Origin of the sequence: Pseudomonas sp. NPDC086112, assembly GCF_044746425.1 — a bacterium.
Taxonomy (GTDB): Bacteria; Pseudomonadota; Gammaproteobacteria; order Pseudomonadales; family Pseudomonadaceae; genus Aquipseudomonas.
The window spans coordinates 1-56,140 of record NZ_JBIVCD010000035.1 but is presented as its reverse complement, the minus strand read 5'-3'; the positions used below and the strand labels follow the sequence as shown (position 1 = coordinate 56,140).

General features: G+C 59.1%; 52 protein-coding genes (1 of these 52 cut by a window edge). 18 read left to right on the top strand and 34 right to left on the bottom strand.

The features are described from left to right. The 3 genes in view from ACIPLA_RS21565 to ACIPLA_RS21555 are tightly spaced (each overlapping or abutting the next) and all read right to left on the bottom strand, a layout consistent with a single transcriptional unit that may run on beyond the window. Nucleotides 1–632, bottom strand: the 5' portion of a protein-coding gene (locus ACIPLA_RS21565; protein ID WP_008073318.1) for a sugar transferase. It extends 115 nt beyond the left edge of the window; the window shows 632 of its 747 coding nt (coding positions 1–632); the start codon lies at nt 630–632; the stop codon falls past the left edge of the window. After that, the gene (locus ACIPLA_RS21560; RefSeq protein WP_218399276.1) at nt 629–1,687 is read right to left on the bottom strand and encodes an NAD-dependent epimerase; all 1,059 of its coding nucleotides are present in this window, start codon (nt 1,685–1,687) and stop codon (nt 629–631) included. The genes ACIPLA_RS21565 and ACIPLA_RS21560 overlap by 4 nt, the downstream gene beginning before the upstream one ends. Continuing rightward, complete coding sequence (locus ACIPLA_RS21555; protein WP_401175777.1) at nt 1,684–3,036, bottom strand: UDP-glucose dehydrogenase family protein; 1,353 nt, start codon at nt 3,034–3,036, stop codon at nt 1,684–1,686. The genes ACIPLA_RS21560 and ACIPLA_RS21555 overlap by 4 nt, the downstream gene beginning before the upstream one ends. 380 nt (nt 3,037–3,416) lie before the next feature. Between ACIPLA_RS21555 and ACIPLA_RS21550 the strand changes: the two genes are divergently transcribed. The 7 genes from ACIPLA_RS21550 to ACIPLA_RS21520 all read left to right on the top strand — a co-directional run bounded on the left by ACIPLA_RS21550 (nt 3,417) and on the right by ACIPLA_RS21520 (nt 10,763). Then, entirely contained in the window at nt 3,417–5,114 is a 1,698-nt protein-coding gene (locus ACIPLA_RS21550) for a sulfatase-like hydrolase/transferase (RefSeq protein ID WP_401175774.1), read from the top strand. Between the two features lie 182 nt (nt 5,115–5,296). Next, nucleotides 5,297–5,965: an ABC transporter ATP-binding protein gene (locus ACIPLA_RS21545; protein WP_401175771.1), complete on the top strand. Its 669-nt coding sequence runs from the start codon at nt 5,297–5,299 to the stop codon at nt 5,963–5,965. A gap of 1 nt (nt 5,966) precedes the next feature. Beyond that, nucleotides 5,967–8,438, top strand: coding sequence for an ABC transporter permease (locus tag ACIPLA_RS21540; protein WP_401175799.1), 2,472 nt, complete (start codon nt 5,967–5,969; stop codon nt 8,436–8,438). Continuing rightward, entirely contained in the window at nt 8,428–9,501 is a 1,074-nt protein-coding gene (locus tag ACIPLA_RS21535; RefSeq protein ID WP_218399279.1) for a lipocalin-like domain-containing protein, read from the top strand. The genes ACIPLA_RS21540 and ACIPLA_RS21535 overlap by 11 nt, the downstream gene beginning before the upstream one ends. Nucleotides 9,502–9,665: 164 nt before the next feature. Then, complete coding sequence (locus ACIPLA_RS21530; RefSeq protein ID WP_218399280.1) at nt 9,666–9,908, top strand: hypothetical protein; 243 nt, start codon at nt 9,666–9,668, stop codon at nt 9,906–9,908. 10 nt (nt 9,909–9,918) lie between these two features. Further along, entirely contained in the window at nt 9,919–10,092 is a 174-nt protein-coding gene (locus tag ACIPLA_RS21525) for a hypothetical protein (RefSeq protein WP_008073311.1), read from the top strand. A gap of 86 nt (nt 10,093–10,178) precedes the next feature. Then, nucleotides 10,179–10,763 carry a hypothetical protein gene (locus ACIPLA_RS21520; protein ID WP_401175767.1) on the top strand — a complete coding sequence of 195 codons (585 nt, stop codon included), beginning with the start codon at nt 10,179–10,181 and terminating at the stop codon, nt 10,761–10,763. A 332-nt stretch (nt 10,764–11,095) separates the two neighbouring features. Here ACIPLA_RS21520 and ACIPLA_RS21515 read toward each other — a convergent pair whose 3' ends face one another. From ACIPLA_RS21515 to ACIPLA_RS21470, 10 genes are all read right to left on the bottom strand, one after another. Then, the gene (locus ACIPLA_RS21515; RefSeq protein ID WP_401175765.1) at nt 11,096–11,362 is read right to left on the bottom strand and encodes a hypothetical protein; all 267 of its coding nucleotides are present in this window, start codon (nt 11,360–11,362) and stop codon (nt 11,096–11,098) included. Continuing rightward, on the bottom strand, nt 11,359–11,706 hold the full coding sequence (locus ACIPLA_RS21510) for a DUF6124 family protein (RefSeq protein ID WP_401175762.1): 348 nt from the start codon (nt 11,704–11,706) through the stop codon (nt 11,359–11,361). The genes ACIPLA_RS21515 and ACIPLA_RS21510 overlap by 4 nt, the downstream gene beginning before the upstream one ends. 209 nt (nt 11,707–11,915) lie before the next feature. Then, nucleotides 11,916–12,269 (bottom strand): hypothetical protein, encoded by a 354-nt coding sequence (locus tag ACIPLA_RS21505; protein ID WP_218399283.1) that lies wholly within the window; start codon nt 12,267–12,269, stop codon nt 11,916–11,918. Between the two features lie 1,389 nt (nt 12,270–13,658). After that, on the bottom strand, nt 13,659–14,054 hold the full coding sequence (locus tag ACIPLA_RS21500) for a hypothetical protein (RefSeq protein ID WP_218396722.1): 396 nt from the start codon (nt 14,052–14,054) through the stop codon (nt 13,659–13,661). 247 nt (nt 14,055–14,301) lie between these two features. After that, on the bottom strand, nt 14,302–14,646 hold the full coding sequence (locus tag ACIPLA_RS21495) for a hypothetical protein (protein WP_401175758.1): 345 nt from the start codon (nt 14,644–14,646) through the stop codon (nt 14,302–14,304). Next, a complete protein-coding gene (locus ACIPLA_RS21490; RefSeq protein WP_401175755.1) occupies nt 14,643–19,466 on the bottom strand; it encodes an RHS repeat-associated core domain-containing protein in 4,824 nt (1,607 codons plus the stop codon). Before ACIPLA_RS21490 ends, ACIPLA_RS21495 begins: the two co-directional genes overlap by 4 nt. Beyond that, nucleotides 19,463–20,191, bottom strand: coding sequence for a DUF4123 domain-containing protein (locus ACIPLA_RS21485; protein ID WP_401175752.1), 729 nt, complete (start codon nt 20,189–20,191; stop codon nt 19,463–19,465). Before ACIPLA_RS21485 ends, ACIPLA_RS21490 begins: the two co-directional genes overlap by 4 nt. A 4-nt stretch (nt 20,192–20,195) precedes the next feature. Continuing rightward, a complete protein-coding gene (gene tssI, locus ACIPLA_RS21480) occupies nt 20,196–22,238 on the bottom strand; it encodes a type VI secretion system tip protein TssI/VgrG (RefSeq protein WP_401175749.1) in 2,043 nt (680 codons plus the stop codon). A 130-nt stretch (nt 22,239–22,368) separates the two neighbouring features. Then, a complete protein-coding gene (locus tag ACIPLA_RS21475) occupies nt 22,369–22,884 on the bottom strand; it encodes an Hcp family type VI secretion system effector (RefSeq protein ID WP_007900657.1) in 516 nt (171 codons plus the stop codon). 105 nt (nt 22,885–22,989) lie between these two features. Beyond that, nucleotides 22,990–23,184 (bottom strand): hypothetical protein, encoded by a 195-nt coding sequence (locus ACIPLA_RS21470; protein ID WP_401175746.1) that lies wholly within the window; start codon nt 23,182–23,184, stop codon nt 22,990–22,992. A 101-nt stretch (nt 23,185–23,285) separates the two neighbouring features. On the opposite strand from ACIPLA_RS21470, the gene ACIPLA_RS21465 reads away from it, so the two are divergent. Beyond that, on the top strand, nt 23,286–23,963 hold the full coding sequence (locus ACIPLA_RS21465; RefSeq protein ID WP_401175744.1) for a type 1 glutamine amidotransferase domain-containing protein: 678 nt from the start codon (nt 23,286–23,288) through the stop codon (nt 23,961–23,963). A gap of 171 nt (nt 23,964–24,134) precedes the next feature. Here ACIPLA_RS21465 and ACIPLA_RS21460 read toward each other — a convergent pair whose 3' ends face one another. The 5 genes from ACIPLA_RS21460 to ACIPLA_RS21440 form a co-directional block, all read right to left on the bottom strand. Then, nucleotides 24,135–25,526 (bottom strand): VOC family protein, encoded by a 1,392-nt coding sequence (locus tag ACIPLA_RS21460; RefSeq protein WP_401175741.1) that lies wholly within the window; start codon nt 25,524–25,526, stop codon nt 24,135–24,137. 126 nt (nt 25,527–25,652) lie between these two features. Beyond that, nucleotides 25,653–26,870: a glycolate oxidase subunit GlcF gene (gene glcF, locus ACIPLA_RS21455; RefSeq protein ID WP_218396710.1), complete on the bottom strand. Its 1,218-nt coding sequence runs from the start codon at nt 26,868–26,870 to the stop codon at nt 25,653–25,655. A gap of 1 nt (nt 26,871) precedes the next feature. Continuing rightward, complete coding sequence (gene glcE, locus ACIPLA_RS21450) at nt 26,872–27,921, bottom strand: glycolate oxidase subunit GlcE (protein WP_218396708.1); 1,050 nt, start codon at nt 27,919–27,921, stop codon at nt 26,872–26,874. After that, on the bottom strand, nt 27,921–29,420 hold the full coding sequence (glcD, locus tag ACIPLA_RS21445; protein ID WP_218396706.1) for a glycolate oxidase subunit GlcD: 1,500 nt from the start codon (nt 29,418–29,420) through the stop codon (nt 27,921–27,923). Before glcD ends, glcE begins: the two co-directional genes overlap by 1 nt. Nucleotides 29,421–29,472: 52 nt before the next feature. Then, nucleotides 29,473–30,399, bottom strand: coding sequence for an alpha/beta fold hydrolase (locus ACIPLA_RS21440; RefSeq protein ID WP_123499695.1), 927 nt, complete (start codon nt 30,397–30,399; stop codon nt 29,473–29,475). A 463-nt stretch (nt 30,400–30,862) separates the two neighbouring features. Between ACIPLA_RS21440 and ACIPLA_RS21435 the strand changes: the two genes are divergently transcribed. Together ACIPLA_RS21435 and ACIPLA_RS21430 are read left to right on the top strand one after the other, a co-directional pair. After that, nucleotides 30,863–31,936, top strand: coding sequence for a diguanylate cyclase (locus tag ACIPLA_RS21435; RefSeq protein WP_401175735.1), 1,074 nt, complete (start codon nt 30,863–30,865; stop codon nt 31,934–31,936). 216 nt (nt 31,937–32,152) lie between these two features. After that, on the top strand, nt 32,153–33,394 hold the full coding sequence (locus ACIPLA_RS21430) for a M20/M25/M40 family metallo-hydrolase (protein ID WP_401175732.1): 1,242 nt from the start codon (nt 32,153–32,155) through the stop codon (nt 33,392–33,394). Between the two features lie 233 nt (nt 33,395–33,627). On the opposite strand, the gene ACIPLA_RS21425 is transcribed toward ACIPLA_RS21430, so the two are convergent. The 8 genes from ACIPLA_RS21425 to ACIPLA_RS21390 all read right to left on the bottom strand — a co-directional run bounded on the left by ACIPLA_RS21425 (nt 33,628) and on the right by ACIPLA_RS21390 (nt 42,079). Next, the gene (locus tag ACIPLA_RS21425; RefSeq protein ID WP_401175729.1) at nt 33,628–34,497 is read right to left on the bottom strand and encodes an oxaloacetate decarboxylase; all 870 of its coding nucleotides are present in this window, start codon (nt 34,495–34,497) and stop codon (nt 33,628–33,630) included. 365 nt (nt 34,498–34,862) lie between these two features. After that, nucleotides 34,863–35,897, bottom strand: coding sequence for an arginine N-succinyltransferase (gene astA / locus ACIPLA_RS21420; protein ID WP_218396700.1), 1,035 nt, complete (start codon nt 35,895–35,897; stop codon nt 34,863–34,865). Between the two features lie 61 nt (nt 35,898–35,958). Continuing rightward, nucleotides 35,959–36,975, bottom strand: coding sequence for an arginine N-succinyltransferase (locus ACIPLA_RS21415; RefSeq protein WP_401175725.1), 1,017 nt, complete (start codon nt 36,973–36,975; stop codon nt 35,959–35,961). A gap of 119 nt (nt 36,976–37,094) precedes the next feature. Continuing rightward, nucleotides 37,095–38,456 carry an APC family permease gene (locus ACIPLA_RS21410; RefSeq protein WP_401175722.1) on the bottom strand — a complete coding sequence of 454 codons (1,362 nt, stop codon included), beginning with the start codon at nt 38,454–38,456 and terminating at the stop codon, nt 37,095–37,097. 57 nt (nt 38,457–38,513) lie between these two features. Continuing rightward, on the bottom strand, nt 38,514–39,266 hold the full coding sequence (locus ACIPLA_RS21405) for an N-formylglutamate amidohydrolase (RefSeq protein ID WP_401175719.1): 753 nt from the start codon (nt 39,264–39,266) through the stop codon (nt 38,514–38,516). Continuing rightward, a complete protein-coding gene (locus ACIPLA_RS21400; protein WP_401175716.1) occupies nt 39,250–40,581 on the bottom strand; it encodes a glutamine synthetase in 1,332 nt (443 codons plus the stop codon). The genes ACIPLA_RS21405 and ACIPLA_RS21400 overlap by 17 nt, the downstream gene beginning before the upstream one ends. Continuing rightward, nucleotides 40,578–41,222, bottom strand: coding sequence for an isochorismatase family cysteine hydrolase (locus tag ACIPLA_RS21395; RefSeq protein WP_008073253.1), 645 nt, complete (start codon nt 41,220–41,222; stop codon nt 40,578–40,580). Before ACIPLA_RS21395 ends, ACIPLA_RS21400 begins: the two co-directional genes overlap by 4 nt. A 2-nt stretch (nt 41,223–41,224) precedes the next feature. Then, nucleotides 41,225–42,079 carry a MurR/RpiR family transcriptional regulator gene (locus tag ACIPLA_RS21390; protein WP_401175713.1) on the bottom strand — a complete coding sequence of 285 codons (855 nt, stop codon included), beginning with the start codon at nt 42,077–42,079 and terminating at the stop codon, nt 41,225–41,227. 495 nt (nt 42,080–42,574) lie between these two features. Between ACIPLA_RS21390 and ACIPLA_RS21385 the strand changes: the two genes are divergently transcribed. Then, entirely contained in the window at nt 42,575–43,147 is a 573-nt protein-coding gene (locus ACIPLA_RS21385) for a histidine phosphatase family protein (RefSeq protein ID WP_218396689.1), read from the top strand. After that, complete coding sequence (gene cobF / locus ACIPLA_RS21380; RefSeq protein WP_401175709.1) at nt 43,147–43,902, top strand: precorrin-6A synthase (deacetylating); 756 nt, start codon at nt 43,147–43,149, stop codon at nt 43,900–43,902. Before ACIPLA_RS21385 ends, cobF begins: the two co-directional genes overlap by 1 nt. A gap of 136 nt (nt 43,903–44,038) precedes the next feature. Here the strand turns inward: cobF and ftrA are convergent, their stop codons facing one another. After that, a complete protein-coding gene (ftrA, locus tag ACIPLA_RS21375; protein ID WP_401175707.1) occupies nt 44,039–45,013 on the bottom strand; it encodes a transcriptional regulator FtrA in 975 nt (324 codons plus the stop codon). Nucleotides 45,014–45,114: 101 nt separating this feature from the next. On the opposite strand from ftrA, the gene ACIPLA_RS21370 reads away from it, so the two are divergent. Next, a complete protein-coding gene (locus ACIPLA_RS21370) occupies nt 45,115–45,549 on the top strand; it encodes a rhodanese-like domain-containing protein (RefSeq protein WP_401175704.1) in 435 nt (144 codons plus the stop codon). 117 nt (nt 45,550–45,666) lie between these two features. Here the strand turns inward: ACIPLA_RS21370 and ACIPLA_RS21365 are convergent, their stop codons facing one another. Further along, the gene (locus ACIPLA_RS21365; protein ID WP_401175701.1) at nt 45,667–46,308 is read right to left on the bottom strand and encodes a type 1 glutamine amidotransferase; all 642 of its coding nucleotides are present in this window, start codon (nt 46,306–46,308) and stop codon (nt 45,667–45,669) included. 322 nt (nt 46,309–46,630) lie between these two features. Between ACIPLA_RS21365 and ACIPLA_RS21360 the strand changes: the two genes are divergently transcribed. After that, nucleotides 46,631–47,410, top strand: a complete 780-nt coding sequence (locus ACIPLA_RS21360) for an ABC transporter substrate-binding protein (RefSeq protein ID WP_123499664.1) — start codon at nt 46,631–46,633, stop codon at nt 47,408–47,410. Nucleotides 47,411–47,597: 187 nt separating this feature from the next. Beyond that, a complete protein-coding gene (locus ACIPLA_RS21355; protein WP_401175698.1) occupies nt 47,598–48,314 on the top strand; it encodes an alpha/beta hydrolase in 717 nt (238 codons plus the stop codon). An 11-nt stretch (nt 48,315–48,325) separates the two neighbouring features. Here ACIPLA_RS21355 and ACIPLA_RS21350 read toward each other — a convergent pair whose 3' ends face one another. Further along, entirely contained in the window at nt 48,326–48,913 is a 588-nt protein-coding gene (locus ACIPLA_RS21350) for a hypothetical protein (protein ID WP_401175695.1), read from the bottom strand. Nucleotides 48,914–49,286: 373 nt separating this feature from the next. Between ACIPLA_RS21350 and ACIPLA_RS21345 the strand changes: the two genes are divergently transcribed. Beyond that, nucleotides 49,287–49,544 carry a hypothetical protein gene (locus tag ACIPLA_RS21345; RefSeq protein ID WP_401175692.1) on the top strand — a complete coding sequence of 86 codons (258 nt, stop codon included), beginning with the start codon at nt 49,287–49,289 and terminating at the stop codon, nt 49,542–49,544. A 90-nt stretch (nt 49,545–49,634) separates the two neighbouring features. On the opposite strand, the gene ACIPLA_RS21340 is transcribed toward ACIPLA_RS21345, so the two are convergent. Further along, complete coding sequence (locus ACIPLA_RS21340) at nt 49,635–50,432, bottom strand: hypothetical protein (RefSeq protein ID WP_401175689.1); 798 nt, start codon at nt 50,430–50,432, stop codon at nt 49,635–49,637. Nucleotides 50,433–50,634: 202 nt separating this feature from the next. Then, nucleotides 50,635–51,537, bottom strand: a complete 903-nt coding sequence (locus tag ACIPLA_RS21335) for a LysR substrate-binding domain-containing protein (protein ID WP_401175687.1) — start codon at nt 51,535–51,537, stop codon at nt 50,635–50,637. A 110-nt stretch (nt 51,538–51,647) separates the two neighbouring features. Between ACIPLA_RS21335 and ACIPLA_RS21330 the strand changes: the two genes are divergently transcribed. Then, the gene (locus ACIPLA_RS21330; protein WP_401175684.1) at nt 51,648–52,250 is read left to right on the top strand and encodes an NADPH-dependent F420 reductase; all 603 of its coding nucleotides are present in this window, start codon (nt 51,648–51,650) and stop codon (nt 52,248–52,250) included. 118 nt (nt 52,251–52,368) lie between these two features. On the opposite strand, the gene ACIPLA_RS21325 is transcribed toward ACIPLA_RS21330, so the two are convergent. From ACIPLA_RS21325 to ACIPLA_RS21315, 3 genes are read right to left on the bottom strand one after another with little or no spacing between them, the layout of a single operon-like run. Further along, nucleotides 52,369–53,547, bottom strand: coding sequence for an acetyl-CoA C-acetyltransferase (locus tag ACIPLA_RS21325; protein WP_401175681.1), 1,179 nt, complete (start codon nt 53,545–53,547; stop codon nt 52,369–52,371). Between the two features lie 11 nt (nt 53,548–53,558). Further along, nucleotides 53,559–54,224 carry a CoA transferase subunit B gene (locus ACIPLA_RS21320; RefSeq protein ID WP_123499651.1) on the bottom strand — a complete coding sequence of 222 codons (666 nt, stop codon included), beginning with the start codon at nt 54,222–54,224 and terminating at the stop codon, nt 53,559–53,561. A gap of 37 nt (nt 54,225–54,261) precedes the next feature. After that, complete coding sequence (locus ACIPLA_RS21315) at nt 54,262–54,960, bottom strand: CoA transferase subunit A (RefSeq protein WP_007896014.1); 699 nt, start codon at nt 54,958–54,960, stop codon at nt 54,262–54,264. A 177-nt stretch (nt 54,961–55,137) separates the two neighbouring features. Here ACIPLA_RS21315 and ACIPLA_RS21310 point away from each other — a divergent pair, with 177 nt between their 5' ends. Further along, nucleotides 55,138–56,037: a LysR substrate-binding domain-containing protein gene (locus ACIPLA_RS21310; RefSeq protein WP_401175678.1), complete on the top strand. Its 900-nt coding sequence runs from the start codon at nt 55,138–55,140 to the stop codon at nt 56,035–56,037. Nucleotides 56,038–56,140 lie beyond the last annotated feature (103 nt).

The window sequence follows — 56,140 nt, the reverse complement described above, 5'->3', positions numbered from 1 at the left end:
AAGTCGATATTGCTGCGCCCGGATATCTGCCACAGGCCGGTCATGCCGGGGTAGATGCTCAGGCGTGCAAGGTGGCTGTCTTTGTAGCGATAAGCGTTGAACGAGGTCGGTCGGGGACCAACCAAACGCATGTCGCCGCTGACCACATTGATCAGGTTGGGCAACTCATCAAGGCTGCTGCGCCGCAGGAAGCTACCGATAGGGGTAATCCGCGGGTCGTTGTCGATCTTGAAATCGATGGCATCGGCGCCGTGCTTGTTCAGATGCCGCAAGGATTCCTTGAGCTCTTCGGCGTTGGTCACCATGGTGCGGAACTTGTACATGCCGAACAGGCGGCCGCGGTAACCGGTGCGCTTCTGCACGAACATCACCGGCCCCGGGCTGCTGAACTTGATCACCAGCGCCAGGCCCAGCAGCACAGGGGACAGCAGCAGCAGAATCACCAGCGCGCCAAGGCATGCAACCACTCGGTTGGTTCGCGACAGCGTCCAGGGCCGACCACCGTCACGGCCGGTCATCCAGCCGCGGCCCTGCATGTGGATCGCCGTGTCCAGGCGCATTCGGTGTTCGGGGTCCAGGCGTTTGTCACGCAGCATGTGATTGAGCAACACGCCTTTTTCATGTCCAGTCATAGAGTCCTCCGCTGAAGCCCTTTCGCGAGTGGCGAGTGGGCGTTGCGCAGTGGGTAGTAGTCACGGAACCAGGCGATGAATCGTCCGAGTCCTTCATCCAGCTCGATCCGTGGCTGGAAACCGGTGGCCTGGGCCAGATCGCTGGCATCGGCGCAGGTGTTGAGCACGTCGCCCGGCTGCAGGGGCAGCAACTCGACGAGGGCTTTTTGTCCGAGGTGTTTTTCCAGCAGCGCCAGGTAGTCCTTGAGCTCCACTGGCTGTTGTCCGCCAATGTTGTAAATGCGCCATGGCGCCATGCTGCTGGCCGGGTCAGGTTGTTCGCGGTTCCACTCCGGTGCTGGTTGGGGGGCGCGCTCGATCAGACGGGCGATGCTCTCGATGATGTCGTCGATGTAGGTGAAATCACGCTGGTGCTGGCCGTAGTTGAACAGCTTCAGCGGCTGGCCTTCGGCAATCGCCCGGGCGAACTGGATCGGCGACATGTCTGGCCGGCCCCAAGGCCCGTACACCGTGAAAAAACGCAAACCGGTGCAGGGAATGCCGAACAGATGGCTGTAGCTGTGAGCCATCAGTTCGTTGGCTTTTTTGGTGGCGGCGTACAGCGACAACGGGTGGTCGACGCCGTCCTTGACCGAGTAAGGCGTGTGCTGGTTGGCGCCGTACACCGAACTGGACGAGGCATAGATCAAGTGCTTGACCGGGTGGTGGCGGCAGCTTTCGAGGATGTTCAGGAACCCGCTCAGATTGCTGTCGACGTAGGCCCGGGGATTTTCCAGGGAGTAACGCACCCCGGCCTGGGCCGCGAGGTGAATCACCACCTCCGGTTGTTCAGCGACAAACAGTGCGTCGAGGGCCGTGGCGTCGGCCACATCGACTTTCGCCAGCGGGAAATCGCCGACTTGCTTGCGCACCCAATCCACGCGGTCGTGTTTGAGTTGCGGGTCGTAGAAGTCGTTGAAATTATCCAGGCCGCATACCTCATGCCCGTCGCGCAACAGCCGCAACAGGCAATGGGCGCCAATGAAACCGGCCGCTCCGGTGACGAGTATTTTCATGGCCGTGGCGCCTCGGGAACGATGTGCCGAAGCCCGATACCGCTGTAGTGCAAACCGGCCGCCGCCACGTGCTCCGGGTTGTAAAGATTGCGCCCGTCGACAATCACCCGCGCGCGCAATTTGCTCGCCAGCAGATCGAAGTCGACCACGCGGAAGTTCTTCCACTCGGTGCAGATCACCAGCGCGTCGGCATCTTCCAGGGTGTCGTCGCGGGTGGCGCACAGGTGCAGGTCATTGCGGTAGCCGTAAATGCGCCGGCACTCGGACATGGCTTCCGGGTCGTAAGCCTGCACGCTCGCACCTTCGGCCCACAGCGCCTCCATCAGATAACGGCTGGGGGCTTCGCGCATGTCATCGGTATTGGGCTTGAAGGCCAGGCCCCAAATCGCGATGGACTTGCCGACCAGGCCATCGGGAAACAGCGCCTGCAGTTTGCTGAAGAGGATGTGCCGTTGGCTGTCATTCACATCGGTGACGCTACGCAGCAGACGCAATGACATGCCGTGATGTTCGGCGGTGTGCAGCAGGGCACGCAAGTCTTTGGGAAAGCATGAGCCGCCGAAACCGCAGCCGGGGTAAATGAAGTGGTAACCGATGCGCGGGTCCGAGCCGATGCCTTTGCGCACCGCTTCAATGTCGGCCCCCAGCAACTCGGTGAGGTTGGCCAGTTCGTTCATGAAACTGATGCGGGTGGCGAGCATTGCGTTAGCGGCGTACTTGGTCAGCTCGGCGCTGCGGTTGTCCATGAACATGAGCTTTTCGCGGTTGCGGCAGAACGGTGCATAGAGTTCGCTCAACTGGTTGCGCGCTTCATCGTCATTGGTGCCGACAATGATCCGGTCCGGGCGCATGCAATCGGCCAAGGCGCTGCCTTCCTTGAGAAACTCCGGGTTGGACACCACCCGCACGTTCAATGCTTGTTTGCCACGGCGTTGCAGTTCTTCGTTGGCAGCGCTCGCCACTTGGTCCGCGGTGCCCACCGGCACGGTGGACTTGATGATCAGGGTGCGATCGGACTCCATGAAACTGGCGATCTGCCGAGCGACATTCAGCACATGGCTGAGGTCGGCGGAACCGTCTTCATCGGCGGGAGTGCCCACCGCGATGAAAATCAGCTCCGCGTGTTCGACCGCGTCACTGGCCTGGGTGGAGAAAAGCAGGCGACCGGCCTTGATGTTGTCTTCCAGTGTGCTGGACAGTCCCGGTTCGCTGATCGGGGGCACGGCTTGTTGCAGTTGCTTGATCTTGTTGAGGTCAATGTCGACGCACAGCACGCGATGTCCGACATCGGCCAATGCCGCAGCTTGTATCAGACCGACGTAACCCGTACCAAATACGCTCACGTCCATATTGGCGTGCCTCGTAAAACGGTGGATGTAACTGAAATGAGACTGTCAAAAGGGGTATAGCCCAGCCGTGGGAAAGCGAGTCAGCAAAATGACGGGTAACGCGACCGGGAAAACCCCGGTTTCACGGGCTTTTTGCCATCAAGTGCTTGCCGCTGCTGGATTTGCCGCGGTTTTGAGGGGTTTGTGAGGGTTTTAAGAAAACGATAAACGGTCGTAGGGCTTGAAACACAAGGGTTACAGACGCTTGAGTGTGTCAGATTCGAGGCAACGTTTTTTTGACGCTTTGGGGAAAAAACCGGCATTTCTTGCGCTTCGAGGGCTCGGTGCTAGTGTCAGAAAATGGCCGACAATCCATTGGCCACGGAGGTGCTGTAATCACCATGATCCGTTACCTCAAGGAACTGTTGCTGGTTCTGTATTTACTCAAGAATTACGACGACTATCTCGATCGTCTTGACGCGCTGGGCATCGGTTTTCCGATGCTGCTGTATGGCGCAATGTTCGTCTTGCTGACAGTGGCGTTGTTCATGACCGCGTACATCCGTCAGACGCTGATCCGTCATCTGTTCGCGTTGGTGATGTCTGGCTCGGCGGTGTTCTTCGACGTCTATACGCAAGTGACTGCCGGTTACATGACCTACAGCAGTTTTGTGTCGCTGGTGTATTCCGGTGGGTTCATTCAAGAGGCCGCGTACCAGTACCGCGATGCAATCATCAGCGCGATGGTCAGTGGTTTGTTGCTGCTGTTCGGTATCGGGCTCAAGCCGCGGCGACGGGCGCCATTACCGGGGGCACTGTTGGTGGCGGCGCCAGTGTTCGGGGTACTGATGCTCAGCACCGTGCTGTTCGTGCGGGCCGGCGAGGGGGCCCGTGGCTTGCCGATCATGTACACACCGTTGGCCTATCTGAATCTGTTCACCTATGAAGCGCTGCACAACACCGTCGGCCCGCGTGAGCCAGTGAGCCTGCTGCGCGTCGATCAGCCGGTGGGGCACGACATTGTGCTGATCATCGACGAGAGCATTTCCGGCAACTACCTGGACATCAACACGCCGTTCGGTGTGCACAGCAACCTCAAGGAACCGCGCCCGGGCGTGGACATCTTCAATTATGGCTACGCGGCGTCCATCGCCAATTGCAGCGCCGACACCAATGTCACGCTGCGCTACGGTGGCACCCGCGCCGACTACATGCGGATCAACAGCACATTGCCGTCGATCTGGCAGTACGCCAAAAAAGCCGGGCTGCGCACCGTTTACATCGACTCCCAGCGCACCGGCGGCAACTTGCAGAACCTGATGAATGCTGCCGAGAAAAAGGACATCGACGAGTTCGTGCAATTCGACCGCACCAGCGTGCGTGAGCGCGACATGGCCGCGGCGGCGAAGCTGATCGAGCTGCTCAACGACGGTAAGCCGGAGCTGGTAGTGATCAACAAGGTCGGTGCGCATTTTCCGGTGCACGACAAGTACCCGGACGCCTTTATGGCTTACCGCCCGACATTGCCCCGTGGGCAGTTTGTCGAAGTGGCGGACACGGGCACACGCGATGGTTTCAACGGTCAGCCGGATGATTGGTTGCTGTACCGCAACGCCTATAAAAATACCGTGCTGTGGAATGTCGGCGAGTTTTTCGCGCGGGTGTTTGCTCAGGCGGATTTGAGCCATGCGCTACTGATCTACACCTCGGATCACGGGCAGGATCTGCATGAGCGCGGTAACCCCGGGCTCAATACTCACTGCGGTGGTGATCCAGTGGAGGAGGAGGGGTTGGTGCCGTTGGTGGTGATTTCGGGCAGCGGTTTGCAGACCCTGGACTGGCAGGCGCAATTGCCGGCCAACAAGGATCGCTCCAGTCACTACAACATCTTCCCGACGTTACTGCAGGTGATGGGTTATGACCTGGCGGGGATTGAGGCGGTGTATGGCAAACCGCTAAGTGTGCCGACGGGGGACGATTTCACCTTTAACTATCGGTTTAATGCGCGGTTGGGGGCCAAGCCGGAGTGGAAGCATATTGATCTGAACAGCATTGTGACGCCGGGGCGGGTGGTGCCGAGTGTGGCGGTGGGGCAGTGAGGTTTTGAGCGATTGAGCGGGCCTCTTCGCGGGCAAGCCTCGCTCCTACAGGTATGCGTCGGTGCGGGATATTGCGATCCGTAGGAGCGAGGCTTGCCCGCGAAGGCGTCAGACCGTTCAACCCAAGATTATCGGGTGTACTCTCTACCCTTGCCCCCACTCATCAAAAGAGTTTCCCCTTCATGCTTCACGTCCATGGCGTCTTCAAAAGCTACGCCACCCCCCAAGGCCCGCTGCCGGTATTGCAAGGCGTCGACCTCACGTTGAAACCCGGTAGCAGCCTGGCGCTGATGGGGGAATCGGGCAGTGGCAAGAGTACCTTGCTGCACCTGATCGCCGGGCTGGACAAGGTCGATCGCGGCAGCATCCGCAGCGGCGAACATCGGCTGGAGCAGATGAACGAAAGCCAATTGGCGAACTGGCGGCGGACCGAAATCGGTCTGGTGTTCCAGCAGTTCAACCTGATCGGCAGTTTGCGCGTTGAAGACAATCTGGCGTTTCAGGCACGTCTGGCCGGGCGCCACGATCCACGTTGGCAGGCGCATCTGGTGCAACGTCTTGGGTTGGGAGATTTGCTGCGGCGCTATCCGGAGCAACTGTCTGGTGGGCAACAGCAGCGGGTCGCCTTAGGTCGCGCCCTGGCATCGCAACCCAAACTGCTGCTGGCCGACGAGCCCACCGGCAGCCTCGATGAAGCCACCAGCGATGAGGTGTTGAAGTTGTTGCTGGAGCTGCTCGACGACAGCCCGACGACTTTGTTGATGGTCACTCACAGCCCACGGGTCGCCGCGCGGCTGGCAGACAAAGTGGTGCTGCACGGTGGCCGTCTGGCTGGCGCGGACGAGCGCTGAAGTGCGGGTTTTTCGTGAGACGCTGCGGGCGCTGCTCAGCCATTGGCGACAGCACCCGGTGCAATTTTTCAGTGTGCTGACCGGGCTCTGGCTCGCCACCAGCCTGCTGACCGGCGTGCAAGCGCTGAACAGCCAGGCGCGAGAAAGCTACGCCCGGGCCAGTCAGCTGATCGGCGGCGAACCGCAAGCCAGTCTCACGGCACTCGGCGGTGGGGTGTTTTCCCAGCAAGTGTTTGTTGACCTGCGTCGTGCGGGTTGGCCGGTATCGCCGGTGTTGCAAGGCCGGGTGACGCTCAAGGGCCATGAAGAGCAGCGCTTGCAGTTGATGGGCATTGAGCCGGTGTCACTGCCGGCTGGTTCCGCAGTGGCCGGGCGGTCGTTGCCGATCGAGCAGATCGTCGAGTTTTTCACCCCGCCGGGCAGCACCTGGATTTCACCGCAGACCTTGCAGGCGTTGGGCTTGCGCGAAGGCGAAACCCCGATGGCCCAGAGTGGAGTCACCTTGCCGCCGCTGCGTGCCCAGACCGACATGGCGCCCGGCGTGTTGCTGGTGGACATCGGCTTCGCCCAACAGACTCTGCAATTGCCCGATCAATTGTCACGGCTGCTACTGCCCAAGGATTTCACCGCGACCCTGCCTGATGAGCTCAAGGGCCAACTCCAGTTCAAAAGCAGCGGCGAAGAAAACAACCTCGCGCGCCTGACCGAGAGCTTCCACCTGAATCTCGATGCCTTGGGTTTTCTGTCGTTCGTGGTCGGCCTGTTCATCGTTCACGCGGCGATCGGCCTAGCGCTGGAGCAACGTCGAAGCTTGCTCAGAACCCTGCGCGCCTGCGGGGTCAGCGCACGCATGTTGATTGCCTGCCTTGCCGTCGAGCTGGGTGCTCTGGCGCTGATCGGTGGTATCGCCGGCGTCGTCAGCGGCTACCTGCTGGCCGGCGTGCTGTTGCCGGACGTCGCCGCCAGCCTGCGCGGCTTGTACGGCGCCGAAGTGCCGGGGCGGTTGAATCTCAGCCCGCTGTGGTGGTTCAGCGGTATTGGCCTGAGCTTGTTCGGCGCTTTGCTGGCCGGTGCCAACAGTTTGCTGCGGGCGGCGCGGTTGCCGTTGCTGGCGCTAGCCAATCCGCAAGCCTGGCACCTGGCCCACGCGCGCTGGTTGCGGCGCCAGGGGTGGGTCGCGGCGATGGCGGCGATGATCGCGTTATTGGCGTTGATCTTCGGCGACAGCCTGAGCAGCGGCTTCGTGTTGATGGGCGCGTTGTTGATCGGCGCTGCACTGGCCTTGCCGGTGGTGTTGAACAGTGTGCTCAACTGGGTGCTTGGGCGCAGTCGTTCGGTGCTCGGCCAATGGTTTCTCGCCGACTGCCGCCAGCAACTGCCGGCCCTGAGCCTTGCCTTGATGGCGCTGTTGTTGGCGCTGGCGGCAAACATCGGCGCCGGCAGCATGACCGCCGGTTTCCGTCAGACCTTCAGCAACTGGCTCGAACAACGGTTGACCGCCGAGCTGTACCTCAATCCGCAAAATCCCGCCCAGGCTCGAGAGCTGCACACCTGGCTCAAACAACAACCCCAAGTCACCGCAGTGCTACCGAACTGGCAGGTATCGATCCAGTTGCAGGGCTGGCCGGCGGACGTCTTTGGCGTGATCGACCACCCGACTTATCGTCAGCACTGGCCGCTGCTGGAAGCCTTGGGCGACAACCCTTGGGAGCGACTGGCCAAGGACGACGCGCTGATGCTCAGCGAACAACTGGCCCGGCGGTTGAAGGTACGGCTCGGTGATCACCTGACAATCCCGACGCCGAATGGCCCATGGTCGCCGCGAATCGTCGGGATCTACGCCGACTACGGCAATCCCAAGGGGCATCTGCTGGTCAACATCAATCATCTGCTGCGCGGCTGGCCGCAATTGACGCCCAACCGTTTCAACCTGCGCATCGACCCGGCATCGATCCCCGGATTCCTGACCGCGCTGCAAGCACGCTTCGCCCTGGACGACAGCCGTATCGTCGATCAGGCCCGGCTCAAGGGCTGGTCCACGCAAGTGTTCGAACGCACCTTCGCCGCCACCGCCGCGCTCAACAGCCTGACGCTGTGCGTCGCGGGCGTGGCGCTGTTCATCAGCCTGCTGACCCAAAGCCAAAGCCGCCTTGGGCAACTCGCGCCGCTGTGGGCGCTGGGCGTGACTCGGCGCCAATTGATGCTGCTGAACCTCGGGCAAACCTGGTTGCTGGCGGTGTTGACGCTGGTGCTGGCGTTGCCCTTGGGCATCGCGTTGGCGTGGTGCCTGGACACGGTGATCAACGTTCAGGCCTTCGGTTGGCGCTTGCCGTTGCGGGTGTTTCCGTTGCAACTGTTGCAGTTGATGGGCCTGGCGTTGCTTGCAACATTGCTCGCATCGGCATGGCCGTTGTACTCGCTGTATCGCACGCAACCGGCGGATCTGCTGAGGACGTTTGCTCATGAGGATTAAGGTTGGCGTGTGGTTATTGGCCGCGCTGTTGAACGGATGCGACAACACGCCTGCACCGGAAAAAGGCTTCGCCGGCCTCGGCCATCAGGCCGCCGCATTTACCCCGGTGATACCCGGCCGGGTATTCAGCTTCCCGGCGGATCACGGCCCCCACGATGGCTTTCGCATCGAATGGTGGTACGTCACCGCCAACCTCAAGGACGCTCAGGGCCGGGAATTCGGTGCGCAATGGACGCTGTTTCGCAGCGCCTTGAAAGCGTCCCCCGAGCAACCCGGCTGGGGCAATCAGACCATCTGGCTGGGCCACGCGGCCGTGACTTCCGCCACGGCCCATCATGCCGCCGAACGCTACGCCCGAGGCGGCGTCGGCCAGGCCGGCGTGAGCCTGGTGCCGTTCAAGGCATGGATCGACGATTGGCATTTCAGTAGTCAGGCTTCCGATGAAAACCCGCTGGCGGACCTGCAACTCAGCGCTCGCGACAAGGCTTTCAGCTACCAATTGCGACTGACCTCCACACGCCCACTGGTGCTTCAGGGCGACAAAGGCTTCAGCCAGAAATCCGAACAAGGCCAGGCTTCGTATTACTACAGCCAACCGTTTTTCCAGGCCAGCGGCACATTGGAAATCGATGGCAAAACCTACACGGTCAGCGGCCCGGCCTGGCTCGACCGCGAGTGGAGCAGCCAACCCCTGACCGCCAACCAGACCGGCTGGGACTGGTTCTCCCTGCACCTGGACAGCGGCGAACAGGTCATGCTCTACCGCATGCGGCAAAAGGACGGCGCGCCGTACCTCACCGGCACCTGGATCGACGCCCAAGGGCAGACGCAGTTATTGCACGCCGACGACATCAGCCTCACGCCTCAGGAGAAGACCAAAGTCGCTGGCCGCTCAATGCCTGTGAGCTGGTCGATAAAAATCCCCGCCAAACACCTCGAAATCACCATCAACGCCCTCAACCCCAAGGCCTGGATGGACTTGCGCATTCCCTATTGGGAAGGACCGGTGCGGCTGAGCGGCAGCCATGGCGGGCAGGGGTATCTGGAGATGACCGGGTATTAAGATCAAAAGAGGGTTATGCGTATGCCGCAATGTCGCGGGTGTACTCGGTCAGTGTGAGCTGCCGAAGGCTGCGATCTTTTGATCCTGCTCCTAATGCGTCCAATCCACAGGAACTCCCAGAGACCTCCATCTCTCTACCGTAATAATACCGGCAGGAGCCCGCCATGAGCGACGACCTCAAACCGCCCACCCTTGCCACCTGGCAGCGGCTGTTCGACGACAAAGCCTACTGGCAGCAATCCCCCGACGCGCATTACAGCGAATTGCTGCGCATCGCCGACGATCTGCTGGGGCAGGGCGCCATCGACCTCGCTCAATGGCAGATCCTCAAAACCAAGGCCGATCAATCCCACAAAGACTCGCCCGCCGTGAATGTCGCCCACGAAGTCGACGATCCCGAAACCTGAGGACATCCCCATGAATCGCAAACCGACCAGTCCCTCGGAAAACCCCGACGAACCCCGGCCACCAGGCGAAGTCGAGCGCGACAATGACGCCCTGCGACCCACCGACCCGACCCGGCGCAAGGAAAGCGGCAAGGGCACAGACAGCGGAGAATCCACCGCGCAAGAAACAGCGGAAACTCCCTGATCAGCGTCTATGCTCCTCGGCACAGACGGCGCCGAACCTGGATAGAGAGCTGTCTGCTGCCATCCATCACAGGGAAAGTATCGCTTATGAAGTTCAACGCACTGACCAAAGCCATCACCCTCGCCACGCTCCTGTCCACCGCCAGCCTCAGCGCCATTGCCGCAGACATCCCGCTGTCCGCCGTCGTGGAAGCCGATCAGGTCGTCACCAAAGTCCTGGCGGTCGACGCCGCCAAACATCAAGTCGTCCTTGAAGGCGCGGAAGGTCGGCAGGTCCATGTACAACTCAGCGACAAAGCCAAAAACCTCGGCAAACTGAAAGTCGGTGATCAGGTCAACGTCGAAGTCATCCGCTCGGTCGCAGCCTACCTCGACACCAACATCGACAAAGGCCTGCCAGGCTCCATCGAACACACCGGCGAAAACCGCGCCACCAAAGACAATCCCAACCCCGGCGGCGAAGCCTTCCGTCAGATACAGGTCCAACTGAAAATCACCCACATCGACCTGAAGAAAAACCAGGTGACCTTCCAAAACCCGGCCGGCCAATCCAAAACCGTCAACGTCGAAAGGCCTGAAGTCCAGGCGAAACTGAAAGATCTGAAAGTTGGGCAGAGCGTTGTGGTGACCTATACCGATGTGCTGAAAGTCACCAGCCAACACCCAAGCTGATCATTACTTGTACCCGTTGATTGTTTTTGTACAGAAAGTTGTATAAGAACAATCAGTTTTAATGGTCGAACTGGTGAGTTTTAAAAGTTTGTATCTGGTTTTTTAGCAAAAACTTACGAAATATTACGTGCATAAATTTCATGTTTATACCGAGGACATATCCGCCAAATTCTATTAAAATCCTTCCCGTTCGCCCGGTGTCAGGGCTCTTTACCAGTGCATGGATTGCCAGGCCATTACACTGGGCGAACACCTCCTCTGGAACGCAATGGTTAAAAGTTTCGGACATAAAAAATGGGCGACCTTGAAGTCGCCCATTTTTATTGGCTGGGTTAAAGCTGCGCCCGCAACCGTCGCCCGATAACATCCAGCAAATCGCAACCATCACGCAATTGGATTGCAAATACCCTCGCAAACTCTTGCAACAGCGCAGCATCACCACCAATCGCTTCGCCGAGGGAAAGCGTTTCCAACAGTTGAGTGACACTGCGAATGCGATACGCCGCCGTGTTGTGCAACACGTCGACAGGCGCTTCAGTGTCTATCAGCAGGGAAGGGATCGTGCAATTGATGCCGGTAATCGGCATGTATCGAGTCATGGTTGAATCTCCTGAGCATCGGACGCCCCACCGGGTGGATCGAGATTGTCCAGCGCCTGGTTTACCAACAATTCACCCAGCACGGCCAATTGCTGAATCGATAGCGCCAGGCTGCGGTGCGAGCCTTCAAGTTCGCAAGCAAAGTCAGTGGTCAGCACGTTAAGCGAGGCGAGGGTTTCGCAGGCATGGCTTAGCAGGGTTTCGGTGTCGATGTTGGGGAGGAGGGTGAAAATGTGGCTGATGGGGTCAGGATTTTTTGGGTCGCGGAGACGGGCGCTGATGGTGCGTTGGGTTGCTTGGCTGAGTTGGAGGGGGGCGAGGGAATCGGGTGGAAATTTTTTCATTGTGAAGCTCCTGAAACAATGGAGCCGCAAAGCGGCATTTGCATGCCTTGATCGTGTTCGGTCTGTCAAAACCGGTCGCTGAGGTTGCAACGACTGGGGGAGATTATCTGGGGAGGAGGGGGTGTACAAGTTCATGGGGGTCGATGGGTTTTGTGGGAAATGTCCGATGCTTCTATAAGGCGTATCGAGTGAACCGCAAGGTTGTGCGTTTAGCTATATTGGGAATCGTAGATACCTGTACTTGCTTTTATCGGATTGTCATTTTTCAGTTTGTTTAAAGCATTGGAAATAGCCTTGTTTAGTTCTGTCCAGCTTTTTGCTTTTTCGCTAAAAACTGGGTGCTCCCAGTCATATTCTTTAATTAAAGAAATTCTAAATGTGCCTTTTTCAGAGAATTCAGGGTGCCAACCTATATCAATAAGTTGATTGTGGGGGAAGACGGCTTGGAATAGGTCCTCCTTTAACTCATCAACGATCATCGAAGTGTCGGCAAGCTGATTGATGTGGGATATATCATCAAATGATATTGTTCCGCCAAGCTCAATTATTTTTTTAGTGTCCATTCAATTTTTCTTCGTCTTTGCTCAATGGTGGGGCAGAGTTGTACTCATGAGCGAGGAGAGAATAAATCTGTCCCCATCATGATTCTCTACTACCATAGATCTATTCTTGCACACTCGAATTCAATGATGTTCCCAATCTCTAATCCTCCTGGTAAAAAATCATCGATCACCATATGTATGTCGGCAACGGCAACCACTTGGTTAGTAGTGTCGATAATTTTGGCAACGATTTTTTCGCTCAAATTTTGTGTCGCTTAAGTTCCATATTCCTACAGCCGACTGATCACTGATCATTGCGTTTTTTACAGAAAAAACGTGGAGTGGTTGAGTTAAATGCTCGCCCACTATTACATTGCAAGGTTGAGAGAAGGCGATGCATGTGAAGTCACCATCACTAATTTCAACTTCCGCTTCTTCAGCTGACTTCGATATCCATTTAATGCCTTTTATTATCATGCTATATCCCTTCGGCAGTGGTTGCTGATATTTTTATCCCGTTTGTGCGGCAAGAAGGAGGCGGATTTATTTTCGTGAGTACGCGATGATTTTTACATCTTTGTAGCAGGAGCTGGAAAGCAATAGTTTTAGGAGTTTAATCGCTTGCTCTGTTCTGTCTTCTCCCAATGAAACAGCGCAACGCTGTTGCCAATACTCAGGCTTTTGTAGTACTTCTTGCTCTAGTCGTTCCCATTGCTGATTTTTGAAGTCTATAAGGACTGATTTTGCAACAAGCTCTGTACTGTACTCAGTCCAGTTTGATTCTTCTGAGTCACCGATCCATGAGTGAAGCTTTTCATAAGTCTCGTCTTTTTGGCAATTTTTTATGGGGTGGCTCCTGTTGGATAAGATGAAGTCACTGCGCCGCTTTCTTGGATCACTTGCCATTCATGTTGGGTTTTGTTTTAAAAGCTTTGAATGATGTCTGGCACTTCAGTTTCGGTTGTTTTTATGGTGTCTAACATTTCAATTAAGGATTTTATTTTATCGCTATATTCTATTGGGGCGATAAGTTGTGCGGCTGAATGAGTATCGCTTTCTATGAAGCGGCCTATGAGGGTTTCTCGACTATTTGTTAAGATGTCAAAGATGTTTTGCGAAGTGATGCCTTTGTCTGCTTTACTAAGCTGTTCCCATATGAGGTTGAGGTTGGGGGTGCGCTTTTTGAAGATTAGAATTATATTTCGATGCTGTGTTAACTCGTTTGGTTCGAACTTGTTGTCTAGGCTATTGTTGGATTGAATATATGAATATATTTTTGATGTTTGCAAAAAAAAAGGAGCAGATTTATTTTCATGTGCATAGAAAATAAATCTGTCCCCTTTTCTTTTGTCCCCTTTCTTTTCCCTTTTCTTTTCTTTTCTTTCTCTTCTTTTTTTGCCGATTCGCCTTTCAGTCTAGCGGATAGTCACATGTCCAAGGTGGAGTGAATAGCTCTGGATCGATGTTGTTCTCTTGAAGGTAGTCATTTATCTCTTCTTCGGTTTCTAACGTTTGACACTTGACAATGGTAGTGTCACTGCTTCCAATGCTATCTCTTGTTTCAATTATTAACTTAGGTATTGTGAAGTCTATTGCTACATATTTTGAATTTTTTGCGTCTTCCAAGAACTTATAATAGAGTTCTCCCGGATATCTGTTTGTAAAATTCAAATGGTATACCGCGTATATAGCAATCCATCTGCGTAAGGAGTCGTCGTTTGTAGGGAGTTCTTGCGCGATTTCTGTATACGATTTCGCTTCCAGACCCCACCAGACTTTTCTTGGAATTATTTTTGGATTGCTCATTTTTGACCTTCAAATGGATTTGGCCAGTGGATTCGAATTGCTTCACCTTTGACAGGGTGTAGTTGTAAGTGCGGGCGATCACCATGAGGATCATTGGGGTCGTGGTTTGCCATGGTGACTTTCCTTGCAAAAAAGGGGACAGATTTTATTTTTATGAGCGCTGAAATATATCTGTCCCCTTTTCTGAGAAAAATGGGAGGCTTATGAGTTCGAAAGTAAATTTAGTTCTCCTACCCCATTATTTACCTTAATTTTCGAGCATGTATGTCTCGATTTTACTTATGTATTCTTGTTTGCTTTTTGTTTTAAAAATCTCAATGGTTTGTACAGAGTCGCCGATAGGATCGCCTTTTTTGTCGTATTTTATTGTTAAAAACTCAACGACGAACTCACCGTCAGGATCCCCCTCAGGTTCGACTCGTGAGTCAAAGCAGTATCCTGTGCCTTTACGGGCGCCACCCAACAATACAGAGCTGCTGAACCAATGTGCTGTTTCTGGTTTTAGGTCTACTTCAAAAAGATTGTTTATGGTAATGGTCCAGCCACTGGGCACTCTAATAGGCTGCAGCTCGAACTCTAGTTTCTTTTTCATTTGACTTTTCCCATGTATTTTTTAACTTGCTGGGGGGAAGCTGGGAAGCTATGGATAACGGGTTTATTGCCGCCATTAGTTAATTCGATTCTTACCCAGTGTGTGAGTTGTCCTTCGTTATATCCAACAGGTTTGTCTGCTTTGTAAAACATGAAGCGAGTCCCTCCATGGTCGAATACATTACCCTCCTTGATTGCCCCATATGCTGCTTGTTTTTCGAACCCTTTGACATTGTTTGCAATGTCCGGAAGGTAAGAAGCTTCAGGTTGGCCACCTCGGGATCCATTTCCTAAGCTTAGCTCTCTAGCTTGGTCAGCTGAGCGAGCGTTCAAGTGCTTAGTTTTATGGAAATCGCCAGGTCTTTGAGCGTTGTAAACGTCGGATCTTAAATCCTTCCGAGATTGGTAGTCACTCGTATCTACTTTCTTTGGGCAACTATTGCTACTTAGGCCTAGCGGATCGACCCATCCTGTTGGGTTAGGGACATATTGGTAGCTGTTTAGTCCTCCCGCAAGCTTGATCGGATCCGGCGTCAGAAACCGTCCAGTACCCGGATTGTAGTAGCGATGCCGATTGTAATGTAACCCTGTCTCGGCATCGAAATACTGGCCCTGAAAGCGCAGCGGGTTGTTGATTTCGGCGACGTCCAGCGCAGCGAGGTTGCCATAGGCGCGGTACTTGGCCGACCACATGATTTCGCCGCTGTAATCGGTGAGTTCCTGCGGGGTGCCGAGGTGGTCGAGTTGGTAGTAAAACGGCGCGGCCTTCAGCGGGCCTTCGCCGTCGAGCATCGCCAGCGGGCGGAAGCTGCCGGGTTCGTAGATGTAGCTGCGATAGCGGTTGTCGCCGCTCTCGGCGATGAGGCGTTCGCCTTGCCAGAGGAATTCGGTGGTGTGGCCATCGACGGTCTTTTCGATGCGTCGGCCGAAGGCGTCGTATTTGTAGGATGCGACGCTGCCACCCGGCAGGCTGACGCCGATCAGGCGATGTTGGCAGTCGTAACGGTACTCGGTAACCAGTTTCTGCCCGGCGCCGCGGCGTTCGCGGATCAGGTTGCCGTAGGCGTCGTAGTCGTAATGACGGTCGCCCTGCATCAGCAGGCGGTTGCCCTTGACGTTGGCGAGGTTCGCGGTCGGCTCGTTGTTTTGGCCGAGGAGGTTGCCCGCCGGGTCGTGGGCGAAGCTTTCAGGCGTAGCGCCGCGTACGTTGATCAGGCGGTCAAGTGGATCATAGTGATAGCTGCGGTGGCCTTTGCGGCTGTCGTCGATGCCGGCGAGGTTGCCGTTGGCGTCGTAGGTGTAGCGGCGCTGGAACAGATTCTTTTCGCGCTGGCTGACGCTGTGTGCTTGCAACCGACCCTGTTCGTCGTACTGGTATTGGCTGAGCAGCAGCCCTTGTTGGCGCTGTTGTTCGCGGCCAGCGTTGAACTGGTGGCTGGTCAGGCGCGAGCCGTTGAGGTCGATGCTGCTCAGCTGGCCGCCAGGCTGGTGGCGGTAATCGAGCTTGCTGCCGTCCGGCAGGCGGCAGTGTTTCAGTTGGCCGACGCTGTCGTATTCGTAGCGCAGAGTGCCCCAGCCCTGGTGTTCGGTGATCAGGCGATCTTGCAGATCGTATTCGTAGGCGAGGGGCCAGTGGCTGTCGTCGACGTTGACAAGGCGTCCGAGGGCGTCATAGCTGTAGTGAATTTCTTCACCGTCAGCCAGGGTTTTCACCAGCAGACGGCCAGCAGCGTCGCGCTGGTATCCGGTGATCAGCTCGCTGCCGTCGTCGCCGAATTCGGTTTTCTTCAGCAGTTGGCCATTGAGATCGTATTCGTAAGCGGTACGGCGACCGTCGAAACCGGTTTCCTGCTGGATCAGGCCGTTCGGGTAATAGTCGAGGTGGTAGTGCTCGCCACGTTCGTTTTCGATCTCGGTGAGCAGCAGGCGCGAGTTGTCGTACCGGTAGCGAAGCTGACTGCCGTCGGGGTTGATGCGGCGGCTCACGAGGTGCAGGTTGTCTGCGTATTCGTAGCGGGTGATGCGCCCGAGTTCATCCCGTTCGGCGGTGACGCGACCATACGGGTTATAGGTGAAGGCACGGGTGGCGCCGCCGGGGAGGGTGATTTGTGTCAGGCGATCAACGGCGTCCCATTGATAGTGGATGATGGCACCGGTTTCATCCTGACGTGTGATTTGCCTACCTAGCGCGTCGTAACGGTACTTGCGTTGTCCGCCGCCGGGCAGGCGTTCTTCCAACAGTTGACCGAGATTGTTCCAACCCAGTTGATGACGACTGCCATCGGGGTGACGAATCTCCAGCAGGCGACCCTGACGGTCGTAGTTGTAGTGAGTTTCGTTGCCGTGGGGATCGGTTTGTTGGGTGATATCGCCCTGGCGGTTGCGCTCGTACTTCCAGCGGGCTTTACCTCGCTGGACATCAATGAGTTGACCATTGAAGTAGTTGTAACGGGTCGGTTCGTCTTCTGGCGAGATTACGGCCATCAAGCGCCCGGCATCGCTGTACTGATACTCGGTGATGGCGCCCATAGGGTCTTTTACTGCGACCAGACGTCCCTGATCGTCATAGGCTTTCTGCGTTTTCCCACCATCGGGAGCGGTCTCGCTGATCAAACGCGCATTTTCGTCATGCACATAGACTTGTTCACTGCCGTCGGCGTTGTAAACAGTCACCGAACCTTTGTCATCCCACTCGTAACGGGCTTCCAGTTGCGAGTAGCTGGCCCAGTGGCGGACGCAACGGGAGAGTTTGCCTTCGCGCTCCCATTCCCAGAAGAAGCTGGCGCCCCCGGCCAGTTGCCGTTCCAGAATGACATGCTGATCGTTGTAGCGGTAATACTCGGTTTCACCTGCTGCATTGGTCGAGGATACGAGCTGATTACGCGTGTTGTAGCGGTAGGAGACCAAGGTCTGAATGGTTAGCCATGGATCCTGGCGCTCACCGCGATCGTTGTACTCGGAACGTTGTTGCTGATGATCCACCGCCGCAATATGGCGATCGTCGTAGCGCAAGAGCAAGGCACGGCCTGCGCCGTTGTCGATGCGCTGAATGCGGCCGACCAGGTCATAGCTGATGTGTATCCGGTTGTCATAGGCATCGCTGATGGTGATCAGACGCCCGGCATGGAAATGGTAGAAGCGTGCCTTTGGCCCGGCTTGGGTGAGGATTAGTTCGCCAGGTGCCTTGCCCAAGTAAATCGCGGCTTGGGCAAGGCTGTTGGTGATGGCCGGGCGTTGTTCCGTTGGCACCGGGAAGCGGGTTTGACGGTTTTCGTTGTCCGTCCACAGCACGCCTTCATCGTCCAGTTGCAAACGGTGAGACAGGGAATGACTCCAGCCATGACCGAGACGGCTGTCGATTTCGATCGCACTGCTGCGGTACAGGCGCGTCCATTCCAGAGGCAACAAACCACCCAGTTCGCCATCAGTGAGGGTCAGCAACTCCTCGCCGGTCACCATAGACACCGGTTCGCCGTTGGTGCATGTGTTATTGGCACACTCGGCGGGTTTACCGGCCGGATTTTTCGATTGATCGGGAGCGTTATCGACCGGCTCTTTCTGCTCGAGGCGGGTCGTGCTTTGCGTCTTGCCGCGCGCCTGGATCTGCGCATCCGTTTTCACTTTTCCACCGGCGACAGGTGGCTTTTTCTTCGGCGCCATTGCTGTTTCGGCGGGTTTGGGCGGGGCGATCTCAACGTTGGCTTTACGCGCCGGGTTGAATGCCGAATTGCCATTAAGCAATAAAGGCCGAGCAGCCTCGGTATGCGGTGTGGCGCTTGTTTTGCTGACTTTCATCAGCATGCCGGTAAAATCTTCAATCAGTTTCACAACTTTGCCGCTGTTTTGCGTGGCTTTTACTACCTTCGTGCCAATGCGCACGGCCAGGCCGAGACCACCGGTCAGGACCACACCGACCAGAATGTTCAGCAAGAATTCTGTGCTCATTTGCGCCAGCACTTCTGTGCATGTCTGCGGTGGCAGCATCTTCACCCAGGCCATGATGGCGGCAACGTAGATCCACATTAGTGGTTCATCGCTGGCGATCAACAGGGCGGTGTGAATGGCCTCAGCGGAGGCGTCATAAATCTTCTTGATTTGCTCTTCGGTGAAGAAGTTTTTCAGCTTCTCGTAGTTCTCACGAGGATGCGCAACCAGGTTGTAGAGGCTTTTGATATCGCCCCACAGACCCATGATCGCTTTCAGAAAGCCTTCCCATGCGGCCTCCAGTTCCTGCAGGGCACGGCCACCCATCGAGGCATCGGTATGTGCCTGCCAAAGCGGTAGGAAACTGGTGCTCCATTCAGTCTGCAACCAACCGCTCAAATCGCCGATCACGCCCTGATAGGAGTTGAATAGGCTGTCGATCTGCGCGCGTGTAGGGTTCGGGAAGAACGTGATTTTGTATTGCTGATTGGGCGTGAGGCCGGTGACTTCCAGAATCCCGGTCGAGTCGATTGTCTTGTTGATCTCCGGTCCGGCTTCGTTCTTGCCAATGAACCGGCCATCCACCACAGGCACCAGACGGACCGGCGTATTGCCGATCGGAACAAATCGCGCAGACTCGAAGCTATGTACAAGCGTGAGTTTGCCGTTTGCCGGGCAGTTGGCATAAAGGGTGTTTTCCTTTTTGCTGTCCTTGTCCTGAGTGTGGACCTCATCACCGACCTTGAATTGCTGTTCCGCGTCCAGGACTCCGCCGTACCAGGCCTCGGCATGCTCACGGTAATCCTTCAGGCACTTTTTGAAGTCACTGATGATGGCCTGAGCATCTGGTTGTTTTGCCGTGAGGTTGCCTACGATCTCACCCATCAAAATGCTCATACAGCCACCTCATTTTCCAGATGGGCCTTCAACAGCCCGGTGAAGTTTTCTTCCGTGAGCGGCGTGCGTTTTACGAAGCGCGCCACTTTTGTTCGCAGGTTGGATTCGGGGAACGAGAAGTACAGGTCGGCGTGATCCTCCTTCAACCACTGCATCATGTTGCCGACTACGGTCGATGGGTTTTGCTTGGTCAGGCCATCAAGCAACGCCTTCGGCACCTCCCACCAAGGCCAATCCTTCGCCGGTGGCACCACCCTCGGCCCAACCTCCAGGCTCTTGCCATTAATCAGGTACCGATCAAACACCGGCAGCACTTCACCAGCGGCATCGCCGAGTCCTTCCAGAATCGGGTAGATATGCCGCCCATCCCAGAACCTGAGAAACACTTCAGTCCCATCCGGCATCCGCACCTGAGTGAGGCTACGCAGGTGTTCGAACACCACGTTCGGTTCGCTGCGGGAAACGGCTAGCCACCCCCAATCGAGGGCGTCCGTTTCGGCAATCCATGGCAGGAAGCTTGAGTTGGGTTTCAACTCGGTAAGGTAGGGCATCACCGGCTGCCAGGCCGCGTAGGGTGTACCGCCCCAGATCGGGATCGCCTGGGTTGTTGGTTCGTTTTGATAAAGCGACTTGAGCGCTTCGGCATCGCTGGCCGCGCTAACGATCAAGTACAAACGCTCGCCCGTCTGCAACGGCCGTTCAGCCAGCCAAGCCTGTGGAGTCATCAGATCAGATCGCACAGGCACCTGCCTTGCACTTCTCGCACTCTTCACAGAACGGCGCATTCCGTTTCAGCGTATTGATCTGCGCCGGGCTCAGAACCGCGCCAGCCTTATCCGCATCCGCCTGCTTCAACACCCCCGGCATCAACGGCGCAGCCCCCGTCCCGCTGCCCGGGCTACCCCCGGAGTTCATGTTGATCACCGGCCCGCTCAGCGTTACGCCGCTGGCGTCGATCTTGATGAAGCTGCCCCCGCCCTTGAGGGTCAGTTCGCTGCCGGCCTCGAGCACGACTTTCATGCCGCTGCTCAGGTGGATTTCCTGGCCGGCTTCGATGAACTGGCCGGTGCCGACCTTGATGTGCTGGTTCACGCCCACGGTCAGGTGGTCGTTGGCGCGGGTTTCGACTTTGCGGTCGGCGTAGACGGTGTGGTGTTCTTCGGCCTTGAATTCGCTGTAGCTGTTTTTCTCCACGGTGTCGTGGCGTTCGTTGCCGACGCGGATTTTCTGGTCGTGCTCGACGTTTTCGTCCCAGTCGCGCTGGGCGTGCAGGAAGATTTGTTCCTGGCCTTTCTTGTCTTCGATGCGCAGTTCGTTGAATCCGCCGCCGTCCGGAGAGTTCAGGGTTTTGAAGGTGCTGCGGGTTTTGTTCGCCGGCAGGGCGTACGGGACGACGTTTTCCTTGTGGTACAGGCAGCCGCTGATCAGCGGTTGGTCGGGGTCGCCTTCGAGGAAGCTGACCAGCACTTCCATGCCGATCCGCGGGATGGCGATGCCACCGTAATGGGCGCCGGCCCAGGCGGAGGAGACGCGCAGCCAGCAGCTGGTCTTGTCGTCGGCCTGACCTTCGCGGTCCCAATGGAATTGCACTTTGACGCGGCCGTACTGGTCACAGTGGATCTCTTCACCTTTGGGCCCGGTGACCACGGCGCTCTGGCTGCCGAGGATCCGTGGTTTGGGGTGGTTCAGCGGCGGGCGGTTCGGCACGTCCCAGGGGGTGGCCTGGAAGCGGTTGCGGTAGCCCTGGTGGAAATCGTCCTTGAGGTTAGTCGTACTGCTGGTGACCGACTCTTCCAGCACTTGCGGCTGTTTGCCTTCGTGGAGGATTTCGGTCAGCAGCCACAGGTCGTTCCACTTGGCCTTGGGGTGTTGGGTCAGGGCCAGGAAGTGGCCGCTGACCAGCAACGGCTGATCGCTTTTGCCTTCGACGAGCTGGAAGTCGCTGCGGTGACGCTCGAGGGCGCGTTTGGCCAGGTGTTTACCGCGTTCGCGGTCGATGAAGCGGCCGGGGTAGTCGTAGTCTTCGAGGTCGGGCAGGGCGTCGCCACGGTGTTCGCTTTCCAGGGTCAGGCGTGGCTTTTCGAAGTCGTAGTCGCGGCGGGTGGTGCGGCTGGTGCGGGTTTCCAGGCGCAGGTCGAAGCGCTTGATCACCGGGTCGTTGGCGACCATGCCGGAGTCTTGTTGATAGGCCACGGGCGCGAGTTTCGGGAACACCGTCTGGTCATCGCCGAACACCAGTTTGTGGGCCGTGGCGCTGTGCTGGAAGTGGTAATGAATACCTTCTTCCTCGCACAGGCGCTGGATGAACTGCAGGTCCGATTCATCGTACTGAACGCAGTAAATGCGCTCGGGATAAATCGCCCCGACTTTGAATTGGTAGGCGTTGCTCTGGATGCCGTGCTCTTCGAGGACCATGCCAACGATTTTCGGCACGCTGAGGTTCTGGAAGATGCGTTGGTTGATGCGGTGCGCCAGGTAAGACAGCTGCGGACGCAGGGTCACGGCGTAGCGGGTCAGGCGTTTGCCCGAATCGCCTTGGGCGGCGCGGTAGATCTGGCCATGGATGCCGCTGCCGTCAGGCGAGAGCTGCAAAAAGGCCGGTTTGTGCAATAGCGTTTCGAGGTCCAGGGACGGCTGTTCACTGACCAGCTCCACCTCAAACACAAAAGGCTGGCTGATGGCTTCCCGACCTTGCAGGGCAAGGACCTGGAGATCGTTTTCCAGACCTTCGACAGTCAGGGCAAAGTGAGTCTGATTGGCCGGCGCGAACATCCCTTGTTCCTCGTGCAGTGCTACGGCGCACGCCGACACCCAAACGGGCGCTTGCGGACGCAAAATTCCTGGAAGGCGCAAATGACATCGACCAGCAGAGCTGGCCGATGTTTGGAACCGTCAGCCGCGATTAAGCGACTGGAACACGCCAGTCATCGGAACCCGAAGTACCGGATACTTCGTGGGTCCAGGTGATTTTGCGGTAGGTGAATTGCACTTCTTCCAGGTGCGTGAAGTGCGAGTTCGACGGATCCTGGCAGTTGTGCATTTTGTTGTTGATGGCGACGATGATCGCGTCTTCCAGTTTGGTGGTGTAGTAGTGCTCTTGGGTACCTTGAGCCGAAGTGCGGTACCACTGGATAACGATTTCGCTCATGCGCTCGCCGGAGGTCAGCGCCGCTTGCAGCAGTGGCGAGGACTTGTCGTAGACCTTGGTGATCACGACTGGCTTGTGTACACGCTGACCGGTCGGTTGGCCCGACTGTGGGTCACGCGGGATGATCACGTCGTGGCTGAAAGCCTGAACCATGACCTGGTCTTCGTGGCCTTCCTGGTAGGTGTTGCCAACGGAGTCGGCGGTGAATGCGCCGGCAGTGATCAGGCCTTGTTTCTCGCCGGTAACGGACATGTACGCTGGTGTAGCCATGGATGTGCTCCTTGCTAAAAGTTAGGGTGCCCGGGAGGCGGTATCGCCCGGTGGGTGCCTGACTGTTATCAAGGAGCGTGCCAGAAATGATTAATACTATGTAAATCAGGTGGTTGAGGTGGTTTTTCCAACGCTGGAGAGGTTTTTGGCAAGGATCCGCTGTAAAAGTGCGCAAGAAGTTGCGCACCACTGCGCAACTTCTTGCGCACTCGGCTGGAGGGCTTGATAAACCTGGCGTTCAGCATCGCCGGGGGACTTTTCACCGAAATAGTTGCGCAACTTCTTGCGCATCAAGGCCATGAGCCGTCCCCCCCGACAATGGGCGCAACGAATAGCGCTGCCCGGAGGTCAAATCCAGCGCCGAGATCACTGAACACCCCTGGCATCGACTGGAGAACGACATGAAAATCCTGATGGTTTTAACGTCCCACGATCAATTGGGTAATACCGGTAAGAAAACCGGCTTCTGGCTCGAAGAATTCGCCGCGCCGTATTACACCTTCAAGGATGCTGGCGCGCAGCTGACCCTGGTTTCACCCAAGGGCGGCCAGCCACCCCTGGACCCTAAAAGTGATGAGCCAGACGCGCAAACAGCGGCCACCGATCGTTTCCGCAAGGATTCCGCTGCCCAGTCCGCATTAGCGTCTACCGGGTTACTGAATACCGTGAGGGCCGAAGACTACGACGCTGTTTTCTATCCAGGCGGGCATGGCCCATTGTGGGATCTGGCTGAAGATCCCTTTTCAATTGCGCTGATCGAGTCGTTTTACAAGGCGGGCAAACCGGTGGCGGCGGTCTGTCATGCGCCGGGGGTGTTGCGCCACGTCAAGGATGCGGACGGCCAGCCGTTGGTCAAAGGCAAGCGGGTGACAGGCTTCACCAACTCCGAAGAGGCCGCTGTGCAGTTGACGGATGTCGTGCCGTTTTTGGTGGAAGACATGCTCAAGGCCAACGGTGGCCTCTTCTCCAAGGCCGATGACTGGGCGAGTTACGTGATCGTGGATGGTCTGTTGCTGACCGGTCAAAACCCGGCCTCGTCGGAAGCGACCGCCAAGGCGTTGTTGGCGAAGCTGGGTTAAGCGATATAGCCTGCGGGTCGACACTTTTTATGTGGCGAGCGAGCTTGCTCGCGCTGGGCTGCGTAGCGGCCCCAAAACTCTGCGTACAAGCGGAGATTTTGTGAGTGCTACGCACTCAAGCGGGAGCAAACTCCCTCGCCACAAAGTGTGTTTGACTGAAGGCTCCTTGGGTCAAGTCAGATTCGCTAACCCCAATGTCTTGCAGCACTCATCAATCGACCGCCGCTGCGTCTGGGCATACAGCCCCAACTCATCAATCGTCGACCGTCCCAAGGCCTTTTCGAACGCTTGCTGGTTCGAATGCACGCCATAGTGGGTTTGCGCCGCATCCCCCAGGTTCGACTGAAAAATCCCCGCCGCGCTGACCGGCAGAAAGTCTTCGTACACCAGCGGTTCAACCCGCACATAACCGTCGCGAAGCAAATCCTCCAGCGACAAACCATTCAGCCCCTTCGCCGCCAAGCCTTTTTCCGTCACGAAGTAGCGAAAATACGCCAGTTCCTGTCGGCGCATATCCTCGACGGTGTCAGGGAATTCGCTGAAGTGCTGCATCATTAGTGCGTTGTAGCGTGCGGCGTTGGCTTCGTTGGGGAAATCCTTGAGTTCATCCCGAGCAGCGTTGAGCAAGCGGTCGTAAAGCGCCCGGCCTCTGGGGGTGAGCGCCGCGCCGCGTTGCTCGATTTCACCGAAACGGGCGCTATGACTGCCGCGGGTCTGGGTTTGATCGGTGAAGGTGACAGGCTCGTCCAGCGCCTTGAAACTGGTTTGGCGCAGCAGGATCGGGCATTGGCGGCGGGGCGGGCCTTCGATCACCGCTTTGGGGGTGATGCCATGGGCGGGCATTTGCGCCTGCACAATGTCGATGTCCAGGGTGCGTGGCGTCAGGTGGTTGATGTGCGGGCCTTTGAACGCCACCACGTCGGCGATCAGTCGATGCTGGGCGCTGAGTTGCTGGTACTGCTCGGCGGTGACGGTGGCGCTGTGGTGCCAGCGGAAGGTTTCCAGGGCTTGTGCGACGAAATCCTGCGCCTCGTCTTCGCTCAGGCCGCCCTGGGTTTCAGCGCGCTCGATGAGGGTCAGTGCCGCCGGGGTGAAGATCGAGCGCTTATCCAGCACCGACTGGGCAAAGGCCCGCAGTTCGGCATCTTCGATCAGTTCCAGGCGCAGCAGCGAGGTGAACACCCGGAATGGGCTGATCTGCAACGCTGCTTCATGCACAGCGCGGAACGCGGTGGAATGCACCGGCACGCCGGCCGGGGTCAGGTCGTAATAGCCCACTGGCTGCATGCCCATCACGGCGAACAGGCGGGCGAGGGTCGCCAGTTCAGCGGCAGTGCCGACCCGGATCGCGCCGTGGCGTTCCAGGTCCAGGCGCTGGATTTCGCCGGTGCTGTGTAGCTGTCGGGCGATCTGCGGGTCGCTGTCCAGCACGTGGCGGTTGGTCTGTTCCACCAACGTCATCAGCGCGCCATACAGCGGCACTTCTTCGCGGTACATGTCGGACATCGCTTTGGAGAAGCGTTGGCGGATCAGGTCAGGGCTGACGAAGTTCGGGTGGCTCATGAAAAAAATTCCTGGCGCGGTGTGATGGATGTGGGAAAAGATCGCAGTCTTCGGCGGCGCCGACAAACGAAGTTTCTGACGAACTTCATTCTGCCAAGGACTGTTCTTGCGACTCAGGCTATTCGGTTAACGCAGCACTTGGTCCACCAATTCGATCCAGTGCCTGACCGGCGTACGTCCGGCGCTGTTGAGGTGGCTCTGACAGCCGATGTTGGCGGTGGCGATGACTTCAGGGTGGCCGCTTTCCAGAGTGTTGAGCTTGTTGTCGCGCAGTTGCCGGGCCAGTACGGGTTGGGTAATCGAATAGGTACCCGCCGAGCCGCAACACAAATGACTATCGGGCACCGCCGTGAGATTGAAGCCCAACCGCGTCAGCACGGCTTCTACCGCACCGCCGAGTTTTTGGGCGTGCTGCAAGGTACAAGGGCAGTGGAAGGCGATCCGCTGGTCAGTAGCAGCGCAGACCCGTTCCAATGGTTCATCGGCCAGCACTTGCACCAGGTCCAGGGCCAGTTCGCTGACCCGCTGGGCTTTGGCCGCATAGACCGGGTCGCGTTCCAGCAGATGCCCGTAATCCTTGATGAATGCGCCGCAGCCGCTGGCGGTTTGCACGATGGCTTCGGCGCCGTTTTCCAGGTGCGGCCACCAGGCGTCGATGTTGCGTCGGGCGCGGTCCAGGCCCATGGCTTGGGCGTCGAGGTGATAGTCCAGCGCACCGCAGCACCCAGCTTCGGGCACCGGGATCACGCTGATCCCCAGCCGATCCAGTACCCGCGCCGTCGCGGCATTGGTGTTCGGCGACAGACCGGGCTGCACGCAACCCTCGAGCATCAGCACCCGGCGAGCATGCCGAGGGGCAGGGCGCTCGCCTGCGGAGAGGAGGTCGTGGGGCAATTTTGCCTCGATGCCCCGTGGCAGCAATGGCCTGAATGTGGCGCCGATTTGCAGCAAAGTCTTGAACAGATTCGGATTCGGCGCCAGCGCCCGCAACCCCTGGCGCAACAGCCGCTGACTGGCCGGGCGCGGCACCGCTTGATCGATCACGGCGCGGCCGATGTCCAGCAGGTTGTGATAATCCACCCCGGACGGGCAGGTGGTTTCGCAGTTGCGGCAGGTCAGGCAGCGATCCAGGTGCAATTGGGCTTTGGCCGTGGCGGGGGCGCCTTCGAGGACTTGCTTGATCAGGTAAATGCGCCCGCGCGGCCCGTCCAGTTCGTCGCCCAGCAGTTGATACGTCGGGCACGTCGCGTTGCAGAACCCGCAATGCACGCAGGTGCGCAGAATCTTGTCCGCTTCTTCGGCGCGGGGCAGTAGTTTTGACTGTTCGCTGAGGTTGGTTTGCATGCTAAAGGTCCGCGTACATCCGCCCAGGGTTGAACAGCCCTTGCGGGTCCAGTTGCGCCTTGAGTTGCCGGTGATAGCGCAGCAGCGCCGGGGCCAGCGGCTGGAATGGCGTCTCGCTGACGCCATGGCTGAAACAGGTGGCGTGGCCGCCGAGTTCAAGGGCCCGCGCTTGAATGTTCTCGGCGGTGGATTTCAACCAGCGTTGCGCGCCGCCCCAGTCGATCAGTTGCTCGCCGGGCAAGTCCAGAGGCCCGAGGTTGTTGGGCAATGACAAGCGCCACAGCGGCAGGCCCTCATTGAAAAAGTCTAGTCGTTGTTCGTTCAGGTCAGCCCAATAACCGGAGTCCAAGGGTTCGCCGCCGAGTCGTTGATGGGCGGCCGTCACCGAACCTTCGCCCCCTTCGAGCCGCAAATACAGACGCTGACCGTCATGGCAGGCGGCGCTGATGGGCAGTGGCTGCTGGCCCCATTGCGCCAGATTGGCCAAGGCGCGGGCGCAGTCGATGTCCAGGCTGATGCTCAAGCATTGCCGGGGTTTGGGCAGCACTTTGAGCGAGACTTCGGTCAGTACCCCGAGGCAGCCATAACTGCCCACCATCAGGCGCGAGAGGTCGTAGCCGGCGACGTTTTTCATCACTTCGCCGCCGAAGCGCAGGTGGGTGCCGAGGCCGCTGATCACTCGGGTACCGAGGACAAAATCCCGCACCGAACCGGACCACGGGCGTCGCGGCCCGGACAGCCCTGCCGCGATCATCCCGCCGACGGTGGCGCCTTCACCGAACGACGGTGGCTCGCAGGGCAGCATTTGCCCCGCTGCATCCAGTGCGGCAAACAGTTCGCTGAGCGGCGTGCCGGCGCGAACGCTGATCACCAGCTCCGTCGGGTCGTAACTGACGATGCCGCGATGGGCGCGGGTGTCGAGTATTTCTCCGGCCACTTCACGGCCGAGAAACGCCTTGGTGTTACCGCCCTGAATGCGCAGCGGCGTGGCGTTCTCCTGCGCCTGTTTGACCTGCTCCAGCAGGGTTTCACTGGCATCGAAGTCCGGCATCAGAAACGCTCCAGCTCAGGGAACGGCAGTTGCCCGGCGTGGATGTGCATCGCGCCGAATTCCGCGCAGCGGTGCAGGGTCGGGATGTTCTTGCCGGGATTGAGCAGGCCCTTTGGGTCGAACGCGGCTTTCACGGCGTGAAACAGGGTCAGCTCATCACTGTTGAACTGCGCGCACATCTGATTGATTTTCTCCCGGCCGACGCCATGCTCGCCGGTGATGCTGCCGCCGACTTTGACGCAGAGTTCGAGGATCTTGCCGCCGAGGGCTTCGGCCCGCTCCAGCTCGCCGGGTTGGTTGGCGTCGAACAGGATCAGCGGGTGCATATTGCCGTCACCGGCGTGGAAAACGTTGGCCACGCGCAGGCCGTACTCTTGCGCCAGGCTGGCGATGCCCTTGAGTACACCGGGCAATTCGCGGCGGGGGATGGTGCCGTCCATACAGTAGTAATCCGGCGAGAGACGGCCGATCGCCGGGAAGGCGTTTTTGCGTCCGGCCCAGAACCGCACACGTTCGGCTTCGTCCCGAGCCTGGCGCACGTCGCTGGCACCGGCCTGTTGCAGCACCTCGCGGACCCGCTCGCAATCGTCATGGACATCCGCTTCGACGCCGTCCAGTTCGCAGAGCAGGATCGCTTCGGCGTCCACTGGATAACCGGCGTGGATGAAATCCTCGGCGGCACGGATCGCCAGGTTGTCCATCATCTCCAGGCCTCCCGGGATGATCCCGGCCGCGATGATCTCGGCCACCGCGCGGCCGGCCTTTTCCACGGAATCGAAACTGGCCAGCAGGACTTTGGCGACCTGGGGTTTGGGCAGCAGTTTGACCGTGACTTCGGTGATGATCCCCAGCAAGCCTTCGGAGCCGGTGAACAGGGCCAGCAAGTCGAAACCCGGCGCGTCCAGCGAATCGGCGCCGAGGGTCAGGTGTTCGCCTTCAAGGGTGAGCACTTCGAGTTTCAGCAGATTGTGTACGGTCAGGCCATATTTGAGGCAATGCACGCCACCGGCGTTTTCTGCGACGTTACCGCCGATGGAGCAGGCGATTTGCGAAGACGGGTCCGGCGCGTAATACAAGCCGAAGGGCGCCGCTGCCTGGGATATCGCCAGGTTACGCACTCCCGGCTGGACCCGTGCGGTACGGGCGGCGGGGTCGATGTGCAGGATGTTGTTGAACCGCACCATCACCAGCAGCACGCCTTTGTCCAACGGCAGCGCACCGCCGGACAATCCGGTGCCGGCTCCGCGCGCCACCACCGGCACGTTGCGGGCATGACAGAGCCGGAGCAGCGCTTGTACCTGTTCCAGCTGTCGGGGCAGGGCGACCAGCATCGGCGTGGTGCGATAGGCCGAGAGGCCGTCGCATTCGTAGGGTTTGAGTTCTTCTTCGCGCCAGAGAATGTCCAGGTCCGGCACCTCCTGCTGCAAGGCCTTGAGTAGCGCGGCCTTGTCGACATTGGGCAGAACACCGTCGATGCGTTCGTCGTAAAGAATGTTCATCGTTCACCACCCAGAGCAAAGGGGCTTGCCCCCTTTGTCACAAGGGATCTCATCAGGTTTTCCTTCCCAAAAACTCCCGATACAGCCGCGCTGTCTTGGCCGGTTGCTCAACCATCGGCATATGGCCGACACCGTCCCAGATCTCCACCTGCAAATCGGCGATGCCCTTGCTCCAGACCGGTACGCTGCTGACGTCGATCAAGCGGTCCTTGCGCCCCCACAGAAGCAGCGCCGGGCATTTGATGTCGGGCAGTTTTGGCTCCATGGGCGGGCTGGCGTGGAAGTCCCTGAAGATTTCTTCCAGCTCGTCGCGCTGCTGTTCATAACGCTGGGCGACGGCGTCCAGCACGATCCCCGGCACCCATGGCGGCGAAACCATGGTCATGGCATAAAAATGCTGGAACTCTTCACGGGAATGAATCAAAAACGGGTTATGCCCGCGAGCCAGGTGTCGCTCCATATCGCTGGGCTCCGGGGCGGTGACCCCGGCCGGGTCGAGCAGCGCCAGCGAGATAATGCGCTCCGGGTAATTGGCCGCCAGCCACGCCGCGATGTAGCCGCCCATGGAGTTGCCGATCACGTGTACCTTTTCGACCCCACAGATATCGAGCAACTGGATCAACCGTTTGGCCTGGACCGGAATGTCATAGCCACCGCCGGCCTTGAAGCCGGTTTCGCCGTGCCCGGCGAGGTCGGGGATGATCACCCGGTAGTCGTCGACAAAATGCCGGGCGAAGCGCAGCCAGATGTTCTTGTCGGCACTGTAGCCATGCAGCATCAGCACACTGCTGGCGGCTTCGTAAGGGCCGCCTTGCCAGGTCGAAACGGTCATTTCGGGGATTGGCACGACGATCTTGTGTAACCGGTACAGTCGGGCCTCCAGCGCCATGTTCAAGTCATAGAGCCAGTAACCGATGGCCGGATAGCTCAACCAGCTCCAGGCCACGAAGACGGCGATAGTGACAACCAACAAAAGCATCAGGCTATTCCTTTGCAGTGATCAGGACAGCGTGTGGTCGGCGGGTTTGAGCGCTCGGATCAATGGCTGTAACTGAAATCCAATTCCGCCGCGACACACTCTTTGTAGCAGCTGGCGAAGCCTGCGTTCGGCTGCGAAGCAGTCGTGAATCCGGCTGGTGCGGTTTGCCTATTGCATCGCGAGCTCAGGTTTGACGACTGCTTCGCAGCCGAACGCAGCCTCGCAGGCTCGGCAGCTGCTACAACCGAACGCAGCCTTCGGCAGCGGCTACAAGGCCTCCTCTTTATCGTTGTTATCGATCCCTCCCTTCATGTATAGACCAAACATTGGGTATTCAGCTCATGGGAGGTGATGCTATTCAGACCGCCAACCGGTGATGGCTATTTGCCGTTCCCCTGATAGACTTCAAACACACTTTCAACCCGTGTGTTGTCAGGCTCCGTTCAGCGGTACAGAGGCCTCTATGGAAAAAAAGGGAGGAAAGGGACTTTCACTGGCCAGGAGGCTTTATGGGTCGCGAATCCTGGGGCTGGCCCTGGGATTATTGTGCGTCGGCGCAGGGATGTACCCACTCGACCCGGCGCCCTGGGTCTGGGGGGTAATGCTGTTCAACGGGCTGCTCTGGCCCCATGTGGCTTATCAATGGGCACGCCGGGCGAAAATTCCTTTTCACGCCGAACACCGCAATATCCTGGTGGACGCGTTTCTCGGCGGTTTCTGGGTGGCCGCCATGCAGTTCAATCCGCTGCCCAGCGCGGCGACCCTTTCGATGATGGCGATGCACAACGTGGCCATCGGCGGTTTGCGTTTTCTGTTGATGGGCACCGTCGCGCAGGTGCTTGGGATAGGCCTCGGGCTGCTGGTGTTCATGCCGGCTTTTGTCCCGCAAACCAGTCCGTTTCAGCTGTACGCCTGCTTGCCTTTGCTGTCGATTTATCCGCTGTCCTTTGGCTGGATCTGCTTCCGTCAGGCCGACACCCTCGGCCGGCACAAGCGCGAACTGCTGGCCCTGAGCCGCACCGACAGCCTGACCGGCCTGCTGAATCACGGTGCCTGGAAAGATCAGCTGGAAATCGAGTTTCAGCGCTGCCAACGCCAGCAGCAGGGCGGGGCGATTGCGCTGATCGACATCGACCATTTCAAAACCATCAACGATACCTACGGCCATGTCGCCGGGGACATCGTCCTGCGTCAGCTGAGCAAAATGCTCAAGCAGAACCTGCGCGCAGCGGATGTCGCCGGGCGTTATGGCGGCGACGAATTCTGTGTGCTGCTGCCGGATCTGCCGCTGGACCGCGCTGCCGTGGCGATGGATGCGTTGCGTGATCGTTTCGCCACGTTGGGTTACGAGCAGAACCCGGCATTGAAAGTCAGTTTGAGCATCGGCCTGGCAGCCTTCAATCCGGCCCACGACGACGCGACCCTGTGGCTCAACGACGCCGACCAGGCGCTCTACGAAGCCAAGACCACCGGCCGCAACCGCGTCATTTGCCACAGTGATGGTAAACCGCATAAGGCGATGCTCGATTCGGTGTAAGCCAATCACCCCAAATCCCTTGTGGGAGCGGGCTTGCTCGCGAAAGCGGTGTATCAGGCAACGATGATGTCGACTGACACTCCGTCTTCGCGAGCAAGCCCGCTCCCACAGGGGGAGTGTGGTCATTCAGGTTTGTAGGTGTCGCATCCGGTGTAGAGCCTTGTGTCGTAGTCAGGTAGGGTATTTTCGACCCCGACACGAAACAAGGATCGATTCATGACGTTCAAACGCTCTCGCTCCCTCCTGGCCACCAGCCTTTGCCTGACCCTCGCCCTCGGCGCCTTCACCCCTACAGCCTTCGCCGAACCCCATAAACAAGTCCTCGCCGATGCCGAACAGTACAAAGGTGAAGCCCTGAAACTGCTGGAACGGTTGGTGAACATTGACTCCGGCTCCGGTTATGAGCCGGGCCTGACCCAGGTGAGCGACATCGCCATCGAAGAGTTGAAGAAACTCGGTGCCACTATCGAACTCGTGCCCAACACTCCGGACAAGAGCAACCATGTGCTGGCCACGCTCAAAGGCACCGGCACGGCGAAAATCCTGCTGATGGCGCACATGGACACCGTGTTCAAGGAAGGCTCCGCCGCCGCGCGCCCGTTCCACATCAAGGACGGCCGCGCCTACGGGCCGGGCGTGATGGACGACAAGGGCGGCATCGTCGCCGGGATCTATGCACTGAAGGTTCTGAAAAACCTTGATTTCAAGGATTACGCGCAGATCACCTTCCTGCTCGACGCCAGCGAAGAAACCGGCTCGGACGTCGCCACCGATCTGATCAAGAAAACCGCCAAGGCCCACGACGTAACACTCAACCTCGAACCGGGCCGCCCGGCGGATGGTTTGGTGGTATGGCGCAAAGGCAGCGCCACCGCCGTGGTCGAGGTCAAGGGCAAGGCATCTCACGCTGGCGTCGCGCCGGAACTGGGGCGTAACGCGGCCATGGAAGCCGCGCACCAGATCCTGCAACTCGGCAAACTGGGCGATGCGCAGAAGAAAACCACCATCAACTTCACCGTGCTCAATGCTGGCGATCGCACCAACGTGATTCCGGATCAGGCCACCGCCAAGGCTGACGTGCGCGCAGCAGTGCCGGAAGAGTTCGACCGGATCGAGAAGGACCTGGCGCGAGTCTCCAGGGACAAACTGATTCCCGAAACGGAAGTCACCACCACCCTGAAACGCGGCTTACCGCCGATGCCGCAAACGGCGGAGTCAGATCGCTTGATGGCCATGGCCCAGGGGATTTACGGCGAAATTGGCCGCAAGCTGACGGAAGAAGGCAGCGGCGGGGCGGCGGATGCCAGCCTCTCAGCCGGGGTGGGTACACCAACGCTGGACGGGTTCGGGATTGTCGGCGGCAATATTCATACGCCAGAGGAATACGCAGAGGTTGAGAGTGTGGCGCCACGGATTTATCTGTTGTCGCGGATGATCATGGAATTGACCAAGAAGTAATCGGCCAGATCATTCCTTGATGTGGGGCCGGCTCTGTGGTGATGGGGGGCTGGCCCTGAGGAGGGGGGGCAAGGTTGCGATTTAGCGGTGTCTCATCTGGTCCCTTCGCGAGCAAGCCCGCTCCCACATTTGATTGCGGGCGTGCACAAATAATGTGTCCACAGAAAATCCAGTGTGGGAGCGGGCTTGCTCGCGAAGGGGCCAGATGTCATACCATCATTTCCGCCGAACCCTCACTCCTTGACGCTCATATATTCCTTCGCCCAAACGATGTATTCCTCAGGCTGCGTGTACGTATGCGTCAGTTCAGTCGCGCTCAGATCCGATGCCTGGGTGAAGATCTGGCGTTGTTCGCGCAGGCTGTCATAAGTCGCCTTGATTGCCGCGAAGTACGCACCATGCCCGTCGATGGTGACGCGCACACCCAGTTCGGCCAGGCGATCGTCGTCGCGCAGCAACGGGTTGCCATAGGTGACCAGCATCAGCGGTACGCTCAGGTGCTCGGCGATTTGTTCTAGGTGGTCGAAGTCCCGAACGCCCACCATGCAAATCCCGTCCGCCCCGGCCTGTTGGTATTGCTTGGTGCGGCTGATGATCTCCTGAACCGGCAGGATCCCGGCATTGGTCCGCGCAATGATCGCCATTTCCGAGTCGACCCGGGCTTCGAGCGCCGCGCGAATCTTGCCGACACCTTCGGCAACCGTGATCAGGTCGGTGGACTTGCGGCCGAATTGCGCCGGCAACAGGGTGTCTTCAATGGTCAGCGCGGCCACGCCAGCGCGTTCGAGTTCGACGATGGTGCGCATGACGTTGAGCGCGTTGCCATAGCCGTGGTCGGCGTCGGCGATCACCGGCAATTGGGCCACGCGGCCGATGCGGGTAGCCTGCTCGGCGAACTCGCTCAGGGTAATCAAGGCAAAGTCGGGGGCGCCCAGCACCTGCAACGACGCGACCGAACCACCGAGGATTCCCACCTCAAAACCCAGATCAGCGGCAATGCGTGCCGACATCGGGTCGAAGACCGACGCGGTGTGATAGCAGGCGTTGGAAGCGAATAGTTGGCGGAAATTACGGCGCAAATCTTGATGAGACAGCCTGGACATATGAGTTCCACCATACAAAGGAATGGAAGGGCTTGAGCAAAAGTGTCAACGCCGAAGGAACAAAAGGCTATCACGGGGGAGGGTGAAGAATGATGACGAATTTGCCGGCCAAGGAATGCAAGATCAAAAGATCGCAGCCTGCGGCAGCTCCTGCAGAGTGCATATCATCCGGATTGACACGATCCTGGCCTCGCCGCGATCCCTTGTAGCAGCTGCCGAAGGCTGCGTTCGAGTGCGAAGCGCTCGCCATCACGGATCGGAAGTCATGCATAAAAAAATCGAGTCGGCGATCAGTCTCAAAGACTGAGTTGGAAAGTTTACGACTGCTACGCAGCCGAACGCAGGCTTCGCCAGCTGCTACATGATCACGCCGCCACCGCCTGCTGCTGTTGATTGCGCAGCGGCACGGCACGCACCGAGTTGCCGGGTTGCAGTTGCAGGCGTTTGGCAGTGAGTCGGTCGACGATCAGGCTGTTGCCCACCAGCCGCGCCTGGGCAGTGGTGATGCGGCAGTTTTCCAGGCGGCGGTTGTGGATCAGCCATATTGGCGCCTGGTCGTCGGGCGTGCCGATGGCTAGCTCCAAGCGTTGGCTGTCACGCACCGTGCGGATTCTCGATACCGGGGCTTCGATCACCGGGCCGGCGTCGAAGATGTCGATGTAACCCTTATGAGCAAATCCCTCGGCGGTGAGGAGCTTCAGTGCAGGTTCGGTGTTCGGGTGCGGCTTGCCGATCACCGCCTGCGCCTGTTCGGTGAGCAGGCAGGTGTAGAGCGGCTGGCGCGGCATCAGTTCGGCGATGAATGCTTTGCTGCCAAGCCCCGACAAGTGATCGGCATGGCTGAAATCCATCTTGAAAAAGTGCCGACCCAGGCTGTCCCAGAACGGTGAGCAGCCTTGTTCGTCGGCACTGCCGCGCAGTTCGGCGATAAGCTTGTCGCCGAACAGATGGGGGAACTCGGCAACGAACAGCAGGCGCCCCAGCGACAGCAGTCGACCATTATTGCCATGACGTTGATCGTGTCGCAGAAACAGCGAACAGATTTCCGATTGGCCGGTCATTTCGTTGTTCAGGAACAACGTGGGGATCTGGCGCGCAATACCCAGGTCCGGCGAGGAGCTGACCGTGAGCCCCACCCGATAGTTGTACCAGGGCTCCCGCAGGCCGACGGCTCCTGTCAGGGCGCTGACGCCGACCACTTGTTGATCGTCGTCCTCAAGCACGAACAGGTAATCGGCGTCCGCACGCTCGACCTGTTCGGCAAAGGTGCGCTGGGCCCAGCGTACACGGTGGGTCAGGCGCTCTTCACTGGCCGGCAGGGTGGTGAACCCGGGGCCGGCCCGTTGCACCAGATCAAGTAAGGCGGGCAGGTCGGTGACTTGAACCGGGCGGACAATCATGATGCAGCTCCTTCTTCGCGCTTGTTCGGGCGCTGTCGTTGGGCACGGGGCCGGTGGCGGCTCACAGGGCGATCAACCGGATTGCGCTGGCGTCGGTCACATTCAGGGCTGCGCACATCTCGGCGCTCAAGGCCACGGGTTGCCCGGCGTGGTAGTCCAGTTCGGCAACGATGGCGCGGTAACCCTTCAACGAATCGTTGCTTACCAAGTAACTACCGCGGGCATCGATGGCCGGGCCAGGATGCACCGTGCCGGTCTGGCTCTGGGCGATGGAGCGAATGTTCGAGGTGCGTGCGTACAGCGTCGGGCCAGCGTCGAACAGGTCGATGTAGCTGTTGGTCTCGAAGCCTTCGCGTTCAAGAATGTCGAAGGCCTCTTGACCGTCAGGATGAATCCGGCCGATACAGGCCTGTGCCGCCGGCGGCAGCATCGGCACGTAAATCGGGTATTGCGGCATCAGTTCGGCGAGAAACGTCCGGCTCTGCAGACCGCAAAGCCGCTCGGCCTCAACGTACGGCAGGTCGAAGAAATGCTTGCCCAGCGCATCCCAGAACGGTGACTGGCCCTGTTCGTCGCTGTAGCCAACGATTTCGGTGATCACCGCTTCGGCAAAGCGCGCCGTGTGGGCGGCGATGAACAGCAGTCGCGCCCGGGACAGCAATTCGGAAAACCGCGTACGTTCCAGCGCTGCGTCGATATGGAAGCCGCGCAGTAACGTATGACCACTGAGGTCGTGGCACAACGACAGTGCCGGCACCCCGTGCTCGATGTTCAGCTCCCGTGAGGCGCTGGTGAAATGGCGGTTGCGCAAACTGTAGAACGGCTCGTTGAACCCCGCGGTTGCGAGGATTTCCGAGCAGCCGACCAGATGGCGAGTCGTGAGATTTTCCAGCACGAAGAAATAGTTCTCCGGGCCATGACCCTGGACATCTTTCTCGAACGAAGCGCAGGAGGCGAGAATCTTCTCGCGCAGGCGTTCGGTGTCGTCCGGCAAGGACGTGACCCCCACCAGACTGTCGCGCGCCAGTTGCTGCAATTGGGGCAGGTCGGTTAACTCCACCGGGCGTAAGACCAGCATGGATGTACTCCTGTATCAAAGGGTTCGGCGATTTGCACCGAACCTGACTATCACTGTCGGTTTCCACGCTTGAAATCAGCAGTCGCCTGAATTCATGTCAGACGCTGCCCTTTTTCTTGTCAGCCATTGCTTGGGTCGGTGCTCGGATCAGGCAGCGCCGTGCTGGCACCCAGTTTGTTGAGGAAGAATAGATAGACCAGGCCCAAGACAATCCAGATCAGGCCGAGTTTCTGTGCATCGACGCCCATGTTGTACATGATGGCCGCGACGATGATGAAGCCGATGACCGGGCAGATCAGGTGACGGATCACCTGGCCGGACTTCTGCCGACGCCAGTAATAGTTGATGACGGTCAGGTGCAGCAACATGAAGCCGCTCAGGGCGCCGAAGTTCACCAGGGAGGTGAGGGTGTCCACCGAGTTGATGAACAGGTAGCAGATCACTAGCGACAGCACCGCCACCAGATAGATGCTCAAGTACGGCGTGTTGTGTTTCGGGTGCACCTTGGCCAGCACTTTCGGCAGTTTGCCGTCCCGGGCCATGCCGAACAGCAGGCGCGAAACCGCCGCTTGCGAGGTGATCGCGACGGCTACGCCCCAAGCCAGGGCGGTGGCCACGGCGGTCAAGGTTGCCAGCCAGCTGCCGGCGGCGATTTCGGCGATTTCATAGAACGCAGTGTCGGCGCTCTTGAAGCCCAGGCCGGCGGCCAGATCCGTGGCAATCCAGGTCTGCACGACGAAGATCACGCCCATCACCAGCAATGTGATCAGCGCAGCCTTGCCGACGCTACGGCCCGGATCGCCCTTGATTTCTTCGGCGAGGGTGGAAATCGCATCGAAACCGAGGAACGACAGCACGGCAATCGACACCGCTTGCATCAGCAGGGCGAAGTTGAAGGTCTCGGGGTTGTACAGCGGCGCCAGGGTCAGTTGACCATTACCGCCGCCGCTGTGCAGGGCATTCCAGGCGTAGAACAGGAAGATCCCCAGCACCACCAGTTGCGCCAATAGAAAGACGATGTTCATCCGCGCGGTGAAGGTAATGCCCCGCAGGTTGACGAAGGTGGCGCTGACCAGAAAGGCCAGGATGAAGCCGACTTTCGGGATATCCGGGTACAAATGATTCAGCGCCATCGCCGCGTAGACGTAGAGCAGCGGCGGAATCAGCAAATAATCGAGCAGCATCAGCCAACCGGCGATAAACCCGACATGCGGGTTGAGGCCGCGTTGTGCGTAGGAATACACCGAGCCTGCAATCGGAAAGGCCCGGGCCATGCTGCCGTAACTGAGGGCGGTGAACAGCATTGCCACCATGCCGATGATGTAGGCCAGCGGCACCATCCCCGGGGCTTCGGCGTTGACGTAACCATAGACGCCGAACGGGGCGATGGGGATCATGAAGATCATCCCGTACACCACCAGGTCCGTCAGCGACAGGCTACGTTTCAACTCTTGCTTGTAGCCGAATTCTTCTATTTCCATGAAGCCCTTCTCCTTGATTTGAAAGCAGCTGCATGCTGCGAGTGTGAAGCGATTGCTCTACAGCAGTGGCGCCAGATAGTCGGTCCAGCGACCGATGTCATCGGGCGTACGCAGCAGATCGTTGCGCACCTCGATCAACACCGACTCCAGCCCTCGTGCATCGCCGTGAACCGGCACGGTCATGTCGCACAGCGGATCGACTTTGTACGGCTGATTACCCGCGACTTTCAAGGGATGCCGACTCAACCCGTCGATCACTCGCTGGGCGTACTCCCCAGCCTGCCCGTACAACACGCCGACTTCCAGCGGTCGCGGCTGGCCGTAATATATCGGCGTGAAACTGTGAATCCCCACCACGCGAACCGGTCGACCTTGCGCCACACGGGCGTCGATCAAGGTTTGCAGGCGTGCATGAAAGGGCTTGAACAGGCAGTGTCGGCGATAATCGCGGGTGGCCTCGTCCAGATCCCGATTGCCCGGCACCTGATAAATTTCGCTCTGCAATGGAATGCTGTCCGGCGCATGGCGCGGGCGGTTGAGGTCGATCAACAGCCGTGAATAGTTGGCCGCTAACAGGGTCGCGCCCAGTGCTTCGGACAAGCCCTCGGCCAGCGTCAGGGCGCCGATGTCCCAGGCGATGTGTTCGCGAGCGGCTTCGTGGCTCAAGCCCAGATCATTCAGGCCGGCCGGGATAAAACGACTGGCATGTTCACACACCAGAATCAGCGGGTGCTGGGAGGCTTCCCGGCTCAGGGTATACGCGGGCTGGGTATAGAGGCCCAGTTCGGCGGATTCAGTACAGGCGCGCATAGTGCTCACAAAGTTCGGCGGGCGAGAGCTGTTCCGTCAGCTTCAGTTCCTCGGTTTTAAGGGCGAACCAGGTGTCCAGCAAGGCGCTCGGCAGGGCTTCGATCAGCGCCTCGCTGTTGCGCAGGCATTCCAGGGCCTGGGACAGGGACGCGGGCAGGGCGACGATGCCGCGGGCCTGGCGTTGCTCTTCGTTCAGGGAATCGGGGACCTCATCGGTGATCGCGTTCAAGGCCAGGCGCTGCTCGATGCCCAGGCGCCCGGCGATCAGCAACGCGGCCATGGCCAGATGCGGCGAGGCGGTGGCGTCCATGGCGCGAAATTCCAGGTTGTACTGCGCCGCCACGGCTTTGCCGCCCAGGCTCACGGTCGGGCAAATCCGCAGCGCCGCTTCGCGGTTGCGTTGGCCGAGGCAGGCGTAGGAAGCGCTCCAGTGATGAGGCTGCAAGCGTTCGTAGGACACCGGTGTCGGCGCGGTAAAGGCGCAGAGCGCCGGCAAATAATGCAGAACGCCGGCGGCCCAATGCTGGCCGAGGGTCGACAGACAGTTGGTGGTGCCAGCGTCGTACATCACCGGGTGGCCGGTGAGATCCTGCAGGCTCACGTGCAAATGCACGCCATTGCACACCGCCTGCGCGGAAGTCTTGGGCGCGAAACTCAGGTCCAGGCCCATTTGCCGGGCGATCTCACGGGTGATCTCACGCACGTTCACCGCGCGGTCGGCGGCGGCGACGCCGAGGGCCGGGCGGCAGGTGATTTCGTATTGGTGCTTGCCGTATTCCGGCAGGAACATCTCCGGCTCCACACCGCCGGCACGCAGTGCGCTGAGCAACCAGCCGCCGAACTCGGCGCCCTGGCGCTGCGCCTCAAGAGAGAACGCCAGATGCTCAGCCGCGCCGTTGCCGAGGTTGAATTCATGTTCGAACGCGGCGTTGATCTTCAGTCCCAATTCGCTGCGATAACGCTCCACCTCGTTGCGCAACAACGTACGCGGGCAGGCGCCCCACGGGCGGCCATCGGTTTCGCGAATGTCGCCGTGAATGAAGTCCAGCGCCGGGGCATTGGCGTCCGGGCCGTTGTTGACGGTCACGCGGCTGCTCATGTCGGGGATCAGCCGCAAGTCGCCATAAGCACCCCATGGATTGCTGGAGGCAATAATGTCTTGCGGGGTCAGGGCGCTGTTGGCCGGCACCCAGCCGCAGCCCGCCACTTGATAGGCCTCGAGTTCGTCGGTGGGAAAGGAACGGCCGCGCGTCACGCCGATCAGGTCGGTGGTGACAATGGTGGTCATGGGTAACGGCGACAGGCGAGCGCTCATGGCTGCATCTCCTGCAACCGGCCGAGCACGGTCCGGGTGTCGGTGATCCAGCAGTAGCCCTTGATGGCGTTCAGGCAGGCGTAATGCCGTTGTTCGGTGTAGGTGGCGCAAGCATCTTCGACCAGCGTCACCAGGTAACCGCGGTCGGCGGCGTCACGCACGGCCATGTCGACGCACTGGTCGGTGACGATGCCGGCGATGATCAAGTGTCGGGTTTCCAGGTTGCGCAGCACATAGTCGATGTTGGTGGAGTTGAAGACCCCGGAAGAGGTCTTGGGCAGCACGATTTCGTTTTCGATCGGCGTCAGGTCATCGATGATTCGCGCTTGCGGGCTGCCCTTGGGCAGATGCATGTCCGAGAGTTTGTGATCCAGCGAACGATCGCGACCATCGGCGGTGAGGCTTTCGATGAGCGTGTGCAGCACGTTTTGTCGTGCATTACGAAAGGCACTGAGCAGCCGGCGTTGATTGGGCACCACTTGCATGTGGGCGCGGGTCAGAAAGTATTCGGCATCCGGCCCGTTGAGGTGCGCGTCGAACTGCGGCTCAAGCCAGGCACGCTGCATGTCCACCAGCAACAGTGCGGTGTGGTCGGTGGCAAACGGCAAATCCCGGGGCGAGTGGTGGGGGAGCGTGAACATCCTTATTTATCCTCCAGCAGGTGAGTGTCGAAGTCGTTCCGCAGGGCATCGATGCCTTCCAGGCGATCGGCCAGATCGGGGCTGCGCAGTGACAGGCAGGCAACCAGTGCTTCAACCTGAGCCAGCGCCGGAACCATCGAGTCGAAGGCCGACGCCGATTCCACCGGTGCGCTGATGATCAGGTCGGCCATTTCTCGTAGCGGTGACGCGTAGATGTCGCTGAACAGCACGACCCGCGCATGTTGGCTCTTCGCCGCATTGGCGACCCGCAGGGCCTGGGACTGATAGCGGCGATAGTCGAACACCAGCACCACGTCCTGACGCTGCACGTCGAACAGCCGGTCCGGCAATTGCGCGTTGTCTTCCAGGGCAAAACAGCCGGGCCGCAGCAGGCGCAGATGGTTGAGTAAATAGTTGGCGAGGAAACTGCTGAAGCGGCCGCCGAAGCAATGGACCTGATGGCGGGTGTCGAGCAGCCATTCCACCAGAATTCGTACATCTTCGGGTTGGGTCAGCGCCTGGGTCTCGACCAATGCCTGATGGCTGTTCGCCAGATAGTCGCTCCAGGGGTCATCTTTTTTGAGATGGGAGCGGGGTTGCAACAGGGTACTGGGGGAGCGCAAGCGGTCATCCATGTCGCTGAGCAAGGCTTCCTGAAAGTCAGCATAACCGCTGAAACCAAGCTTCTTTACCAGCCGCACGATGGTTGGGTCGCTGACACCGGCATGTTCGGCCAGACGTGACATCGGGCCCAGCCCGTTACGCGGGTACTGATCCAGCAAGGCACGTATGACTTTGCGTTCCGACGGCGTAAGTTCCAGGCCGGGATCGGTGATCAGGTCTCTGAGAGAGGGCATCCGGGCTCCTGCTGGATGGGTGTGTCTGTTTTGTTTCATAAATTGCTAAAACAGTATTTGTGTAACGTGTGCTACATGTCTAGTGAATTTTTCCGAGGATTTTAAACGCCCAAAAATGGAGCGAAAACCCTCGTGCGCCGCGGGCTACATGGATGTCGACTGGCTTTGTAGGACATCGCCCATGGATGTGTGAGATATCGACCCTGCTCAGGGATAAAATGGGCAAGTTAAGCCGTCACTCGGTCCGTAGCAGCTGCCGAGCTCGCGAGGCTGCGTTCGGCTGCGAAGCAGTCGTGAATCGGGCTGATGCGGTGTGCCTGATGCACCGCAAGTTCTGGTTTAACGACTGCTGCGCAGCCGAACGCAGCCTCGCGAGCTCGGCAGCTGCTACAGCCGAACGAAGCTGCTACGTGGAATGCGTTCTGAGCGTATTTCTTGCGGCACAATGAGCCGGTTGTTAGTGGCACTTTCCATCCTATCCAGAGAGATTCTTCCGTGCAGGCGACCCGCTTGACCCTGATGTGCCACGCTCGAACCGTCGCACAAAAATTGGCGCGTTTTCCTACGAATGAGCCGTTGGAAATGGATTGGCAATCGGCGAAGGGTTCGCGTTGCCGCCAGTTCAAGGGCACCCCCCGTTTGCTCTGTGGCCCGGAACTGCGGACCCGGCAAACCGCTGAGCTGTTTGGCGATGATGTGGAGATTGTCACGGCACTGGCAGATTGCGATTTCGGACGCTGGAAAGGCACGTCGATCGACGACCTGCAAACCTCCGAACCCGAGATGCTCCAGGCCTGGCTCAATGACCCGACCTCGGCACCCCACGGTGGAGAATCGGTGGCGCAACTCGGTGAACGGGTGGCTGCGTGGTTGAATAGCCTTGAGGCGACGCCGGGGCACATCGTGGCCATCACCCATCCTTTTGTCATCCGCGCCGCCCTGATGCAGGTGTTGCAGGGGGCGGCGTTCAACCAGATCGACGTCGAACCGTTGTCAGCCATCGAGTTGCGGTTCAACGGTTGCTGGCGGCTACGTTTGTTGGGCACGGACCCAGAGGGAACACATTGATGAAAAAACTTCTAGTCATCGGAGTCGGCGCCGGCAACCCCGATTACATCACGATGCAGGCGGTGAAGGCGCTGAACCGCGTCGATGTGTTTTTCCTCATGGACAAGGGCCAGAGCAAAGACAAACTGATCGACCTGCGCCGCGAGCTCTGTGAGCGCTACATCACCGATCACGACTACCGCTTCGTTGAAGCCCACAGCCCTGAGCGGGAGCGCGGGGATGTGGACTACAAGGCCAGCGTCGAAGATCTGAACCGCGCCAAGCAGCAGACCTTCGAGCGGTTGATCAACGAGGAAATGACTGACAATCAGTGCGGTGGTTTTCTGGTGTGGGGCGATCCTGCGTTGTACGACAGTACCATCCGGATCCTGCAGGCGATTCTGGCGTCAGGCCGGTGTGTGTTCGAGTTCGAAGTCATCCCCGGGATCACCAGCGTGCAGGCGCTGGCGGCGCAACATAAGGTGCCGCTGAATCGCATCGGGCGCTCGATTGAAATCACCACCGGCCGGCGGTTGGCGGCGGGGCAGGTGAGTGACGCCGACAGCCTGGTGGTGATGCTGGATGCACAAGATGCCTACCATCACGTGGCCGATCAGGAGACGGAGATTTACTGGGGGGCTTACCTGGGGACGCCGGATGAAATTTTGATCAGCGGCAAACTCAAGGATGTCGCGGATGAGATTGAACGGGTGCGTAAGGCGGCGCGGCTGGCGCATGGGTGGATTATGGATACTTATCTGTTGCGCAAGCCTTGAGGGTTTCGGTGGTTGGGCTGGCGCCTTCGCGAGCAAGCCCGCTCCCACACTGAATCTCTATTGAGCACAACATTTGTGCACGACGCAGACCCAATGTGGGAGCGGGCTTGCTCGCGAAGAGGCCCTCAAAAACACCTCAAAAAATCGCCTTTACCTCTCGCCCAAACCGCTCCCGATACACCGACGGCGGCACGCCGACCACACTGCGAAATGCTACGCGGAAACTCTCCACCGAACGATAACCGCAGTGCTGGGCAATCTGCTCGGTGTTCTGGCGGGTGCTCTCCAACAATTCGCGGGCCCGGGCCAGGCGCTCATGTTGCAACCAGGCCTTGGGCGGCATTCCGCTGGCTTCGGTGAACCGCCGCAGGAACGTGCGTTCACTCATGGCCGCTTCGCTGGCCAGGTCGCGAACTTCCAGCGGTTCGTGCAGACGTTCCCGCGCCCACTGCATGACCCGCGACAGATCGCTGCGGGGCGTCGGGCTGACCGGTGACGGAATGAACTGCGCCTGACCGCCGGTGCGTTGCGGCGACATCACCAAGCGCCGCGCCACCGAGTTGGCTACCTGAGTGCCGAAATCCCGCGCGACCAGGTGCAGGCAGGCATCAATGCCGGCGGCGCTGCCGGCCGAGGTGATCAATTGCCCGGAATCGACATACAGCACGTCCGGGTCCACCTGTATGTCCGGAAAACGCTCGGCCAGTTCAGCGGTGTAGCGCCAATGCGTCGTGGCGCCGTGACCGTCGAGCAAACCGGTGGCCGCCAGTACAAATACCCCGGAACAGATCGACAGCAATCGCGCGCCCCGGGCATGGGCCTGGCGCAGGGCGGCGAGCAAGGGTGCAGGCACCGCCGCGCTGCGGTCGCGCCAGCCGGGGATGATGATAGTCCGCGCCTCTTCCAGCAGTTCCATCCCGCCGTCGGCCAGCACCTGAATGCCGCCCATGGCGCGCATCGGCCCTTGGTCGACGGCAACGATTCGATGTTCATACCAAGGGAAATCGAACTCCGGTCGCGCCAGGCCGAAGATCTCCACGGCAATACCGAATTCGAAAGTGCAGAGGCCGTCATAGGCCAGAATCGCGACCAATCCAGGGGTGGGCTGCATTTGGCGGAAAATTCCCGGTGAGTGTCTTGTGCGCCACTGTAGCGACAAGCGTAGGGCAGATAAAGTCTTCCCACACCCACCGAGACTTTGGAGTACAGCCCATGCCCAGCCTGGTTCGCGAAATTCCCGCCGCCCCATCTGCCATCGCCCTGATGCATTTCAGCAACCGTCTGACCTTCGAGACCGATTGTTCCGACGTCTACGGCAGCCAACAGGCTGGCGAGGTGGATTTTGTCCTGGTCGACGTGCGCGGACCGTTGGCGTTCGAACGCGGACATGTGCCAGGCGCGATCAACATCCCGGGGCGACTGATCACGGCTGATGGCTTGGCGGGTTATTCGACATCCACGCTGTTCGTGGTTTATTGCGCAGGGCCCCACTGCAACGGCGCCAACAAGGCCGCGGTGAAACTGGCGGCGCTGGGTTACCCGGTCAAGGAGATGATCGGCGGGGTGACGGGGTGGCTGGATGAAGGGTTTGAATTGAGTGTTTCGGTGCAACGGCCAGTCAGTACCGTGATCGGCTGCGAATGTTGATGTAGCCGAAAAGATCGCAGGCTTCGCCAGCTCCTACATTGATCGAGGGCAACGGTGAAATCACGGCAGTACGTCTTCTGTAGGAGCTGCCGAAGGCTGCGATCTTTTGATCTTGATTCAAACCGCTGTCCGCGCCGCCCACCATTGGTCGAGCGTCCCCTGCAACCAGTCATTGACGGCTGCATAGGCGGCGCTGTCCTGTGACTCCCGAGGCAACGGCGATTCCTCGGCAAAATGCTCATTGAGGGTCGCCACCGATTCAGCATTCCACTCCGGATGGAACTGCAACCCCACCCGAGTCGCCCCGACGCGGTACATCTGCTGCTCACACACGTCACTGCTGGCCAGCAATTGCGCATCCGCTGGCAGATCGATCGCGTCTTCGTGCCATTCCAGCACCTTCAGCGTCTGGCCATCCGCAAAGGTCACGGTCGTCCAGCCAGTTTCGGTGCGAGCCATGCGCCGCACATTCCCACCCAGGGTCAACGCCAGCAATTGGGCGCCCAGACAAATCGCAAACACCGCCGCGCCCTGAGCCAGACTCCCCGCCAGCCACTGACGCTCCGCTTCCAGCCACGTCGGCCCGGCGTTGGATTCATAAGGCCCGCCCAACAGGATCGCGGGTGCCGCGCTCACCGGCGGCAACTGGCTGAGGTCGGCGCGAAACACGTTCAGCGTAATGCCACGGGCCTGAGCCCATTCGGCAATGGCGCCAGGACCTTCGGCAGGATGGTGCTGGATCAGGTTCAATGCGGGCATCACGCTTCTCTTCCGGGGATGGGGTGGCGGGATCAATGTGCCGCAAAAAAAGCTTCATCACCAGCGCGACTGTTCAATCGGATCACGCCCGAAACCTTGTAGGTTTTGTCTGAAACAAAGGATTGTCCTACAGCCCTTGCACCACCTTGGCGCACGCTTCAAGTGCCTTGATTCCCGCGGCTTTTTTTCTATAAGTATTTGTCGCTTAAACACAATTTGCCCTCCTGAAGCCGCTCTAGACTGCCGGCCACTTCGGTCTTCACTAACCGAAAGTTGCCAATCGAAAGCTGCCAATAAAAGCCTCCGCACACAGGAGTTATAAATGAAGAAGCGAGTGATGTTCGGTGCCCTGGCACTGTCGATGTTGTCCCTGACCGCCATGGCCGATGACGCCAAGCCGATTCGCCTCGGTATCGAAGCCGGCTACCCGCCGTTCTCGATGAAAACCCCGGACGGCAAACTCACCGGTTTCGACGTGGACATCGGCGATGCGTTGTGTGAGCAGATGAAAGTGAAGTGCACCTGGGTCGAACAAGAGTTCGATGGTTTGATCCCGGCCCTGAAGGTCAAGAAAATCGACGCGATCCTGTCGTCCATGACCATCACCGACGATCGCAAGAAGAACGTCGATTTCACCATCAAGTACTACCACACCCCGGCGCGCTTCGTGATGAAGGAAGGCACCGACGTCAAGGATCCGCTGACCGAGCTCAAAGGCAAGAAAGTCGGTGTGTTGCGCGCCAGCACCCACGACCGTTTCGCCACGGAAGTGCTGGTACCGGCCGGCATCAACCTGGTGCGTTACGGTTCCCAGCAGGAAGCCAACCTGGACATGGTCGCCGGTCGCCTCGACGCGATGCTGGCCGACTCGGTCAACCTGGACGAAGGTTTCCTGAAAACCGACGCCGGTAAAGGCTTTGCCTTCGTAGGCCCGACCTATGAAGACGCCAAGTACTTCGGCGGCGGTGCCGGCATCGCCGTGCGCAAGGGTGATAAAGAGCTGGCGGACAAATTCAACACTGCCATCACCGAAATCCGCGCCAACGGCAAGTACAAGCAAGTGCAGGACAAGTACTTCAACTTTGACGTTTACGGCCATTAATACGCCGTAGAAAAAAGTGGCCACTGTTGACGCGGTGGCCACTTTTTTTATGCTCTCACTATTGAGATGAGAAACCTGTGGGAGCGAGCCTGCTCGCGATGGCGGCTTCAGCAACACCTGAAATGCCCCAGCATGCTTCACAGTGTTAGGCTTTGCCCCGAATCCTGCGCGCTGTGAAGGAAGGTTTATGTTGAAGTTGCTCGCTCTGCTCACGCTCCTGGCGTCCACCGCCGTCCACGCTCAAACCCCACTGCACACCGATCTGCCGCTCAAGTACCTGGAGCAGGCCGACTCTGAATCCCGCAACCAGCCTCTGGTGATTTTCCTGCACGGTTACGGCAGTAACGAGCAGGACCTGTTCGACATCAAGGATCAATTGCCGCCCCAGTACAATTACCTGTCGGTGCGGGCGCCGATGACGTTGGAGGAGGGCAGTTACCAGTGGTTTCGCCAGAAGGGCGAGGGCGCCTACGACGGTGAGGCGGCCGACCTGAAGGCCAGCGGCCAGCTGTTGAGGGATTTTGTCGCACAGGCGGCGAAGAAATATCACACCGAAGCGGACAAGGTATTCCTGGTGGGTTTCAGCCAGGGCGCGATGATTTCCTACGAGGTCGCGTTGCGTCATCCCGACGCAGTGGGTGGAATTGCGGCACTGAGCGGGCGAATTCTGCCGGTGCTCAAGTCCGAGCTCAAACCGTATGAAAAGCGCCAGCAGCTGGCGATTTTCATCGGTCATGGCACCGCCGACACACTCCTGCCCTACAACGACGGTACTGAGGCCGACAGCCTGTTGCAGCACCTGTCACTCAAGCCCGAGTTTCATGCCTATCCGGGTGTCGGTCACAGCATCAGCGCCACCGAGGTGAAGGATTTGAGCGCCTGGTTGCAGCGGCTCAATCCCTGAATCGGTCGGGTTTATTTGCCGCTGACGATTTGTTTCACCAGCGTTTCGTGGCCGGTTTTGTCGTTGGGGCGGGAAATGATCTGAACGATGGCCATGCGCGTGCCGGAAGCAGCCATCAACGTGCTGTCCAGCGTCATGCCGCCGCCCTGGGTGGCGGTGCTGTCGATCTGCCGAAGGCCCAGGCCCGTGCCTTTCTGGGTCAGGCTTTTTTCGCTGGTTTTGTTGAAATCCGGCAAGGCGTTGCGTTGCTCGGTGGCGAACGCGGACACGGTGTTGTCGAGGAATTCACCGTCGTTGTCCTTGACGTTGACGCCGCCGGGGATGGTGTTTTCAGCGGCGATCACCACGGTTTTGGTGGCCTGGTTGGTGTACATCGTACCCGTCGCCCCAGCAGTGCCGGTGGCCGCATCGCCGGCTGGCAGCGGGTTGGCGATGAAACCCTTGGGCAGGGTGAAGGTGAACTTGCCGCCGAGCATCGAGACCTTCTGGGCCGGCGCTTTGTCGCCGGCAGTGGCCTTGGCCGCCTGCACATTCAAGGCACCCAGGCTGGTAGCCGCCATCAGCAGCAGAACAACGGCTTTTTTACTCAACAATGACATTCAAACTCTCCTGGGGATGATCCGCGCTTTGACGGCGATCATCCCATGGATTGCGATCTGTAGCAGCCGCCGCAGGTTGAGTCTGTGGTGTAGCAGCTGTCGAGCCTGCGAGGCTGCGTTCGACTGCGCAGCAGTCGCAAACCTGTGCGCGCGATATACCTGAAAGACCGCGGTGCCTGATTTCACGACTGCTTCGCAGCCGAACGCAGGCTTCGCCAGCTGCTACACAGTGTGTGATCACACTGTGGCGAGATGCGGCGATCATCGTCGCCGTTCGTCGAAACTGTTATTTCTAACAGGTGTGCAACGCTTTGAGGCAGAGAAGAATGGGCTTGAAACTTATCGGTTGTCGATAAGTCAGGGAGTGATAGATATGAGCGCCAGTTTCCAAGAAAGGATTGCTGCCATACAGTTTAAAGGGACTGAAGACGGAAAGGGTAGTGCCACGCTTGTCGTCTGTTACAAAGAGGACGGCAAGTGGGTGGAGCTTGCTAGGGTGGAGTCCGATCGATATGAGATCCGGCCGCCTTATCCATTTAAAGGTTTGCTGCTCAATCCGCCGAAAGCGATTTTGAGTGACCTAGAGAAGATCGAGGTACATCACGCGGATAAGTACCCACCCCAGAGCTAAACCAGTTCTAACTCAAAGTTTCTGCCCATTTGCCCGGAAGCCATTTCTGGGCAACCTTTTCATTAAAAATCCCGGACGGACAGCCAGGGCTTAGCCATCCATTCTCTGCAACTTTCGTGATCGTTCCTCATCGTTTTTTGATCGCAAGAGCAAGCGCTTCGTAATCATCAACATCCCCAGCGAAACCCCGACCCCCAACACAAAGCCCATCCAGCCAAATCTCGGCAACGCCAAAGCCAGCACCAGACAAAACGCCGCAAACGAATACATCCCGGTCGCCGTTGCCCTGAGCAACGCCGCGGTAAACGCCAGCCCACGAGTCTGCTGGGAAAACACCGCCATCACACTGCCTAGCACCGGGAATACCGCGAGCAACCCGCTCCAGCGTTCGCCGACGGTGCTGGCCAGCAACGTCACAGCCAATGTGAGCAGGGCGCCGGCCATCATGCGCAGCAGCAGTTTGTCGGACTTCGGCGTCGGGCCTGAAACGATAGGTTGCACCGAGGGAAACAGGTACGGAGCGGCCAGTAATGCGGTGGCGGCCGCGATTACCGAGAACACCAGAGACGGCGGAGTCAGCGACAGCACAATAGCCGCCAAGGCCCAGACCAACAGCGAAATCGTCAGCGCCCACGGCCAGCTCAAGCGTTGTGCAACCTGGGCGTAAGTCACGCAGAAGGCAATCATGGCGAACATTGCCGACAGCGCCGCCGTCGCGGCCTGAGCAGCGAACAGCTGGCCCTGCTCAATGGCGAGGAAGAACAGAATCGGCCCCACCACCACCGGCAACCCCGACAGCCAACCGGCCACGCTTGGGCCCCAGCGTTTTCCAGCCAGGGAAATCATCAACAGAAATCCCGGAATCACCAGCAGTTTGAGCATCAGCACCCACGCGTCTCCATTCGGTGTGAGCCGGCCACGTTAGCATTGCGGGCGATGGATTGCTCAGCGTGGTCTCTGAGTCGGGAGGTGTCTTGCCTGCCCGGGCCTCTTCGCGAGCAAGCCCGCTCCCACATTGGAACTGTGCCGATCACAAAATTTGTGATCAACCTCGATCAACTGTGGGAGCGGGCTTGCTCGCGAAGAACGATTACGCGGTCTCCCGCCCAAACGCCTCGACCAGATAATCGATAAACACCCGGGTCTTGGCCGGCATCAACGTGCGGCTCGGGTAATACAACGAGATCGGCCCCGCGTCGGCATGCCAGCCCGGCAACAAGCGCACCAGTTCACCTCGCTCAATATTGACGGCGACATCGGGCAACACCAGCAGCGTTACTCCGAGGCCGAGCAGGGCCGCTTCACGCATGGCGGCCGGGTCATTGAGCACGATGTTTTCACTGAGCTCGGCACTTGCTTCATTGCCCGCGCCATCCTGCATGACCCAGTGACGCACTCGCCCGGTGCGCACGCCGCGCATCACAATCCCGTTGTATCGCGCCAGATCCGTCGGGTTGTCGGGCGGCGTGCGCCCGGCCATGTACGCCGGTGAAGCCACTGCCACCACATGTGCCGCCGCCAACGTCCGCGAGATGACCCCGGGCGTCAATTCGAAACCACCACCGATGGCCGCGTCATAGCCTTCGGCGATCAGGTCCACCTGGCGGTTTTCGAAGTGCCACTCAGGGCGAATCAGCGGATAGCGCGCCAGAAAATCCGGCAACAACGGCAATACATGGCCGATGCCAAAAGTCGGCGCCAGGCTGACTTTGAGCACGCCCGCCGGCTCCCCGCGATCACTGGACACCGCACTGATCGCCGCCTGCAACCCTTGCAGATTGCCGCTGATACTCGCCAGAAAACGCTCCCCGGCTTCGGTCAGTGACAACTTGCGGGTCGAGCGCTGGAATAGCCGCACACCGATGTTGCGTTCGAGCATCGCCACGTTGCGGCTGACAGCGGCGGGTGTCAGTGCGAGCAGCCGTGCGGCGGCGGAGAAGCTGCCGGTTTCGGCGCTGCGCACGAAAGATTCAAGGTTGGCGAGGGTTTCCATTCCAGACACCTGCTATTAATGCTTGAAGATGATTCAAACTATTACCCTCTAATCAAGTCGTAATGGCAAGCGCAGTATTCACTCCATCAACCCACCACGGAGTGAACACCATGAGCACAATCGGAATCATCGGCGCTGGCGCCATCGGCACAGCCTTCGCCAAAGCGTTATCCCGTCAGGGCATTGAAATCGTTATCGCCAACAGCCGCGGTCCGCAAACCCTGGCCTCACTGGTAGCAGAACTCGGGCCGACAGCGCGGGCCGGCACCCGTGAAGAAGCGGCTGCACAGCCGATTGTTTTGGTGGCGGTGAATTGGTCGAAGTTACCGACGGCACTGGCCGGGCTGCCAGATTTCGACGGGCGGATTGTGATCGATGCGAACAATTCGATTGAGGCGCCATCGTTCAAAGCGGTGGATTTGCAGGGACGTCCGTCCAGCGAAGTGTTTGCTGAATGGGTGCCCGGTGCGCGGGTGGTCAAGGCGTTCAATCACCTACAGGCGCATCTGCTTGAGAGCGATCCGAAAGCGGAGGGTGGTCGGCGGGTGCTTTTTCTCTCTGGTGACGATGCCGAGGCCAAGGCACAGGTGGCTACGTTGATCGAGCGGTTGGGGTTCTTTGGAATCGATCTGGGCGAACTGAGTGTCGGGGCGCGGCTGGTGCAGTTTCCGGGTGGACCTTTGCCTGCGTTGAATCTGGTGAAATTCGCCTGAGGGCCAGAGACCATAACCTGTAGGAGCGAGGCTTGCCCGCGAAGAACGATAACTCGGTGCAACAGATAAACTGCGTCATCGTTCTTCGCGGGCAAGCCTCGCTCCTACAAGGATGTAATTAGCGCTCGACCGCCAGTGCTACGCCTTGGCCTCCGCCAATGCATAACGTCGCCAGACCTTTTTTGGCGTCCTGCTTGATCATTTCATGCAACAACGTCACCAGTACCCGGCAACCTGACGCACCGATCGGGTGGCCCAGGGCAATGGCGCCGCCGTTGACGTTGACCTTGTTCAGGTCCCATTCCAGGTCCTTGGCCACGGCCAGAGATTGCGCGGCGAAGGCTTCGTTGGCTTCGATCAGGTCCAGTTGACCGATGGACCAACCCGCCTTGTCCAGGCAACGGCGAGTGGCCGACACCGGGCCGATGCCCATGATCGCCGGGTCGACGCCCGCGTTGGCATAAGCGGCGATTTTCGCCAGCACTGGCAACCCGAGGGCCTTGGCTTTGTCGGCACTCATCAGTATCACTGCAGCGGCGCCGTCGTTCAGCGAAGAAGCGTTGCCGGCAGTCACCGAACCGTCCTTCTTGAAGGCCGCTTTCAGTTTGCCCAGGGAGCCGGCGGTGGTGCCGGCCCGAGGCTGTTCATCGGTGGCGAAGGCCAGCGGATCGCCCTTGCGCTGTGGGATCAGGATCGGCGTGATCTCATCGGCAAACCGCCCGGCTTCGATGGCGGCCACAGCTTTTTGCTGGGAGGCGGCAGCGAAGGTGTCCTGTTGCTCACGGGTCAGGCTGTATTTCTCGGCCAGATTCTCGGCGGTGATGCCCATGTGGTAATCGTTGAACGCATCCCACAAACCGTCGCTGATCATCGTGTCGACGATCTGCGCGTGACCCATACGCAAACCGGTGCGGGCACCGGGCATGACGTAATTGGCCAGGCTCATGTTTTCCTGGCCACCGGCGATGATCACTTCGGCATCGCCGCAGCGAATTGCCTGAGCCGCCAGATGCAGCGCTTTCAGGCCCGAGCCGCAGACCTTGTTCAGGGTCATGGCCGGCACGGCGAAGGGCAGGCCGGCCTTGATCGCGGCCTGACGCGCAGGGTTCTGCCCGGCACCGGCAGTCAATACCTGGCCCATGATCACTTCATCGACCTGCGCCGGGTCCAGCCCGGTCTGCGCCAGCAACTGGCGGATCACCGCAGCACCAAGGTCAACGGCGGACACATTGGCCAGCGCCCCCTGGAAGCTGCCGATGGCAGTGCGAGTGGCGGCAACAATTACGACTTCTTGCATGGAAGGATTCCTCACTGGGCAGTGAACTGCATTTCCGGGACATGATCAGGCACGATCAGTTTACCAGCGGTCTTGGCGACGATTTCCTCGACGCTGACGCCCGGTGCGCGCTCCTTGAGAATGAACGCACCGTCCTTGATTTCCAGGTAGGCCAGGTCGGTCAGCACGCGCTTGATGCAACCGGCGCCGGTCAGCGGCAGGCTGCAACGCGACAGCAGTTTCGACTCGCCGTCCTTGGAGGCGTGGGTCATGGTGACGATGATGTTGTCCGCACCGGCCACCAGGTCCATCGCGCCGCCCATGCCCTTGACCAGTTTGCCGGGGATCATCCAGGAGGCGATGTTGCCTTCGACGTCCACTTCAAACGCGCCCAACACGGTCAGGTCGATGTGGCCGCCGCGAATCATCGCGAACGATTCGGCGGACGAGAAAATCGACGCGCCGATGCGAGCGGTCACGGTTTGCTTGCCGGCGTTGATCATGTCGGCGTCGACTTCGGCGTCGGTCGGAAAGGCGCCCATGCCGAGCAGGCCGTTTTCCGATTGCAGCATGACTTCCATGCCTTCAGGGATGTAGTTGGCGACCAGGGTCGGGATGCCGATGCCGAGGTTCACGTAGTAGCCGTCCTGCATTTCGCGGGCGACGCGCTGAGCCATTTGTTCGCGGGAAAGTGCCATTGTTGTTATTTCCTTCATTCGGTCCGGGGGCAGGGGATCACTTACGCACGGTGCGCTGTTCGATGCGCTTCTCGAACGTGCCGCAAATGACCCGGTCGACGTAGATGCCAGGGGTATGGATCTGCGACGGGTCCAGCTCGCCGGGTTCGACGATTTCTTCGACTTCGACCACGGTGATCTTGCCGGCGGTGGCGGCCAGCGGGTTGAAGTTCTGGGCGGTGTGGCGATAGACCACGTTACCGAAATGGTCGGCTTTCCAGCCTTTGACGATGGCGAAGTCACCGGTGATGGATTCTTCCATCAGGTACTGGCGGCCCTTGAATTCGCGGACTTCCTTGCCGTCGGCCACCGGAGTGCCGACGCCAGTCGCGGTGAAGAACGCCGGGATGCCGGCGCCGCCTGCGCGCATTTTCTCGGCGAGGGTGCCTTGAGGGGTCAGGACGACTTCGATTTCGCCGCTCAGCAGTTGCTTCTCGAACAGCGCGTTTTCGCCGACGTAGGAGGCCACCACCTTGCGGATCTGCCGGTCTACCAGCAGCACACCGAGGCCGAAACCGTCGACGCCGCAGTTGTTGGAGACCACGGTGAGATCACGCGTGCCGCGGTGCTGGATCTCGGCGATGAGGTTTTCCGGAATCCCGCACAGGCCGAAGCCGCCGGAGATCACGGTCATGCCGTCTTCAAGACCTGCCATCGCTTCCTCGTAGGAATACACGCGCTTGTCGAACCCTGCCATATGCACCTCTTTTATTCTTTGTGGGCGGCTGGCTAGCCGGATGGGGAGGGAGTGTCTCGCCGGAGGATTTATTTGTTAAGTTGATTTTTAAGGTTGATTGATAGATAAAACTCACTAATGCGTAGGATCAGCCTTCGGCAGCTACGTTGGATGTGCTTACCGTTGGAGACCGTGGTCATGACCGTCAAACAGATCCGCGCCTTCCTGGCCGTGGCCCAGAGTTTGAGCTTTGCCGTGGCGTGCGAGCGGCTGCACCTGTCCCAGTCGGCGTTGAGCCTGACCATCAAGGCGCTGGAGGAGGGTTTGGGCGGGCGCCTGTTCACGCGCAATACCCGCAACGTCGCACTGACCGCCGAAGGCGAATCGCTGCTGCCACTGGCCCGTCGATTGATCGCGGACTGGGACAATGCCGAGGATGAACTGCGGCAACGCTTCACCCTCCAGCGCGGCCGCGTGACGCTGGCGGCGATGCCGTCGTTTGCCGGCAACTTGCTGCCGCCGATCCTCAAGACCTTTCGCGCGCGTTATCCCAAGGTCAATGTCACGGTGAATGACGTGATCAACGAGCAGGTGCTGGAAATGGTTCGCGACCGTCAGGTGGAATTGGGCGTGGCGTTTGAACCGACCCAGAGCTCGTCGCTGGAATTTACCCCGTTGTACATCGACCGGTTTGTGGCGGTGGTGCCCCTCGATTCACCACTGGCGGAGCTGGCGGACATCGATTGGCAGACCTTGCTCAAGGAGCCGTTCATTACCTTGCAGCGACCATCGACGGTGCGGGTGATGCTCGAAGAACATTTACAGACGCGCGGCATGAAGTTGCCGGTGGAATTTGAAAGCCATCAGTTGGCAACGGTCGGGCGGATGGTCGCCAGCGGATTGGGCGTCAGTGCGGTGCCGGCCTTGTGCGCCGGGCAGATGCGCGAGCTGGGCGCGCGTTGCATAACCCTGCGCGACCCGGTGGTGGAACGGGCGATCGGGGTGCTGACGACAGGGCATGAATTGTCGGCGGCGGCGCAGGCGTTGTTCGATATTCTCAAAGCCGAAAATCTTGGCGAACGCCTGTCCATGCACTGAACACGGTCACCTGTGGGAGCGGGCTTGCTCGGGTAGAAACCGGAGACATCCTTTACGTTTTAAACCGGAGACATCGTTTACAGGTATGAAATACGGTCAGGAG

Excerpts from the sequence above, each read along its gene's own strand:
- ACIPLA_RS21560 (WP_218399276.1), bottom strand. The coding sequence starts at position 1,687 with ATGAAAATACTCGTCACCGGAGCGGCCGGTTTCATTGGCGCCCATTGC.
- ACIPLA_RS21555 (WP_401175777.1), bottom strand. The coding sequence starts at position 3,036 with ATGGACGTGAGCGTATTTGGTACGGGTTACGTCGGTCTGATACAAGCT.
- ACIPLA_RS21550 (WP_401175774.1), top strand. The coding sequence starts at position 3,417 with ATGATCCGTTACCTCAAGGAACTGTTGCTGGTTCTGTATTTACTCAAG.
- ACIPLA_RS21545 (WP_401175771.1), top strand. The coding sequence starts at position 5,297 with ATGCTTCACGTCCATGGCGTCTTCAAAAGCTACGCCACCCCCCAAGGC.
- ACIPLA_RS21535 (WP_218399279.1), top strand. The coding sequence starts at position 8,428 with ATGAGGATTAAGGTTGGCGTGTGGTTATTGGCCGCGCTGTTGAACGGA.
- ACIPLA_RS21530 (WP_218399280.1), top strand. The coding sequence starts at position 9,666 with ATGAGCGACGACCTCAAACCGCCCACCCTTGCCACCTGGCAGCGGCTG.
- ACIPLA_RS21525 (WP_008073311.1), top strand. The coding sequence starts at position 9,919 with ATGAATCGCAAACCGACCAGTCCCTCGGAAAACCCCGACGAACCCCGG.
- ACIPLA_RS21520 (WP_401175767.1), top strand. The coding sequence starts at position 10,179 with ATGAAGTTCAACGCACTGACCAAAGCCATCACCCTCGCCACGCTCCTG.
- ACIPLA_RS21515 (WP_401175765.1), bottom strand. The coding sequence starts at position 11,362 with ATGACTCGATACATGCCGATTACCGGCATCAATTGCACGATCCCTTCC.
- ACIPLA_RS21510 (WP_401175762.1), bottom strand. The coding sequence starts at position 11,706 with ATGAAAAAATTTCCACCCGATTCCCTCGCCCCCCTCCAACTCAGCCAA.
- ACIPLA_RS21505 (WP_218399283.1), bottom strand. The coding sequence starts at position 12,269 with ATGGACACTAAAAAAATAATTGAGCTTGGCGGAACAATATCATTTGAT.
- ACIPLA_RS21500 (WP_218396722.1), bottom strand. The coding sequence starts at position 14,054 with ATGAGCAATCCAAAAATAATTCCAAGAAAAGTCTGGTGGGGTCTGGAA.
- ACIPLA_RS21495 (WP_401175758.1), bottom strand. The coding sequence starts at position 14,646 with ATGAAAAAGAAACTAGAGTTCGAGCTGCAGCCTATTAGAGTGCCCAGT.
- ACIPLA_RS21490 (WP_401175755.1), bottom strand. The coding sequence starts at position 19,466 with ATGAGCATTTTGATGGGTGAGATCGTAGGCAACCTCACGGCAAAACAA.
- ACIPLA_RS21485 (WP_401175752.1), bottom strand. The coding sequence starts at position 20,191 with ATGACTCCACAGGCTTGGCTGGCTGAACGGCCGTTGCAGACGGGCGAG.
- tssI (WP_401175749.1), bottom strand. The coding sequence starts at position 22,238 with ATGTTCGCGCCGGCCAATCAGACTCACTTTGCCCTGACTGTCGAAGGT.
- ACIPLA_RS21475 (WP_007900657.1), bottom strand. The coding sequence starts at position 22,884 with ATGGCTACACCAGCGTACATGTCCGTTACCGGCGAGAAACAAGGCCTG.
- ACIPLA_RS21470 (WP_401175746.1), bottom strand. The coding sequence starts at position 23,184 with ATGGCCTTGATGCGCAAGAAGTTGCGCAACTATTTCGGTGAAAAGTCC.
- ACIPLA_RS21465 (WP_401175744.1), top strand. The coding sequence starts at position 23,286 with ATGAAAATCCTGATGGTTTTAACGTCCCACGATCAATTGGGTAATACC.
- ACIPLA_RS21460 (WP_401175741.1), bottom strand. The coding sequence starts at position 25,526 with ATGAGCCACCCGAACTTCGTCAGCCCTGACCTGATCCGCCAACGCTTC.
- glcF (WP_218396710.1), bottom strand. The coding sequence starts at position 26,870 with ATGCAAACCAACCTCAGCGAACAGTCAAAACTACTGCCCCGCGCCGAA.
- glcE (WP_218396708.1), bottom strand. The coding sequence starts at position 27,921 with ATGCCGGACTTCGATGCCAGTGAAACCCTGCTGGAGCAGGTCAAACAG.
- glcD (WP_218396706.1), bottom strand. The coding sequence starts at position 29,420 with ATGAACATTCTTTACGACGAACGCATCGACGGTGTTCTGCCCAATGTC.
- ACIPLA_RS21440 (WP_123499695.1), bottom strand. The coding sequence starts at position 30,399 with ATGCTTTTGTTGGTTGTCACTATCGCCGTCTTCGTGGCCTGGAGCTGG.
- ACIPLA_RS21435 (WP_401175735.1), top strand. The coding sequence starts at position 30,863 with ATGGAAAAAAAGGGAGGAAAGGGACTTTCACTGGCCAGGAGGCTTTAT.
- ACIPLA_RS21430 (WP_401175732.1), top strand. The coding sequence starts at position 32,153 with ATGACGTTCAAACGCTCTCGCTCCCTCCTGGCCACCAGCCTTTGCCTG.
- ACIPLA_RS21425 (WP_401175729.1), bottom strand. The coding sequence starts at position 34,497 with ATGTCCAGGCTGTCTCATCAAGATTTGCGCCGTAATTTCCGCCAACTA.
- astA (WP_218396700.1), bottom strand. The coding sequence starts at position 35,897 with ATGATTGTCCGCCCGGTTCAAGTCACCGACCTGCCCGCCTTACTTGAT.
- ACIPLA_RS21415 (WP_401175725.1), bottom strand. The coding sequence starts at position 36,975 with ATGCTGGTCTTACGCCCGGTGGAGTTAACCGACCTGCCCCAATTGCAG.
- ACIPLA_RS21410 (WP_401175722.1), bottom strand. The coding sequence starts at position 38,456 with ATGGAAATAGAAGAATTCGGCTACAAGCAAGAGTTGAAACGTAGCCTG.
- ACIPLA_RS21405 (WP_401175719.1), bottom strand. The coding sequence starts at position 39,266 with ATGCGCGCCTGTACTGAATCCGCCGAACTGGGCCTCTATACCCAGCCC.
- ACIPLA_RS21400 (WP_401175716.1), bottom strand. The coding sequence starts at position 40,581 with ATGAGCGCTCGCCTGTCGCCGTTACCCATGACCACCATTGTCACCACC.
- ACIPLA_RS21395 (WP_008073253.1), bottom strand. The coding sequence starts at position 41,222 with ATGTTCACGCTCCCCCACCACTCGCCCCGGGATTTGCCGTTTGCCACC.
- ACIPLA_RS21390 (WP_401175713.1), bottom strand. The coding sequence starts at position 42,079 with ATGCCCTCTCTCAGAGACCTGATCACCGATCCCGGCCTGGAACTTACG.
- cobF (WP_401175709.1), top strand. The coding sequence starts at position 43,147 with ATGAAAAAACTTCTAGTCATCGGAGTCGGCGCCGGCAACCCCGATTAC.
- ftrA (WP_401175707.1), bottom strand. The coding sequence starts at position 45,013 with ATGCAGCCCACCCCTGGATTGGTCGCGATTCTGGCCTATGACGGCCTC.
- ACIPLA_RS21370 (WP_401175704.1), top strand. The coding sequence starts at position 45,115 with ATGCCCAGCCTGGTTCGCGAAATTCCCGCCGCCCCATCTGCCATCGCC.
- ACIPLA_RS21365 (WP_401175701.1), bottom strand. The coding sequence starts at position 46,308 with ATGCCCGCATTGAACCTGATCCAGCACCATCCTGCCGAAGGTCCTGGC.
- ACIPLA_RS21360 (WP_123499664.1), top strand. The coding sequence starts at position 46,631 with ATGAAGAAGCGAGTGATGTTCGGTGCCCTGGCACTGTCGATGTTGTCC.
- ACIPLA_RS21355 (WP_401175698.1), top strand. The coding sequence starts at position 47,598 with ATGTTGAAGTTGCTCGCTCTGCTCACGCTCCTGGCGTCCACCGCCGTC.
- ACIPLA_RS21350 (WP_401175695.1), bottom strand. The coding sequence starts at position 48,913 with ATGTCATTGTTGAGTAAAAAAGCCGTTGTTCTGCTGCTGATGGCGGCT.
- ACIPLA_RS21345 (WP_401175692.1), top strand. The coding sequence starts at position 49,287 with ATGAGCGCCAGTTTCCAAGAAAGGATTGCTGCCATACAGTTTAAAGGG.
- ACIPLA_RS21335 (WP_401175687.1), bottom strand. The coding sequence starts at position 51,537 with ATGGAAACCCTCGCCAACCTTGAATCTTTCGTGCGCAGCGCCGAAACC.
- ACIPLA_RS21330 (WP_401175684.1), top strand. The coding sequence starts at position 51,648 with ATGAGCACAATCGGAATCATCGGCGCTGGCGCCATCGGCACAGCCTTC.
- ACIPLA_RS21325 (WP_401175681.1), bottom strand. The coding sequence starts at position 53,547 with ATGCAAGAAGTCGTAATTGTTGCCGCCACTCGCACTGCCATCGGCAGC.
- ACIPLA_RS21320 (WP_123499651.1), bottom strand. The coding sequence starts at position 54,224 with ATGGCACTTTCCCGCGAACAAATGGCTCAGCGCGTCGCCCGCGAAATG.
- ACIPLA_RS21315 (WP_007896014.1), bottom strand. The coding sequence starts at position 54,960 with ATGGCAGGGTTCGACAAGCGCGTGTATTCCTACGAGGAAGCGATGGCA.
- ACIPLA_RS21310 (WP_401175678.1), top strand. The coding sequence starts at position 55,138 with ATGACCGTCAAACAGATCCGCGCCTTCCTGGCCGTGGCCCAGAGTTTG.